We start from the raw sequence: 57671 nt of genomic DNA on the forward strand, positions 1-57671 counted from the left end.
GATGCCGACCGATTTTCAGCAACCGCGCGACTTCGTCGGCTACGGTCCGAACCCGCCCTTCATGACCTGGCCGGGCGACGTCAAGCTCGCCATCAACCTCGTGCTCAACTACGAAGAGGGCTCTGAATATTCCTGGCTCGAGGATGGCCGCAACGACAATTGGGGCGAGTACAATCTCACCTCCAGCCCGCTGGTGCGCGACCTCGGCACCGAGACCCATTTCGAATATGGCAGCCGCGCCGGCGTCTGGCGCCTAGCGCGGCTGTTCGACCGCTACGACATTCCGGTCACCTTTTCCGCCTGCGCCGCGGCGCTGGAGCGCAACCCGCCCTTGGTCGAGTGGATGAAGAGCCGCCGGCATGACGTGATGGGCCACGGGCTGCGCTGGATCGACTACACGACGATGGAGCGCAGCGAGGAGGAGCGCCATCTGCACGAAGCGATCGCGCTCTATGAGAAGCTGCTCGGCAAGCGTCCGCTCGGCTGGAACTGCCGCTCGCTGCCCAGCGTCAACACACGCGACCTGTTGGTCAAGGAAGGCGGGTTTCTCTACCATTCCGACCCCTGCAACGACGACCTGCCCTATTTCGTCGACCATCAGGGAACGGAAATCCTGGTCGTGCCCTATTCCAAGACGCTCAACGACAGCCGCTATCTCGTCGCACCCGGCTACAGCAATCCGCGCGACTTCGCGCAGGATTGCCGCTCGGCCATCGACTACATGCTCGACGAAGCCGACGAGACCGGCGGCCGCATGCTCACCATCGGCATCCATGCGCGCTGGATGGGTCAGCCCAACCGTGCCTCCGGCCTGCGCGAAGTGATCGAGCATGTGAAGTCGAAACCGGCCGCCGCCTTCATGCGGCGCGAGGACATCGCCCGCTTCTGGCTGGAAAACCATACCAGCTTCGAGCGGCGCGGCTGAGCATGTTCGAGACGCTGATCAGGGGCGCGACAATCGTCAATGCCGACAGGCAGGAGCCGCGCGATGTCGGCATTGCCGGCGGCCGCATCGCGGCGCTGATCACACCCGGCGGAGCAGCTGAAGCCGCGACGGTGCTGGATGCTTCCGGTTGCCTCCTCCTGCCCGGCCTGGTCGACGCGCATGCGCATCTGCGGCAGCCCGGCCTGACGCACAAGGAAGACTTTTCATCGGGCACGCATGCGGCAGCCCTTGGTGGCGTGACGACGGTGCTCGACATGCCGACCGACGAGCCATGGACGGCCAGCGCCGAAGAGCTCGCCGACAAGATGGCGATGGCGACAGGCCGTCTCCATGTCGATGTCGGTTTCCAGGCGGTGGTCAGCCGCGATTTGTCGCGCATTGCCGGCCTGCTCGCGCTCGCGCCAGTGTCGTTCGAATTGTTCACCGCCGATGTGCCCGAGGCCTTCCTGTTTCGCAATTTCGACGCGGTTGCCGAGGCGCTCAGGCATTTCGGCCATGCCGACACGCTGATCGGCATTTCGCCGGGCGACCAGTCGATGCTAACCGGCGCCAATGAGCGCAACAAGACGGGGACCATCGCAGCCTTTCTCGACAGCAGGCCACCGCTTGCGGAAGCCGGCGGCGTTGCGCGCGCGGTGCTTGCCGCCGCCGCGACAGGGGCGCGCATCCACGTCCGGCAGATCAACTCGGAACCGGGCGTCGAAGCCTGGAGCCGGTTGCGCGACAGGGCGGACGCCAGCGTCGAGACCACGCCGCAGAACCTGTTCTTCAGCGCCGAGGATTACGAGACGCAAGGCGCCAGGCTGAAGGGCTCACCACCGTTGCGGTCGCGGCAGGATGTCGAAGCCTTGCGCGCGGCGCTGAAGGGTGGGCTGATCGACATCGTCGCCACCGACCACGCGCCGCATGCGCCGGCCGAAAAGGCGGCAAGCTACACCGCTTTCGCCGATATCCCCGGCGGCATGCCCGGACTGCAGACGCTGCTGCAGGTGATGCTGAAGCTCGTCGACGAGGGACTGATCACGCATGCCGACGTGGTGCGCATGTGTGCGCGCAATCCGGCCGAGCGTTTCGGGCTCGGCCGGCGCAAGGGACGCATCGCCACCGGCTACGACGCCGACCTGCTGATCGTCGATCCGCGCCTGTCCAGTTCCATCTCGGACGCCGAGCAGGTCTCCCGCGCGGCTTACACGCCGTTCGACGGCTGGAGCGTGAAGGCGCGGCTGACCAATGTGTTTCTGCGCGGGCGAGAGATCGTGCGCGATCAGGTGCTGATTGGTTCGGGGCAAGGCAAGGTCGTGCGCCGGGAACATTGAGGAAAAGAAATGCCCCTGCTCGATAACAAGGTTGCGATCGTCACCGGAGGAAGCTCCGGCATCGGCCGTGCCATCGCCCTGAAGTTCGCGGCCGAAGGCGCAGCCATCGTCATTGCCGACACCGTCGAACTGCCGATCGAGGGCGGCGAGAGCACCGTCGCCCTGATCCAGTCGAGCGGCGGGACGGCGATGCATGTCGCGACCGACATTTCGGATTGGAATGCGGTCGATGCACTGGTCGGCGCGACGGTGGCGCGGTTCGGTCGGCTCGACGTAATGGTCAACAATGCGGCCATCTACACCAGCACCAATCTGGTCGAGACCACACCTGAACAATGGAACCGCGTGATCGGCGTCAATCTGACCGGCTTCTTCCACTGCTCGAAGCGCGGCGTCATACAGATGCTGACCCAGGCGCCGGTCAACGAGGTTCGCGGCCGCATCATCAACATTTCCTCGCAGCATGGCATGGTCGCCTGCCCCGGCGATTTTCCCTATTCGGTGAGCAAGGGCGCGATCGTGCAGATGACGCGGCAGATCGCTGTCGACCATGCCGACGATTTGATCGTCTGCAATGCGATTGCGCCGGGCAAGATCATCACGGGCAAGCCGGGCGTCGCCAACGACCCCGACGCGCTCGCCTATTCACACAGCCGCACGCCCTGGCCGCGGCTCGGTACACCGAACGATGTGGCGGGTGCCGCGCTGTTCCTTGCCAGCGACATGGCAAGCTACATCACCGGCATCAATCTGATGGTGGATGGCGGCTGGATGGCGGGCTGATCGTGCGGGACAAGCCCTCGTAATGCGCCATAAGCCAAACCTGCAATCTTAGCCTCAGCTGATATGGTCATGCGCCACCCCTCAGGCACAGTGCGATGCCGTCATTGGCCCTTGAATGGTCAAAATGGAGGCGTACCATCGCGGCATCTGAAACTGAGTCTGCTTTCATTCGTCCGGGCTAATGTCCGGATCGGGTTGGATATTTTTCCTTGAATACGGATGCAACCAGCGGCGCGGCCAAGCGCGGCAAATCATTTGCCCATGTGGCGGAGGCTTCCTGGGGCAAGGGCCTCAGCACGCTGCTGCGCATCGTGCGCATGACGCTGCGCCACCCGTGGCAGGTGGCGATCACCATCGTCTCGACCTTTATCGCCGCGACGCTGCAGCTGTTCATCCCGCGCCTGCTCGGCCACGCCATCGACCAGGCGCAAGGCGTGATGCAAGCCGGCGGCGGTGCAGCGGCGGAACAGGCGCTGTGGACCACGGCGATCACGCTGCTCGTCGTCAGCATCCTGCGCGGCCTGTTCACCATGGCGCAGAACTATTATGGCGAGGCCGTCGGTCACCGCACCGGCTATGAGCTGCGGCTCGCCTTCTACGAGAAGATCCAGCGGCTGAGTTTTTCCTTCCATGACAGGGTGCACACCGGCGACCTGATCACGCTCGGCCTGCTCGACCTCGACGGCGTGCGCATGTTCTTTTCCACCGGCATACTGCGCGTCGTGCTGCTCGGCGTGCTGATCGGCGTCGGCTCGTACCTGCTGATCAGCACCGATCTCGAGCTCGGGCTCTTGAGCCTGAGTTTCGTGCCGTTCGTCGCCTGGCGCTCCTCGGTCACCCAGCTCAGGCTGCGCAGCACCTGGCTGACGCTGCAGGAGCGGCTGTCGGTGCTGAGCCGGGTGATGGACGAGAATCTCGGCGGCATCCGCGTCGTGCGCGCCTTCGCCGCGCAGCTGCACGAGCTCGCCAAGTTCGACCGCGCCAAGCTTTCGGCGCTGGAACTCGCCAATGAGCGCGTCGACATCCGCGTCTCCAACACCAGCGCCATGAATTTCTCCTTCCTGGCGGCCATGGGCCTGGTGCTCTGGTTCGGCGGCCAGAAGGTGATTGCGGGCGAGATCAGCGTCGGCACGCTGGCGCAGTTCCTCACCTTCATGACCATCCTGCAGATGCCGGTGCGCCAGCTCGGCCTGATGGTCAACTCGTTCGCCCGGGCGTCCACCTGCGGCACCAGGCTGTTCGAACTGCTCGACGCCGAACTCGACATCCAGGATGCGCCCGGCGCCAAGGACCTCGTCGTCACTGACGGCGTGCTGCGCTTCGACAATGTCAGCTTCCGCTATGCGGGTGCGGGCGGGCGGGCGGCGCTGTCGGGCATTTCCTTCGAGGCCAGGTCGGGCGAAACCGTCGGCATTGTCGGTCCGCCGGGCAGTGGCAAGTCGACCATCGCGCATCTGATCCCGCGCTTCTATGACGTGACGTCGGGCGCGATCACGATCGACGGGCAGGATATCCGTAAGGTGACCCTGCAGTCGCTGCGCAAGGCGGTCGGCGTCGTGCAGCAGGACGCGTTCCTGTTCACCACCTCGATCGAAAACAACATCGCCTATGGCAATCCGTGGGCGCGCGAGACGCGCATCGGCCAGGCCGCCGAGTATGCCCAACTGCACAATTACATCATCGGCCTTCCGGCCGGCTACACCACCGTCGTCGGCGAGCGTGGCGCCTCGCTCTCCGGTGGCCAGCGGCAGCGCCTGACCATCGCCCGCACCCTGATGCTGCGGCCTACGGTTCTGGTGTTCGACGATTCCACCGCGGCCGTCGACGCCGGCACCGAGCAGCGGATCCGTACCGCCATGAAGCGCTTCGCCAAAGACCGGGTGACGCTGATCATCTCGCACCGGCTGAGCTCGCTGATGCATGCCGACCAGATCCTGTTCGTCGAGAACGGCCGCATCGCCGAGCGCGGCACGCATCAGGAACTGCTGGCGCTCGGTGGACGCTATCGCGCGCTCTACGACCTGCAACTGCGGCCGGACGACGACCTGCCGGTGGCCGTGGGAGCTGCATGATGTCGACACAGAACGACGACGAGAAGGAAGACACCAGCGGCCGGCCGACAAAGGCCGTCGTCGGCTCGCATCGCGACGAGGAAGAGGTCTTCGGCAAGGCCTACGATCCGCGCATCGTGCGCCGCATCTGGAGCTTTGTGAAACCGTATCAGGGCCGGATCTTCATCTCGGTCGCCGCGGTGCTGGTGTTCACGCTGACGCAGCTGGCGATCCCGCTGGTCATCCGCTACGCCATCGACCACGGCATGGCCGCAGGCAAGGCCGACCGCTCGGTGATGAACTGGGCGATCGGCACCTTCGCGTTGATCATCCTGATCAACTATGGCGCCAGCTATGTGCAGGAAAGCGTCGTCGGCAAGGTGGCCGAAAATGTGCTGTCGGATCTGCGCCGCGCCATGTTCAGCCATCTGCAGCGCGTCTCATTGAGCTTCATGGACAAGACCGAAGTGGGACGGCTGATGTCGCGCCTGCAGGGCGACGTCAATTCGATGCAGGAGTTCCTCGAGACCTCGGTGATGTCGGTTGGCGACATCGTGCTGTTGTTCGGCATCGTCACCGTTCTTTTGTGGCTCGATTTCCGCCTCGGCCTGCTGACGCTGTCGACCATGCCGGCGCTGTTCATCGTGCGCCTGTTCTGGCTGCCGCGCGCCAAGGTCGCCTTCATGGCCGCGCATGAAACCAATTCGATCGCCAACGGGGCGCTCGCCGAAGGCATCCATGGCGTGCGCACGGTGCAGAGCCTGGAGCGCCAGCACGTCAATTTCGACCTCTATGACGAGAAAGTGCTGGCCAATCTGAGGACGCATCTGACCTCGGCAAAGTACGCGCAGGTGATGGTGCCGATCGTCGATACGCTGACCGGCATCGCCATGGCGACGGTCATTGTCGTCGGTGGCTCGATGGTGCTGTCGCACAGCCTCGACATCGGCGTCATGGTGGCGTTCCTGTTCTACATCCAGCGCTTCTTCGATCCGATCCGCTCGCTCACCATGCAATACTCAGTCATGCAGCGCGCCATGGCCTCGGGCCAGCGCATCTCCGAGGTGCTGGACGTGCCGGTCGACGTCAGCGACAGGCAAGACGCGGTTGCGCTGACGCGCGACATGGACGGCTCGGTCGAATTCAGGAGCGTCACCTTCGGCTACCGGCAGAACCAGCCGGTGCTGAAAAACGTCTCGTTCCGCGTCAATCCGGGCGAGACGGTTGCGCTGGTCGGCCCGACCGGTTCGGGCAAGTCGAGCTGCATGGCGCTGGTGCACCGCTTCTACGATGTGTGGAAAGGCGAGGTGCTGGTCGGCGGCCACGATGTCCGCGACGTGACGCAGGACTCGCTCGGCGACCAGGTTGCCATGGTGCTGCAGGAGCCGTTCCTGTTTTCGGGAACGGTGCTGGAAAACATCCGCTACCACAAGACGGGGGCCACCCGCGACGAAGTGGTGCGCGCGGCACAGGCCGTCGGTGCGCACGACTTCATCGAGCATCTGCCCGACGGCTACGACACCGAGCTCGAGCAGCGCGGCGGCAATCTTTCGCTCGGCCAGCGCCAGCTGATCAGCTTTGCCCGCGCGCTGGTGGCGGACGCCAAGATCCTTGTGCTCGACGAGGCTACGGCCAGCATCGATTCCTACACCGAGATGCTGATCCAGAAGGCGCTGGTCACGCTGCTGGAAGGCCGCACCGGGCTGGTCATCGCCCACCGACTGGCGACCATCCGCGGCGCCGACCGCATCATCGTGCTGCAAAACGGCGAGATCGTCGAAAGCGGCAATCACGACCAGCTGATGGCAGCCAAGGGTCTCTACGCGCGGCTCTACAACATGAACTACGCCTCGTTCGACGACATTGCCGAAGAAGACACAGCCGCGCCGGCCGGCAAGGCGACGTGAACTGCCGGCCTGACTGCCGCCGTTAGCGCCAGGCTGAATTGCGGATCACCGAGCAGAAATTGCCGCGATGGAAATGCGGTTCCTTGTCGGCGATCACATCGGCTTTGACGTTGCCGAAGGTGGTGTCGGGCTTGTGCTTGATGCCGTCGTAGAAGGCCTGGATGATATCCTCCTTGAAACCAGGCGTTCTTGGAAAGGCTTGCACCACGCTGTCGCGCTCGACGTCGGAATACTCCTTGTGGGTGAGGCCGAGCACGTCCATCTCGACGCCGGCGGTCACCAGCGCCACCACCGGATGCATATGCACCGGCACGCCCGGCGTGGTGTGCAGCGCGATCGCGGTCCAGACCGTATAGGCGTCTTCTTCGGGAATGCCGTGGCTGCGCAGAAAGTCGCGCGCGGCGTGCGCGCCGTCGACCTCGAAACGCTCATGCGCGCTGCTGTGGCCCGGCATCAGGCCGAGGTCATGGAACATTGCGCCCGCATAGAGCAATTCGCGATCGAATGTGAGCCCCCGATGCACGCCGGCCAGCGCGCCGAAATGATAGACGCGGCTCGAATGGTTGAAGAGCAGTTCGGTTTCGGTGTCGCGGATGAAGGTGGTGATGGCGCGTGCCAGCTTGCTGTCGGGGATGGCGGCGCCGTCGGGAATGGTGGCCATGGATGTCGTCTCCTGTTGGTGGGAGATGACAAACTAGGCTTTGTCGGCTATGGCAGGAATTGTTTAGTCACGATGATTTCTGCCAAATCACTGACAAAGCGGACCTGGCGGCCACGTTGAAGGAATGGACTGATGGCCATGCGGATCGGCATCCTCGCCATGGACGGCGCGCAGTTGCTCGATGTTTCCGGACCGCTCGACGTCTTTGCCGAAGCCAATCTGCAGGCAGGCCGGCAAGCCTATGCGATCTCAATCGTCGCAAGGGTTGACGGCCCGGTAAGCTGCTCCTCGGGGGCAAGGCTGTTGCCAGATTTCGTGATCGGACAGGCCGGCATGCCGCGCTTCCACACGCTGCTGGTGGCGGGCGCGCCGCATCTGGAGCAGACCACGAGCGGCGCACCTATCCTCGACTGGCTGCGCACCGCCAGCACCGCTGCCCGGCGCTATGGATCGGTGTGCACCGGCGCCTTCCTGCTGGCCGAGGCCGGATTGCTCGATGGTCGCCGCGCCACCACCCATTGGGCCGTCGCCGGCCGGCTCGCCGAACGCTTTCCCGAGGTGATGCTCGATGTCGACGCCATCCACGTCCGCGACGGCAAGATCCGCACCGCAGCCGGAGTGACCGCCGGGCTCGATCTGGCGCTGGCGCTGGTCGAGGAGGATCTCGGCGCCGATGTCGCGCGCCGCGTTGCGGCGCAACTGGTCATGTATTTTCGCCGCAACGGCGGCCAGCTTCAGTACAGCCGCAGGGGCGCCGGCAGCCCGACCGGGCGCTCGGCGCTGCAGCAGGTGCAGCGCTGGGTGATCGCCAATCCGGGAGAAGAACATGGCGTCGACCAGCTTGCCGGGCGCGCCGGCATGAGCCCGCGCCACTTCGCCCGGCTGTTTCGCCAGGAGGTCGGCATCACACCTTCGGCCTGGGTCGAGGCGATCCGCGTGGAGGCGGCACAGCGCCTGCTGGAGACGGGTGCGGCGCCAAAACTCGTCGCCGACCAGTGCGGCTTTTCAGACGTCGACACCTTCCGGCGCGCCTTCCAGCGCAAGCTCGGCGTCACGCCCGCCGCCTACCGCCGCGTTCAGGTCGATGTGCCGCAGGCCGTGCCCTGAAAGTCGGATAAGTCGGCGCAATTGACAATGGAAATCGCGCGCCGTCATGGTGATGCCGACAAAAGTAGGCCCTTATGCCATCCGCCAAACTTGACCCGATCGACATCAAGATCCTCGACGCCATCCAGCGCGACGGACGCATCACCAAGCTGGCGCTGGCCGACAAGGTCGGCCTGTCGCCGACGCCATGCTGGATGCGGCTGCGCAAGCTCGAGAAAGCCGGCATCGTCTCGGGTTACCACGCGCGGGTCGCGATGCGGACCGTGGCACCGGTTGCCACGGTGCTGATGGAGGTGACGCTGGCCAGCCATCGACAGGCCGATTTCGATCGCTTCGAACGTGCCATCCGCGACATTCCCGAGATTGTCGCCTGCTGGGCGGTGGGAGGCGGGGTCGACTATGTCGTGAAGGTGATGGCGCGCGACATCGACGCCTATCAGCGGCTGGTGGACGGCCTGCTCGCGCGCGAGATCGGCATCGACCGCTATTTCACCTACATCGTCACCAAGACGGTGAAGGAAGAAATCGTGCTCCCGGTAGCCGAGCTGCTCCCGGCGTCGCCGTAGACCGGAGAATCTGTCTGCCAACTGAGTACAATGGAGAGACACTCTCTACCGCCGGGCATCCAAACAGCCTCTCTGTCCGGCCGACACGGATAGTATTCTCGCATCAGTTCGAACCGGCTGCGCCGAAATCGCGCCTTCGCCAGGAGTCACAGAAATGCTCGACCAGTCCAATGAACTCAACGCCTGGGATCGCGACCACTTCTTCCATCCCTCGACCCATATGGGTACGCACGCGCGGGGTGAATCGCCGACGCGCATCATGGCCGGCGGTGAAGGCGTCACCGTGTGGGACAACAATGGCAGGAAGAGCATCGATGCCTTTGCCGGACTCTATTGCGTCAATGTCGGCTATGGCCGCCAGAAGATCGCCGATGCCATCGCCACGCAGGCGAAGAACCTCGCCTACTACCATGCCTATGTCGGTCACGGCACCGAGGCCTCGATCACACTGGCCAAGATGATCATCGATCGCGCGCCGCAGGGCATGTCGAGGGTGTATTTCGGCCTCTCCGGTTCGGATGCCAACGAGACCAACATCAAGCTGATCTGGTACTACAACAATGTGCTGGGCCGGCCGGAGAAGAAGAAGATCATCTCGCGCTGGCGCGGCTATCACGGCTCGGGTGTAATGACGGGATCGCTGACGGGGCTCGACCTGTTCCACAACGCCTTCGACCTGCCCCGCGCACCGGTGCTGCACACCGAAGCGCCCTACTATTTCCGCCGCTCCGACCGTTCGATGAGCGAGGAGCAGTTCTCACAGCATTGCGCCGACAAGCTCGAAGAGATGATCCTGGCCGAAGGCCCCGAGACGGTCGCTGCGTTCATTGGCGAGCCGATCCTGGGCACCGGCGGCATCGTGCCGCCGCCCGCCTTCTATTGGGAAAAGATCCAGGCCGTGCTGAAGAAGTACGACGTGCTGCTGGTCGCCGACGAAGTGGTCACTGGCTTCGGCCGTCTCGGCACCATGTTCGGCTCCGACCATTATGGCATCAAGCCGGACCTCATCACCATCGCCAAGGGACTGACCTCCGCCTATGCGCCGCTGTCGGGCGTCATTGTCGCCGACAAGGTCTGGCAGGTGCTGGTGCAGGGTTCGGACAAGCTGGGCTCGCTCGGCCATGGCTGGACCTATGCGGCGCATCCGATCTGCGTTGCCGCCGGCGTCGCCAATCTCGAACTGATCGACGAGATGGATCTGGTGACCAATGCCGGTGAGACCGGCGCCTATTTTCGCGCCGAGCTGGCCAAGGCCGTCGGCGGCCACAAAAATGTCGGCGACGTGCGCGGCGACGGCATGCTGGCGGCAGTCGAGTTCGTTGCCGACAAGGACGACCGCGTCTTCTTCGACGCCGCGCAGAAAATCGGGCCGCAGGTGGCGACAGCGCTTGCCGCAAGCGGCGTCATCGGCCGCGCCATGCCGCAGGGCGACATTCTGGGCTTCGCGCCGCCGCTTTGCCTGACGCGGGAAGAAGCCGACATCGTGGTGGCCAAGACGGCGTATGCGGTGAAGAGCGTGTTCGCCAATCTCTAAGATCGAGCGTCGCTTTAGCGAACGTCAACGCTCCGACGTGCGTCAACGCACGCCGGAGCGTGATTTCTGGTCGTTGCAGCCAACGCCGAAGCGTTACTTTCGTTCCTTAGCCGACGCAAAAAATCGGCTTGAATGCAAGGCGACAACGCCTGGGAACAGGAAGGCCTGTTGAGAGTTCTGTCTTCGAGGCCGCGCGGCGTGAATGGCGCGGCAGCGCAAGGAGACGGCTATGGGCCTGGGTACCATTCTTATCATCATCCTGATCATCGCATTGCTCGGCGGCTTCAGTGGCCTCGGCGGCGGACCGTTCTACGGCACCGGTTACTATGGCGGCGGCGGCCTCGGGCTGGTCCTGCTCATCGTCATCATTCTGGTCGTTCTCGGACGCATTTAGCGTCGGCATCGGCCGCCGGAAGCTCAAAGCTACGGCGGCCGCTCTTCGCTTGAAGACCTCGGTTGGCAACTTGCCGGCGTCTGGAGACATTGGTGGCACGCAAACTCGACCTGCGCAGCGGCCGGCCGGTCTGGTTTGCCTATCGGGCGCCGTCGGTGCCGACGGAGAAACTGACCCGCGACGTCAGGACCGACGTGCTGATCGTCGGCATGGGCATCAGCGGCGCCATGGCCGCCGAAACGCTGACCGCCGCCGGCCATTCAGTGGTCTGCATCGACCGACGCGGACCGTTGCTGGGGTCGACCTCGGCGACGACGGCCCTGGTGCAGTTCGAACTGGACCAGCCGCTGACGAAACTGTCGACGATGGTCGGCAAGGCCGATGCCGGACAGGTATGGCGGCGCTCGCGGCTTGCAGTCTCCAACCTCAGCGGACGAATTTCCGAACTCGGCATCGACTGTCGCCTGACCCCAGCTTCCTCGCTCTATCTGGCCGGCGATGTGCTCGACCGCTCTGCATTGCGCAACGAGGCGGAGGCGCGCCGGCAAGTCGGCATCGGCGCAAGCTACCTCACCCGCAAGGCGCTCACCGACAGCTTCGGCATCGACCGCGCCGGCGCTATCCTTAGCCATGGCAATCTCGCGCTCGACCCGCGCAAGCTCACCGCTGGGCTGCTGCTGAAGGCGCTCCAACGCAAGGCGCGCTTCTATGCTCCGGTGCAGGCGACGGCGATCGAGGACAAAAGCGATCAGGTCGTGGTCGCCACCAGCGGTGGCCCGACGATCACCGCGCGGCATCTGGTGCTGGCCACCGGCTACGAACTGACCGACATCATTCCGAAGACCGCGCACAGCGTAGTCTCGACCTGGGCGATCGCGACAGCGCCGCAGCCGAGAAACATCTGGCCGGGCGCGGCGCTGATCTGGGAGGCATCCGATCCATACCTCTACCTGCGCACAACGGCGGATGGCCGCGTCATCTGCGGCGGCGAGGACGAGGAGTTCACCGACGAGGCGCGTCGTGACGCGTTGATCGCCGACAAGGCGCAGCGTCTTGCGCAGAAGCTGCATCGTTTGCTGCCGCGGCTCGACGTGAGGCCCGAATTCGTCTGGACCGGCTCATTCGGCACAACCAGCACCGGCATGCCCTATATCGGCGCCCTGCCCCGTCACCCACGCATCCATGCCGTGATGGGTTACGGCGGCAACGGCATCACCTTCTCGCAGATCGCTTCGGAGATCGTCGCCTCGGCGATCGGCGGTGTCGAAGATGCCGATGCTAAGCTCTTTTCATTCGGCCGATCCTGATCGGACGCTTTCGCCCGCGCCGCCGCTCAGGCAATGACTTTGCACGGCGGATGAAGCTTCAGTCTGTCAACCGGCCGGCGCATTTCAGGGTGTGCAACTGCTGACGCTTTTGAACGTCATTTCATTTTTGCAGTCATACTCCGGCGGCCAGTCATTGCTGATCCTGGTGCAATATTGGGCGACAATGGCTTCCGGGCTGTACCGGCCGATGAAAATATCGGGCTTGATGGAATTGTCGGTTTGCAGCCCGGAGAAAAAGCTGATTTCCGATCCGCCTTTGCAGGCATAACCGATCATCAGATCGTCTTTTATCCGGCCGGCAATCTGAGCACAGCCTGCCGGTCCGGGAAGCGGGTCCGAAACTTGAGTGATCTCCAGGCAGGTCCCGTGTTGCTGTTCGCGCCACTTCGAGTTCAAGGCGGGAAAATCATCCGCCAGTGACGCCGTCGTCGCCGCGCCTAGAAATGTCATCTCGACAATGACAGCAGTCAGGAAAGCGTTCTTCATCGATACCTCTCCCTGTTACATCCGGTGATTATACCTTAACTCCGAAGTCTGGAGTGTGAGCGACTTTACTGAGGAAATATCTAAGCAATCACGGGCTGCGTAGCGCGAGCGGTCCGGGTGCCGAGAAGGACCAGCGGAATGGCGATGGCATAAACGACCAGCACCGTGAGCCAGATGGCTCCGGGCCAATGCCTCTGGACGACAAAATAGAGGGTCGAGAAGCCAAGCGGCGCGATGACCGAGGCGAGGCTGACGGCCGATGCCAGCACGCCCTGGAGCTGGCCCTGGCGAGCCGGGTCGACCTGCCTTGTGGCAAAGGCCTGAAACGCCGGCGCGCCGATGCCGGCGAGCGCGAAGACCGGCATGATGGCGAACACCATCCAGCCATGGTTGGCGAAAGCCATGGCGAGAAGCGCAATGCAGGCGAAGCCGATGCCGGTGACAACGGCCCAGCGTTCGCCGAGCAGTTTTGCCGCAGGGCCGGGCAAGAACGCCTGCACCAGCGTCTGGCAGACGCCGAAGGCACCCAGCGAAAGGCCGATCCAGACGCCATTCCACTGGAAGGTGTCGAAGCCCCAAAGCGCCCAGCAGGTGCCATAGGCTTCCCCGGTGGCGCTCATGATGAAGAACACCAGGATGATGGGCAGAAGCCCTTTCATCGAAAAGACCCAGCGCAATGGCGCGAGCGGGTTGAGCGCGGCCAGATCGATCTTCTGACGGGCCGGCGTGCGCGACTCCGGCAGGATGAAAAAGGCCAGCAGAAGATTGCAAGCATTGAGCACGGCGGCGGCGATGAAAGGCAGCCGCAGCCAGTGGTCGCCGAGCAGGCCGCCGAGAACCGGCCCGATGATGAAGCCGGCACCAAACACGGCATTGAACAGGCCGAAGCGGCGGGCGCGCCTGTCCTCAGGTGACACGTCGGTGATGTAGGCCATTGCAACTGAGACGTTGGCGCCGGTCAGGCCGGCGATGGCGCGGCCGAGGAACAGCATCCAGAGCTGCGGCGCGAAGGCCATGACGATGTAGTTGATGGCCGCACCGGCGAGTGAAATGAGCAGCACGGGCCGCCTGCCGATGTTGTCGCTCAAGGCGCCAAGCATGGGCGCGAAGACGAATTGCATCAGCGCATAAAGCGCGGTCATGATGCCGATATAGGGTGCGATGTCAGGGCTGTGCGTCACCTCTTCGAGGAGGCGCGGGAGGATCGGGAAGATGAGGCCTATGCCGACGGCGTCGAGGCCGATCGCGGCGAAGATAACGGTAAGGGATTTGTTCATGGCGAGATCCAGACGGTGAAAATGATGAGCTCGCCCATGACGCGCGCCTTGCGCTGACGTCATGGGTCTCTGCAGTCAGATCGGGCGGAGAAAGCTTGCTTTTCGGCTCAGCTCTTACTATACTCGATCCAAACTTGTACTCAGTACATATTCAGCCAGGAACGCCATGTCAACCCCGTCCGACCTCCGGTCCCGCAAGCGCCTCGCCACGCGGCAAACCATCTCCAATGCCGCCACGCTCCTGTTCTTCGAGCGGGGTTTCGACAATGTGACGGTGGATGAGATCGCGGCGGCCGCCGATGTCGGACGGATGACGGTGTTCAATCACTTCCCCCGCAAGGAGGACATGCTCTTCGACCGCGACGAGGAGGGCCGCGAGATGCTGCGCGAAGCTTTGCGGCAGCGCGATCCCCACATTTCACCAATCGAGACTTTACAGTTGCTCGCGCATCGCCTGGTCGCGGAACGCAGCCCTGCCGTCGAGTTTTCCGCCAGGAGCCAAGGCTTCATCAAAGCAGTCGAAGGCAGCGAAACTCTCAAGGCTCGGGCGAGAGCGATACGTGATGAGCTCGCAGAGGTGCTGACGGTGGCGCTGTCCGAAGGCGCCGGGCGGGACCCCACCGATCCCGACGCCCGTCTGGCGGCGGCCCTGCTGCTGGCAACGTGGAGCGAGGCCTATATCCAGGCCCACCAGACCTTTCGTCAGACGCGCGATACGGAGCAAGCGAGTGCTGCCTTTCTCGCGCTTGTCGACAAGGGCAGCATCGGCCTGAAAGCTGCAATGGCAGGCACGCCCTACGCCTGAGCTCGCTCAAACCCGCCGTCTCGGCGCCATCAGAAACACCACCAGCACACAGCACAGCAGGCCAAGCGACGATGGCAGTCCCTGATGTCCGGTCAGCTGCATTGCCAGCCCGGTCACGGGCGAGCCGACGATGCCGCCTATGCCCCATACGATTCCGAAGGCGGCATTGCCGGCGATCAAGGCCTGGCCGGTGAAACGCTCGCCGAGTTGGATCAGCGACAGCGTGTAGATGCCGAACGAGACACCGCCCCAGACGAAGAAGAGCGGCCAGATCAGCCAATTATCGAAGAGCAACGGCAACAGCAGACAACCGGCCAGGCACGCCAGGACGCAGAACAGCATCATCCGCGTCGAGCCAAACCGTTCTGCCGCGCGCCCAAGCACGATCTGCAGCACCGCATTGCCGGCGATGAAACAGGTGATGAGCGAAGCGATGCGCTGTTCGGCGCTACCGAGTGCGGCGCCATAGACCGCGAACAGCGACAGCAGGACCTGCTCGAAGGCGGCAGCGGTGAAAACCGCGAACAGAAGCAGCGGCGCCAGGGCGAAGAAGCCGCCGACCGATACCGCCTCGCCCTCACGCGGCATATCGGGCAGGCGCGGCGCCACCGCAAGCACGATCAGGCCGCAGACCAGGAAGGCCACGCTGCCAATGAGGAAGGGCGGCCACCCTTGCGTGCCGACCAGGCCGAGCGATAGCGGGCCGAGGCCGAAGCCGGCAGAAACGACGGAGGAGTAGAGGCCCATGATGCGGCCCCGGCGCGCGGCGGGCGCGATCGAGACCAGCCAGGTTTCGCTGACCACATAGAGCGGGTTGGCAAAGAAGCCGAGCAGGAAGCGCAGCGGCATCCAGGCCCAGACGTCCTGCGTCCAGCCAATCGCGACCAGGGCGGTTGCTGCCAGGATCGAACACAGGACGGCGAAGCGCGCCGCACCCACGCGCCGGACAAGCGCCGGCGTGAAGAGCGACGAGACAATGAAACCCAGCGGCGTCATCGCCGCCGAGAAGCCGATCAAGCCCGGTGTCGTCCCCTGCCGTTCGAGGATGAAGCTGAGTAGCGGATAGGTCAGCCCCTGCGCCACGGCGAACACCGTGACGGTCGCGATGATGGCGGCCATCGCGGCCCATGGGATGCGGCTCTCGCCCGGTGACGTCGCGTCTTCGGCGCTCATGCAGCCTTCGAAGCAGGATCGGCAAATTTCGGCAAGTGCAAATGCCGGCGAGGCGTCATAGCGCGCGGCATTCGGCTCACACCTGCCAGAAGCGCTTGACGATCTCTGCCTCGACCTGGCGTCTGGTCAGGCCGATATCGTCGATCAGATGCGGATTGGCTTCCGCCATCTGCTTCAGGTCCCAGCGAAAGCGTATCCGCTCACGCCAAGCCGCGATTATGCTTCGCGGGCTCGTCAAATACCGGCGTGATGACGCAGCGGGCTGTTCCGGCCAGGCTGCCGAAGCAGAAGCAAGGGTATCGTTCATGGCAACCTCCATTCGGTTTGTGGGTCAAGAACCCTCGGTAGGAGGCTGAACTCTGCAGCATGCGGGCGGCGCCGTAATTAAGCGCCGCCAAATAGTTCTCAAAAGTTCCAAACCGGTTATAGATGCGCGGCTATGCAAGGATCGCGCTTTGCCTTTGGTCCGTTTGTGCTTGATCCGGGTGCGGGAACGCTCCTTCGGGACGATGTTCCCATCGCCGCCGGCCACCGCGGACTGCAACTGCTGGCGGCGCTGGTCGCCCGGCCCGGCGAGATCCTGGCCAAGGCCGAGTTGATGGACGCGGCATGGCCGGGCACGGCCGTCGAGGAAGGCAACCTCACGGTGCAGATCGCGCAATTGCGCAAGCTGCTGGGTCCGGCCGCGAACGGCGGTGAATGGATATCGACGGTTCCGCGCGTCGGCTATCGCTTCACCGGCGCCATCGAACAGCTTGGTGCGAAGCGACAGGCTTTGCCGCTGCCCGCCAAGCCGTCGATCGCCGTGCTGCCCTTCGCCAATTTCAGCAACGACCCCGAGCAGGAAGCCTTCGCCGACGGGCTGACCGAAGACCTGATCACCGATCTGTCCCGGATCGGCGGCCTGTTCGTCATCGCGCGCAACTCGACCTTTGCCTACAAGGGCAAGGCGGTGGATGTGCGCGCAATCGCCGAAGACCTCGGCGTGCGCTATCTCCTGGAGGGCAGCGCCAGACGTGCCGCCGGGCGCGTGCGCATCAACGCCCAGCTGGTCGACGCGCTGAGCGGCGAGCATCTATGGGCAGACCGCTTCGATCGCGGCCTGGAAGATATCTTTGCCGTCCAGGACGAGGTGACGGCCAAGATCGTCGAGGCGCTGCTTGGTCGGCTGCGCACCCCGTTGCCGCGCAATCGGCCGAGAAATCTCGAGGCCTATGATCTGTGCGTGCGGGCGCGAAAACTGATCGACGATTCACCGCAGACGGCGCGCGAAGCGCATCTGATGCTGACGCGCGCGGTTGCGCTCGATCCGGACTATGCCGAGGCCTATCGCTGGCTTGCGATGAACCACTGGATGGGATGGGTGCATTGGGGCGAACCCGTTGATCCTGCCCGCGGCCTCGCCCTGGACCTGGCGCGCAAGGCCGTGGCGATCGATCCCAACGATGCCGGCTGTCACTGGGTGCTTGCCAACCTGCTTGCCTATGAGCGCAGGTTCGACGAGGCGGACGCGGAATTTGCCAAGGCGTTCGAGCTCGACCCGAACGACGCCGACGCCTGGGCGACACTGTCCGACATCACGACCCTGGCCGGGCAAGTGGAAGAGGGGCTCGAGCAGATCCGCAAAGCGTTCCGCCTGAACCCGTATCCTGCAAGCTGGTACTATCTGACGCTTGGCCAGGCGCAATATGCGGCGCGCGACTATGAAGCCGCGGTCGAGACGCTGCGCCGGGACGAAACCTATCGCACAAGCTCGCGCCGCTTCCTGGCGGCGAGCCTTGCCCAGCTCGGCCGGCTCGACGAGGCGCGCGCCGAGGTCGCAATGTTCCTCGTCGCCAACCCGCATTTCACAACCCGCCACTGGGTCGAGACCGAGCCATTCCGCGACACCGCCACGCTCGCGCATTTCGTCGACGGCTTCCGCAAGGCCGGCCTGCCGGAGTGACCACGCCGGAGCGCGCGCTGCACCCTGTCTGTTTCGGCGACCGAGAGTGAGCAGCCTCGCGGCCAATGCCGTCGCCCGCACCCCATGCTCGCGGCATGCTTTGGGTCTCTGGCCGACGAAGACCATTTCAAAGACCAATCTAAGTCATTGATTCTCCTTACTTCGATATTACTATGGTGCGACCCTTAACAACAGCACGCAACCCGCGCCACCAGTTAGCCGTGTTACGATTTTCGTAAAATTTGTTTCATTGTAAATCCACCCCAAATATAGTCTTTTACAAACTCATTTCTCTTCTTTACAGTTGTACTTCCTGCCTTCGTAAAAGACACGCCGTGGCAAGTCCTTCAGCCTCGCTCAAAGCGGCTGCGGGATGCGGCTGAAAAGCACTGCAAGGCAGCCAGGAGGTAGGGGATGATCGCTTTCAAACGCTCCGTGAGTGGCCTTTATCTGGCTGATGCCCCGGCCGACGCCCGTGTCGCCTTCCTGTTCCAGGATCAATCGCGCACCGACCCAACCTTCAATCTGACCGCGCAGAGCTGGGTCGATCCCACCCAGCTCGGCTACCTCGCCTTCTTCGCGCCGGCGGCAAGGCCTGACTGGACGGCTTTCGCGGCCGACGTCCGTAAGGCCTTCGTTGCCAATGCCGGCACGCAAATTGGCTGGTTTTCCGATCCGCTGAGCATCGCGCCGGTCCTGGTCTCGGTAACAGGGCAAGGCACGTCGTCGCCGACCGTGGCGGAATCCTTCTCACTGACCTTCCGCCAAAGCGTGACGTTCCAGGTCCAGCCGGATTTGTTCGGCCTGTCGACGACGGTGCTGTTCGACGACGCATCCAACAGCCTGCAGATCGCCAACAGCCAGCCGCCAGCCGCGCTGCTCTTGACGGCGACCCCGCCCGCCGGCGCGACGGTGACGTTCCAGTCGCAAGCTCCATTCGCAAGCCTGGCGCTGACCGGCCCCCTCGCCGGCACCGCGACTGCTGCGTTCGAGCTGGCAGCCGCCGACCTCGCCCAGTTCGAAGCCGGCATGATGTATTTCAGCCCGCCGGTCGATGGCGGACTGGTCAATGCCCTGAGCTATCCGGTTTTCCGCGGCGCCGGCGGTTCGACAACGCCGTTCGGCTTCAATGTGACGCTCGACGTGCTTGGCCCACTCGATGCGACGCGCAGCTTCTTCCAGTTCACCGACGCTCTGCTCGGTTCCACCTTCGTCACCGATAACGGCAAGCCCTTCGCCCTCCAGACCATAACCACCGGCGATATCGCCACAGTGAGCCGTCTGGTCTTTGCCGGCCGGCCACAGCAATCGCCGAGCGAGCAGCGCTATTACTATCTGACGCCGGCGGGGCAGTTCGGCCTAGCGCTCGATACGGGCGTCAATGGATCCGCTGCGGGGACAGACGAGACCGTGAACATGCTTTGCGGCGTGACCGGCACGGAGTTCGTAACCGTCGCCCTTGGCCAAAAGCCGGACAAGCTGCAATTCGTACCCGCCCAGCCGGCCTACCGAATCCAGCCGGCGCAGGATTCGCCGACCAACCCGGCCTTCCTCGATGCCACCGCGACGACCTCATGGGCACAGCTTGTCTCCGCTGCTGGCACTTACGTGTCGCAGCCGGAGCGCGCGCCGCTCTACAACCAGAAGGGCAGCTCAGCCGCGCTGCTCGCCGGCGCAGCACCCGCCTCGGGCCTGACCGTCTATCTCCTCGACTATTTCCACGTGCCGTCATGGACGGACAACGGAAGCGGAAACGCGCCGGCTGTGCCTCTGGTGCCCTATGCCGGGCTCGATTTCTCGACCAATCCCAATCTCAAGGCCGCCGCCTATCTCGATATGGAATCGCGCGCGCTGAACCCCAGGCGCGCCGCGAATTTTATCCCAACGCCGAAATCGAAAGTCGCAGCAAAGGCCGCTGTTGGCGGGTCAAGCGTGTTGGCCATGACGCCGCAAGGCATGCTGGCCGAACTTGCCGGCACACCGCTGGTATGGACCGGGCTGCAGATGGCGAAGAGCGCGGCCGGCATCCTCGAATTCGAGGCCATGGGTCCGTCGATCACAAAGGCCGTACAGCAGAACCAGATCTTCACGGTGGTCAGCGAAAACCCGGCCAATGCCGATCCGCTCGGCACCGGACAGGCGCTGTTCGATTTCACCAACGACAAGCTTGAGATCGGCGACTGGACATTCGATTTGTCGTCGGGCGGGCTCTCGGCGCCCGACGGCACACCGCCGATCTTCATGATGAAGTTCTATCCCGGCGAGACAATCGAGCAGCTCGTCGCCGACACCAGGCTGTGGTCGCAGCCCGACACGTTCAACAAGACATTCACCGCCGCCAAGACGCAGACTTACTTGCAGACGCTGATCGCCGAGGCGAAGGCCTCGGTCTTCCCGAATGGCGGGACGCAGCCCGACACCACCTCGCTCTACTGGACGTTCTACCAGACCGTCACCGACCCGACCTTCAACGGCGTGCTTGCCGTCAACTGCAACATGCAGCTCGACCAATTGCCGACGGCCGTGCGCGCCGTGCTTGGCGGCATGACGGATCCCGGCATAGCCGGCTTTCGCGTCCACCATGTCGGCATCGCCATCAACAACACCGACGCCGATCCGAAGCAGACCGTGCCAACGCTGGCGCAGAGCGCCACCTTCGCGCTGGTCGACTACGAGAAGGCGGCGAGCAAGTCATCGGCAGCTGCCGATATCGACATCGATTACGGGTTCGAGGTCGAATATCTGCGCGCGCTGTTCACCAATTCCGAGCTGCGCAGCTTTGCCTGCGAGATCAATCTCACCATCAACGATCTGTTCAAGACCGGCGTCAATCTCGATGCCGAGCAGAGCACGGCCAGCAATGTCAATGCCGGCGAGGGTGGCAACGTCATCGCCATCATGGGCTCCTACCAGGCGCATGGCACCAGCGGCGACGATACAAGCTCGGGACAGGGCGTCTATTCCTTCGTCGCCCAAGGCGAATTCGTCTTCAATTTCACCGACGACAGTGGCAAGTCGAACAACAAATATCTCAAGCAGATCACGCTGACGAAACTGCAGTTTTCGTTCGACGACGAAACCGCGGCAACACCGCCAAAGGCCAACACCACCCATATCAGCGCACATTTCGCGATCTGGGGCGACATCGAGTTCAATGAATTCCAGGTGCTCGACCTGTTCGCGTTCGAGAAGCTGGCCTTCTCCAATCTCGGCATCGAGGTCGGCTTCGATCTGACGATCCCGGCCAGCGGACAGCCGTCGACGAGCACGCCGTCGCTCAGCTTTTCGGCGGGCGACCTCAGGCTCGATCTCGGCGCGACGGAGAAGCGAAGCGGCGCAGCCAGCCTTCTCGACCTGATCCCGTTCAAGCTGAAATCATTCCTCTATTCGGGCGAGGCCGACGAGACGATCGAGAGCCTGAATTACTATTCGCTGGGTTCGTTGCCGGGCTTGGCGGAAAACGGCATCACGCTGCAGGACAAGTTCAACTATGCGCTGATCTTCGACCTCGATCTCGGCTCGATGGGCGGGCTGGTCGGCTCGCTCTCGGCCTTCAAATTCAGCGTGCTGATCGGCTGGCTGAGCCCGGAAGATGGCGGCGGTCTGGCCTTCGGCATCCAGCTGCCGCAAGTCGACGGCAAGCTGGAGATCAAGATCGAGGGTGTGCTCACCATCTCGATCGAGCAGTTCAATCTCGAATACGCCACCGACGCAGAGCCCCAGATGCTGGTGCTCGGCATGCACAATTGCTTCATCGAGATATTGGGCCAGCGGCTGCCGCCGGACGGCACGATCAGCATCGGCCTGTTCGCGCCCACCGAGGGCGCCGACCAGATCGGCTGGATCGGCGCCTACAATCTGGGCAAGGACGGCGGCGGTGGCGGCGGCGATGAGCAGGAAGAACGGGCAGCGCTTGTGCCGGGCAGGCTCGGCGCGGTCAGCGATGTGTTCGAACTGACCTATCTCGGCGTCGGCCAGCGGGTCGGTCCCGACCCGACCAAGCCACCGGCCAATTTCGATGCCTTCCTGAAATTCATGCAGGGCGACTTCTGGGACAAGCTGAAGGACAAGAAGTTCTCCGACATCTACCATCCAGACGGCAAGTGGATCATCGTCACCGACTTCACGCTGCTGAAGGTGCTGGAAGTCGGCTTCGTCTTCTACGACGTGACCCCCTTCTACGCTCTGCTGCTCAAATTGACCGGTGGTGCCGGCAAAGGCGCGGAATTCGAGATCGTCTACACCAAGATCTCCGACACGATCGGCAAGTTCGCCGCTGTCTTCAGCCTGCCGGACAGTTTGCGCACCTTCCAGGTCGGAGTCGCTTCGCTGACGTTGCCGACGCTGAGCGTCGACGTCTACACCAATGGCAACTGGAAGGTCGATCTCGGCTTCCCCGACGGCGACAATTGGAGTGTCTGCTTCCAGGTGCAGGCGCAGGCCGGACCTATTCCAGTGACCGGCTCGGGTGGCTTCTACATAGCGAGCCTGAGCTCGGCCACCGATCCCGACGTCTTCAAGGGCACCTATCAGAGCATCCTCGCCTTCGGCTTTGCCGCACGGCTGGGCGTCGGCAAGGACTTCACCGCCGGGCCGCTCAAGGCGGGCGTGAGCATCACCTTCTTCGGCATCATCCAGGGTGCCGCCGGCTATCTCACATCAGGCGGCGGCGACCTCGCCAAGAAACCCGACGCACTGTCGCTGCAGGGCCAGTTCGGCATCATCGGCGAGCTGTACGGCTCGCTCGACTTCGTCATCATCAAGGCCAGCGTCAACGTCCGGCTCGAAGCCTCGATCGGCATCATCCTGGCGCTGGAGCCGCCAAACGTTCAGGGCGGCGGCACCGGGTCGATCCTGCTCTACATCGAGGCCTCGGTCAGCGTCAGCGTGAAGGTGGAGATCAACCTCTTCTTTTTCACCATCACCATCAGCTTCTCCTTCAATGCCTCGTTCCGTTTCGAATGGCAGCTCGCCGGTTCCTCGCAGCAAGCCCAGATCGAAGGCTTTGCGCGGCTAAGACAGCGCTTGCTCGCCAATGTTGCACCCAATGTCGGCCTCTGCCCCGGCCTGCCCAAGGACCTTCCGATCCTGTTCCTGCCGGAACTGACGGTGGTGTTCCCCGACGCGACCAGCAAGGGCGCGCCGTGGGTCGTGACCTCGCTCGGCATACAATATGACGACAACCCGTCGCAGAACCCGACCTATGCCGACTTCAAGCCGTTCGAGGCGGTGACGACGCAGCTCGCCACTTTCGCGCTCATGCACGCGCTGAACCTGCCGGCCTATAATTCCGTCGTCCAGCTCGACTTCGATCCGGGCAGCGGCGTCCTCGGCTTGAAGGACATAGACAGCGATCCGGACGCTCTGACTGGCTGGCTCGACTACCCGACGGTGCTCAGCCAGCTCGCCAATTTCAGCGCCACGCTTTCGGTGCCGACCGGCCCGACCAAGGCCAGCGTGTTTCCGATGCCGCCCTTCCTCAGCCTTGCCACCACGGGGCGGACGGACGGCAATGGCAATGCACAGGAGTTTGCCTATCAATTCCAGTCGAATAACCCGGTCTCGGACACCTATCTGCAGACGGTCGACGCCTATTTCAACCAGCTGTTCGTCAACCAGATTTCCAACGCAGGCTCCGCTAACACGACCGGCAGCACGACACCGCTGTCGCAGGAGATTTTCCTCGACTACTTCAAGGGGCTGATCCGTGGCGCGGTGCACGAGCTGCTGGTGACGATGCAGAATGCCGGGCTGACCTCGTCGCCGCTCGACAAGCTGTTCACGGCGGCGGTTGCCGCCCCCACACCCGGCGCGCAGACCCGCTTCCAGGGTCTCGCCGGCCAGATGTCGAGCGCGTTCCGCGGTGGCGTGCGCCTGCCCTACACCGCCGGCCTTACCGTGCCTGGCGGAACCGCGCTGAAGACAACCAATCCGCTGTTTGCGCTGTTGTGGCAGGAATTCCCCGCCGGCGGCTTTGCCGCCAACGGCAAATATTCCATCGCACTGAGCAACACCGATGCGACGCAAGACTGGCTGAAGGTCAACGCCTCGTTCTCGCTCACCCAGGACGTGCTCAGCAAGTATTCTGGCCTGACCGAAGCCTCCGTGACAGCGCCCAACAATCCGACACCGATTGCGCTTTCGTCGACCGGACCGCAATCCTTTGCGCTTGAGAATGCCATCGCCTGGACGCCGCCAAGTGCTGCGCCGCTCAGCCTGCGGCCGTTCGCGCCCAGCCTGGTGAAGTTGCAGGCAAACGAAGGCGCATCCGCCATTCCCGTGCTGGTGAAATCGCGCCAGGCGCAAGGCGCCTACCTGCCGGATGGCACGCCGCTGCCTGCCAGCGACATTACCTTCGCCACCAGCATCACGCTGACGGTCAAGCAAATACCGGGCGCCACGCAAGGCAGCGTGCTGCCCGACGTCTACGCGCTGTCCGGCGCCAGCCAGGCGGACGAAGCGTTGCTGGGCAGAATCCTCGGCGATCTCAAGGTTGGCGACAAACCGATCGATGCGATCCAGATTCTGTTCCAGACGGCGGCAGGTGCGCCCGGCCTCGTCTCGGCCGTGGTCGATCCGAACGCGGTCTTTGCACTGCGCACCAACACCACGACGGTGTCGCAGCCGCCGCAATCGCTGATGGGCTTCGCGGCCGGTGTGCCGGCAACTGTCTCCTTCGGCGCCAGCACCAAGATCGGCGATGACGGCGGCTACGGCTTCCTGCAGGTCATCCAGCAGGCAACGGTCACCAATGCATCGGGCTACTATCTGCGCTTCGTCGACAAAACAGGCAATTCGCTGCCGACGGCGCTCTTCGCCAAGGGCGTCGCCCAGGTGACGATGCTGGTGACCTACAAGCCCGGCAGCGGCACCAACCAGGACGGTTCGCCGCTTGCCATACAACCCTACTACAATGCTGTCTTGCTCGCCGGCACCCAGACCAGCCTCGTCTATTATGCCGAGACCGCCGATCCTTCACTGGAAGCCCGCTACGTCAAGGTTGCCGCCGGCACGTTCGGCGTCGAGCTGACACGCGCCGAAAGCGTCATGCAGTTGAAGGCGCCCGCAGCGCTTGCCAAGGCCGGACTGCTGGCCACGACGACGACGCATTCGCGCGGCGATGTCATTGCAGCGTTGCGCGCCTCCGGCATCACCACAGATGCCGATTTGCACATGGCCCTGACTGCCGCGGGCGACGCGCAGGCGTCGGTCAACGCGCTCTACAGTCTCGTCACCTATCAGATCCAGGCAACGACAGGCTTCAGCCTGAGCAATCTGTCGGCGCCGATCCAGCCGCAAAAACCCGACCAGTCCGGGACCACCGGCACCTACCGTGTGTTCGCACCGCTCTACAATGTCGCCACCGAGAATGCCGGGTCGCCGACGCCCAACCGCTACGCTTCGATCAACGACAAGTTCACGCTGTCGTTCTTCGTCAACGACGCCTTCGGCAACCAGTTGCCGACACCGGCAAACTACCCCGACACCAATCTCTATTTCGACCCGATCGTGCCGGTCGATCAATGGCCGGGCATCTTGCCGACCTACGGGTTCAACGCCGCGCAGGCGAACACGGTCGCGATCACGCTGACGCCGAGCCAGGCAGCCTTCAGCGGCATGTCGGCCGACCAGAGGGCGGCGGCGCTCGCCAATTACCGCACCATCGAAGACCAGATCACCGGCCCCGGCGTCTCGTTCTATATCGAGACCAGCCTCGCCTTGCAGGCCGATGGTGCCAGCTTCGTCAGTTTCCCGGTCTCTGCGGCAGACACCGCCAAGGTTACCGGCATGGTTGCCGACCTTGTGAACTGGCTGGCGGGCTTGAGCACGAACTTCCCCGGCGCGGTGACCATCTCGATGCCTGTCAGCGGACCGGGCGCCTTGCCGCCGCTGTTCGAGATCGTGGTGCTGTTCGGCATTGCCCGCGATATCAACCTGATCTCGCCCTATCTGAAGGATCAGTTCGGCACGGTCATGGTGCCGTCGGCGCAGAACGTCGCAACCGGATTTGTGCCTGCGACCGCCGGCGCCAGCGCGATGTCGCAATTCGCTGCAGACTTCACCGGCGCCTTCCCGACGCAGAAGCTCGCCATCGGCATGAGCGGGACCGACGCATCGTCATCGTCGCAACAGAAACAGTCGGGCGCAGCGCTATCCAGCACTGCCTTGGCACGCAAACGGCTGAAGGCCTTGAAGGCTGCCCATGACGGTTCGGGCGGCGCACGTGCCGGCTCGCAGTCGCTGTGGGCGGCGGCTGCCTCGCTGCTCGATATCTCGATCGGGGCTTCCGGCGGCGGTCCGCGCTTCCTGTCGCCCAAGCCGCTCAACAATGTGCTGAACAGCGCCACTGTTCCCATGCCGACGCTGTCGCCCAAACTGCCGTCATTGCCGGCGCAGCAGCTGTTCATCGATATCGATCTCGACCAGCTCAACCGCAGCTTCTTCCAGGCGGTCGACGAAGTGCTGTCGCCTGCATCCGCAGCCAAGGCCTTCGAACTCGATTCGGACGACTACCACAACATCGCGCTCGGTCGCGAAACGCTGGCGCAGAAATATGCGCAGCATGAGGTGGACTGGCTGTTCGGTCCGCAATCGCCCTTCACCGGCACGACGGCCGCACTGGGCGTCGCGCAGGATGTCTTCGAACAGCAGATGCGCGCCGCGCTGATGACGGCCTATTTTGTCGACACGGTCGTGCAGTATGACGTGACCTGGAACCAGACAGTCTCTTCCGCCGCCGATGGCTACATCGAATTGTTCGGCCAGATCGAAGCGGTGCTCGCCGGAAGCTACAGCTGGAGCGGCACCACGCTGTCGGCGACGACCAGCAATCCGCACGGGCTGACCGACGACAGCCGTGTGTTGATGATCTTCCAGGCGAGCTCCGGGCAATTGCCTGATGATGGCGTCTATGCCGTCACCGTCACTGGCGACACCACCTTCACCATTACCACCGCAGCCAGCGGCTCGGGCGCCGGCACCTTCTCGGCCACGCAGCAGAATGCCGGGCTGTCGACCGCCCATGTCGGCATCGTCAGCACGGGTGCCAGCCCGCTCACCTTCCTCTATGGCGATCCGGATGCCGGCGCTGCCGCCGTGGTGCCATTCGACCTGCGCTTTGCCGTCACCAATCTGCAGTTCTTCCTGGCGCCGGCGGGTTCATCCGACGAGGCGCGTCCCTCGATCTGGCTGCAGCTTGTCGATCCCTATCCGCAGGGCGTGCCGCATGTCGGACCGGCCGGCGCGTTGACCAATATCCCGGTCGTCTATCGCCAGTACCCGACGCCGCCAACGCTGATCAGCCAGACCTGGTCCGGCTTCACGCCGACATCGGGCTCCGGCAATCCGATCGCCGACGGCGCCGACTGGAGCTACCTCTATACCTACCAGGCCTTCCTGGTGGCGCAGGACCAGATCAACACCGCCGTCACCTACAACACCGATCTGAGTGCTGCGTCGAACCCACCACCCAACCGTCTCGGCGCGGCCGGCCCCAACGGCCCGTTCGATCTGTTCACTGCGCTGGCGCGCACCTCGGCCGTCTATGGCGCGATCGGAGCGGTGCTGCGCAACCCGGCCGACCCGGCCTGGGCCGATGCCGTGGCCGCCTTTGCCGTGGCCATTGGCGAGGTAACGGCGAACACGGACTGGAACCGGGGCGCGGGCCGCCTTTTGGCGCAAGGGTTGGTCAACGTGACCGACAATTATGTCGTCACCGACACGCTGCAGCCGGATGGCACGACACGGCTGATCGATCTGCAGTGGGCCGCGGCACAAGGTGAATCGAGCTTCGCCAATGTCGCGCTGACCGTCACCGCTCTCGACCCGTCGAACCTGACGCCATATCCGAACCAGCATGCAGTGCAGCCGCCGCCGACGGATGGCCTGCAAGTCGAAGTCGACAATGCCCCGTCCGGCAATTTCGGCGTCGCGCACACGATCGAGGTCGATGCGCTCAATGTGCTGGCGGCCGAGAATGCGCTGGCGTCGGTGCAGATCGAGCGCAACCTGATCACACTTGAGTCCGCCGACAACACGGCGTGGCAAGTGGTGCCCGAGTTCGTCTACAAGACGCCGCAGGTGCGGCCGAGCCAGCCGGTGACACCGTTCATCGACAATGCGACGGCGATCGATGTGACGACATTGCCCGGCCAAGGATCGGGTACGGCCTGTCCGTCATCGCCATCGAGCCTTTGCCAGCGCATCTACACCGTCATGGCCGATCTGCTGGCAGATCCCGGACAGTCAAAGTCGCTGCTCGGCGCGCATGCGGCGGCCAATGTCAGCTCCGGAACGACAAGGCGGGTCAAAATCGCCTGCTCTTATCAGTTCCCCTTCCCTTCCGTTGCCGGCGGCGCTTTCGACAGTGCCTCGATCAGCCCGCTGGTTCCGATCGTGCTGGCACGGTCCTTCGAGATCGACGGGCAGCAGACGGCGGAGCTCGGCGATTTCGCGGCGCTGTTTGCCCAGGCGATCGCCGACTGGGCTTCCGGCGAGGTCGTCTTCGGCGCCAATGCCGAGCCGGCGGGCGCCAGGCTCGTCTTCGACATCACGCTTTACGCGGCTCTCAGCGGCGTCAACACGCCGGTGCTGCGCTTCAGCAATCTGCAACTGAAGCTGACGGACATCGATGCCAGCTGACCGCCTTGCGGCGGGCACTGGCGGCGGAGTCACGCAAGACATGACTGGAAGGAGGAAACGTTTCGAAACCAGAGTTTGGGCCAGACCGTCAACCGGTCTGGCGATCCAATGTTGAGACAAACCGACAGAGCGACGGTGCACTTCCACCTGCAGATCCGCCGCTCTGCAACACGTATGCAGGAACGACAGTTTTGAAACCGCAAACCGCGAGGGTAAATCATGGCAACGGCCCCAAAATACGAGATTCTCGGCGTCAACCAGTCCAACGCGAACTGGGATGGCTCGCCGACCACGCTGGCCTACCGCGAAAGCGCGACCATGCCGCAGACGACCAACGGATCGATGATCCTGGCCTATCAGAACACTGCTTCGCTTAACAATGCCGGCAAGCTGGCGCTGACCTCCGGCGGTTCGCAGCCGCAGTTCCTGGTCGCGCCGGCGCTGCTGTCGCAGCCCAGCATCCTGGTCAACAACTGGCAGGCCAACAACCTCAACGTCACCAACGTCAGCGTCGCGGCCGCGACGCCGATCTGGATCGAGGCGTTCGGTCCCGGACTGCCGGGCCAGAAGCCGGTGGCGCTTGCCATCAACACGGCATTGACGCTGAAGCCAGGCGGCATCGCGCAGGGAACGTCGACCCCGAACTGGATGCAGCTGACGCTGGGTACCAACACCGGCCAGTTGATCATCGTTGCCGTGGTCGGCGGCCCGCAGGATCCGAGCGGCAACAACGCCTACGCCATCGCGCTGAACTCGCCGGCCGGCAACACCGGTCCCGGCACCAGCTCGCCGGCGCCGCAGGGCTATTACGCGACGGCGGGCGGCAACAACTACTCGTTCGAATTCAACTGGGGTTCCTCGGTTGTCTATGTGGCGAACATGTCGCCTTCGACGGCGTCGTCGCTGACGGCGGAACTGTTGTCCCTGTGATCGAAATGCGGGAGCCGGCGACTCAGGCCGCCGGCTCCCGCACAAGAGCATGATCCCAAAAAGTGGCTACCGGTTTTTGGGAAAGATCGTGCTCCGACAAAGAGGCAGCGAAAAGGGGGACGACCGACATGAGCGACCACATCGCGACGGGCACGGTGAATGCTGCCTGGAACGGCCAGCCCCAGACGCTGGCATATCGCGCCAGCGTGAGCATGCCGCAGACGCCGAACGGCTCGCTCATTCTCGGCTATTTCAACCAGGCGCAGCAAAACAATGCCGGCAAGCTTGCCGTCACTTCGGGCGGCAGCGACCCGATATTCCTTCCGGTTCCGGCGCTGGCGCGCATGATCAGCGTGCTCACGGCAAACTGGCAGGCCAACAATTTGAACATCACCAATGTCAGCACCAATGCCGCGACCCCGATCCTGGTCCAAGCTTACGGCCCCGGCATACCCGGCATGCAACCGGGCGCCTTGACCATCGGCACGCCGGTGCAGTTGGCGATGCGTCAGGCTGTGCAAGGAACGACGACGCCGAACTGGATGCAGCTCGAGTTCTCCTCCAGCACCAGCAACCTGGAGGTCGTCGCGGTCGTCGGCGGCCCGCAGGACCAGTCCGGCAACAATGCCTATGTGATCGCGCTCAACGCGCCCGGCGGCGATACCGGCCCGCCTCCCTTGCCCGCGCCGCCGGCCGGCTTTTATGCCACGACCGGCGGCAACAAATACACACTGCCCTTCAACTGGGGAGCGGCGGTCGTCTATGTCGTCAATCTCTCGCCGCAGACAGCGGCGCCCGTTACGGTTTTGCTGCAATCGCTGTAGACTTGCGGCACAGCAGGTCAGACGGAAACCATGCCGCCTTCGGATTTCAATATTCTGGGCCAGTCCCTCGTGGAGACCAACTGGAATGGCTCGCCGCTGACGCTTGCCTTTCGCGACAGCGCGACTATGTCGCCGACCTCGAATGGATCGATGATCCTGGCGTACCAGAACACATCGCAGTTCAACAATGACGGCAGGCTGTCGCTGACCAGTGGTGGCAGCCAGCCGCAGTTCCTGCGGGCACCTGCACTTCTCATGCAGCCGATGGTGGTGATCAACAATTGGCAAGGCAGCAACCTCACCCTCACCAACATCAGCGCAGTCGCCGGCACGCCGATCTGGATCGCTGCCTACGGTCCGGGATATGGGGCGACGCCGGCGACCCTGCCTATTACCGGCGAGCCGGTCGCGGTCGCCGTCTACGGCACGTTGAAGGCGATCACCGTGCCGCAATGGATGCAGCTCGGCTTCCAGGCAAATTCGTCGGGGCTGTGCCTTTTCGCCTTCATCGGCGGACCACAGGACAAGAGCGGCAACAACGCCTACGCGATCGCGCTGAATTCGCCCTGTGGCGACACCGGACCCGGCACGGTCACGCCGGCGCCGGAGGGCTATTACGCGACAGCCGGCGGCAACAGCTATTCATTCAACTTCAACTGGGGGACCGCCATTGTGTACGTCGCCTATTTCGGCAGTGGCAGTGTGGCGAGCAAGAGCGACAAGATGATGATAGCCCCCCCGACGGTGACACTGGAGCCGATGTGACGCCGCTCGCGGCTCAAAGCCGGGAAATGTTTGCAGGCTGAGATCAACCGGCAGTCGCGTCAGTCTCCCAAGATCATCAGCCGCTTATAAACTTGTTAAAAATTGACCGATTTTACGACGAATCGACGGTTAGCCGTATAAACGAGGCGCCAAACTCACTCCTACAGTGTTTTTGAAAGTAAATTTGATTTTGACAACTTGGCAATCTGGACATACTTCCTGACCTGTCGCACTATGCTTCCCGGACGCAATCTAGAACCAAGTGGCGGAGGACCCCATGTCGTGTGGTGGATGGATGGCGCGTGCGCGGATTTTCGCGTGTATTTTCGGCGGAAGCCTGGGTTCGATCGCGGCGCTGCCCGCGGCAGCCGAGATCCTCAATCCGCCGGTGTTGCAGGATGAACGCGCGGCGGTTGCCAAGCCTATTCTGACCGAGGAAGCCCCCGCGCCCCTGCCCGGCAATACGGCGCCGGCGCGTGGCGATCGCCTGCTCGATCTCAAGATCCAGTATATCGACAACCAGATCTACAATCCGTCCACCGGCGGCTACGACAAGGTGCATCTGCGCGGCTACACCGGCAACGGCGTCGATCCCAGCGCGCCCTATGTCTCGCCCACGATCGAAGCGGTTCCGGGCGACACGGTGCGCATCACGCTCGACAACCAGCTGCCGGCGGGGCCGCAGCCCGGCGATCCCGGCTGCATGCCCGGCGGCCAGATGCCCGACATTCCGCACTGCTTCAACGGCACCAATCTGCACACGCACGGGCTGTGGGTGAGCCCGACCGGCAACAGCGACAACGTGCTGCTGTCGATCAATCCGCAGACCAAGTTCACCTACGAGTACAACATCCCGTCAGACCACCCCTCCGGCACCTTCTGGTATCACACGCATCGCCACGGCTCGACGGCGCTGCAGGTGTCGAGCGGCATGGCCGGCGCGCTGATCATCCGCGGCAACCGCTTCCCGACGCCGACAGCGCATGGCGATATCGACACGCTGATCCCGACCTCGGCGATCCCTGAACGCGTGCTGGTGATGCAGCAGATCCAGTATGCCTGCCGCGGGCCTGCGGCCAAGCCCGGCGAACTCGGTCCGATCAAGCAGGATATCAACGGCCGCTATATCTGCGACCCCGGCGATGTCGGCGGCATCGAGGCCTACGACCAGTTCGGCCCCGGCACATGGCCGGCATCCGGTCGCTACACCTCGCTCAACGGCAAGGTGTTCGATCCCAACGATGCAATGAAGGCGACGCAGGGCCAGGTCGAGCGCTGGCGCATGATCCATGCCGGCGTGCGCGACACGATCAGCCTGCAGTTTTTCAAGGTGCTGGACGGCAAGCTGAAGCCCGGGGTGAAAACGCTGCTCAGGGCCGACACCACGGCCGCTTTCATCAAGGACACGTGCGATACCAAGCCCGTGCCTTATGAACTGGTCGCGGCCGACGGACTGACGATGGCGGCCGCGCATCCGACCAAGCTTGCCACGCTCCAGCCCGGCTATCGCTTCGATGCGCTGGTGGTATTTCCGGAAGCCGGACGCTACTGCGTGATCGATTCCTCGGCGCCCAAATCGGGCTCGGTGAACGCGCTCGATGTCGGGCCGCAGCTGCTCGGCCTTGTCGACGTTGCGCCGGGCAAGCCGGTCGACAATGTCGAAACCTACATCAACCAGAAGCTGGTTGCGCTGGCCGAGGCCAATATGCCGGCCGATGTCAAGGCGACGGTGATCGCTGATCTCAAGGATGGCACGAAGTTCACCAGCTTCACGCCGCATCCCGACGTTACCGACGAGGAAGTGAAGGGCAACGGCACGCAGGAACTGACCTTCTTCATCGACACATCAGGGCCGGACGTGAAGTTCGAGGTTGGCAACACGCTCAACACGGCCGATGTGAAGCCCTATGACCCGACCCGCATCGACCGCTCACTGCCGCTCGGCAAGGCGCAGGTGTGGACGCTGCAATCGCATTTCGTCAGCCATCCGTTCCATATCCACGTCAACCCGTTCCAGATCGTCTCGATCATCGATCCCAACGGCAAGGATGTAAGCGCGCCGGGTGCGATCGACGATGCCGGCGGGGCGCCTTACGATCCGCAATATCCCGGACTGAAGGGCGTGTGGAAGGACACGCTGTGGATCAAGAGCCTGATCCCGCAATCGCTGCCCGCCGGCTTCTCCGGCATCTACACGATCACACTGCGCACCCGCTACGAGCGCTATATCGGCGAGTATGTGCTCCACTGCCACATCCTCGATCATGAGGACCAGGGCATGATGCAGAACGTCGCCGTCGTGCTGCCCGACCAGGTGGGCGACACCACGCAGGACACCACGCAGAGCGGCGCCATGCAGATGCAGGGGATGAACGAGCAGATGGAAATGGGTGGTCACGATGCCCACAAGTAAGGCACAGCCAATGCCTGAGGCGCCGTTCACCTGGAGCGACGTCGAGGCGATCCTCACGGCTGCCGGCGGCAATGAGGGGCCAGGCAGYCTGACGGGACTGACGCTGCCGGACTTCCTGACGCTGCAGCTGCAAGGCATGCCGCTGATCGCGCCGCTCACCACGACGTGCTGCGGCACCAGCGACGCCAAAGGCCGCGGCGCGCGCTCGGCGCTGATCCGCGGTCTGCGCGGACTGCCGCCCTTCGACGGCAAGCAGTTCCCTCGCCTGCCCTGGGGCGGCAAAGCTGTCGCCGATGACGACATCGACCGTATCGAAACCTGGATCGAGGAAGGCTGCCCCGGCGAGCTAATCGAAACGGTCGCACTCGCCGGCGAAGTCAGCGTGGCGACGGAAGCCCGCGTCGAGGTGAAGGGGCTTCCCGGTCCGATCTTCGGCCCGGCCTCCGATCCGGCGGCGTGGCGCTACGCCAAGGGCGAATTGCGCCAACGCATGGATGTCGATGTTCTCGACAACGGACAGAAAGAGCGGCTGCGCTACGCCTTTCGCGAGCTCTACAAGCTCAACAAATGGGTCGGTGACAAGCGCAGCTACAACAATCTGGCGCTGATCCACCAGAACCACTGCCAGCATGGCTGGGAGCGCTTCCTGCCGTGGCATCGCGTGTATCTCTATGAATTCGAGCAGGCCTTGCAGGATTTCTGCCCCGACGTGACCATGCCGTGGTGGGATTTCCCGGCCTCACGTTACAAGCCGGAAGATCCGGCCAATGGCGCGATCCTTCCCGATGCGTTCAAAGGCTTCCTAACCGAAGACTCGGCGCGCTTCCTGCGCGATCACGGTTTCCCGGCCAAGATCGACACGCTGGTCGGCCAGCTCTGGGCCAATCCGACTGAGATCTATGACGCGGTCAGCAAGGCCTGCGGCAAGGACTATGTGACCGGCGAAAACCGCAAGCGGCTGATCGATGCGCTGCTCGACGCCAATTCGCTGTGGTACCCACTGCGCTATTCCAGCCAGTTCGGCAAAGGCACCATCAACAGCGTCATCCACTACCACTACCCGGCGCAGGAGGACATTGACGAGATCCTGTCGCTGCGCACCTTCCGCGACTTCGGCGGCGGCAGCCTCTATGTCGACAGTTTCGGCTTCCTCGACCAGAACCCGCACAACACCATGCACATCTGGACCGGCGGCATGAACCCGGCCTTCAAGACCGACGCGCCAACCGACCGCAACAGCGCGGTGCGCGTAGCTGGCCGCAAGTTCCACCAGCGCGACGATCTCTATTCCGAGCCGCAGTTCGGCGACATGTTCTCCAACCTGACGGCATCCTACGACCCGATCTTCTGGCCGGTGCATGCCAACATCGACCGGCTGTGGTGGCGCTGGCAGCAGGAGCATCCCGACGGCCTGCCGGCCGATCTCGATTCGGCGCTGACGCCGTGGAGCTACGCCGTGCGCGATACGCTCGACATGAACCGCTTCGGCTATGAATATGTGCGCGGCGGATGCCTGATGCCGGTCGGGCTGACCAGCCCGGTCGGACGCTTCGTCTCGGCGCCGATCACCGTGCCCGACGCGACCAAGAGCTTCCGTTCGGCGGAAGTCCGGCTGCACCGCGTGCCGCAACTGCCGCGCTCCTGTTTCATCCGCGTGTTCCTCAACACACCGGATGCCGATGCCTCGACGCCGCTCAACGTGCCGGGCTATGCCGGCTACGCCGCCGTGTTCGGCCATGGCGAATGTTATGGCGGGCCTGGGCATTGCGAAGTGCCGCCAGCGGAAAACCGCAAGTTCGACCTGCGCGAGCGCTCCATGAACACGCCGCGCAATCATCGCATCGACGTAAGCCGCGCCGCGCGGCGGATGATCGCGGCCGGCGCCACGGCGATCACCGTCAGCCTGGTGGTGATCGGCGCTTCCTACGAGGAAGATCGCGAACTGCTGCGGCTCGACGGGGTCTCGCTCAACTTTCTCGACTGACCAAGACAACACGGCCGGCACTGGCACCCGAGGGAAAATCAAATGGCCGACCCCAAGATCTATCGCATCCATCCCGCCGTCGGCATTGCCCGGCTCGGCGACAGTCCCGAGGCCTTCTGCATCTCGCCTGAAAAGCCGGCACAGATGCCGATCGAATGCGACGCCAACGGCAATGCCGCCAAGGGCGATGCGCCGATCAAGCATTTCAAGGACAGTAAGGGCCGCATCAAGCGCCAGGCGGCGCGCTTCCAGATTTTCGCCTATGACGCAGACAATCCGGACGGCGTTGCGCTGAAGATCGACGACCATGTCGAGGGCGGCGGCAACAGAGGCAAGCTGGTCGATATCCAGTGGCGGGTGCAACTCGCCAACAAGAAGGCGGCCTGGTTTACCTTCGACGGACTGCGCGGCGAAGCCGGCTACCCCGACGGCACGCCGCTGCGCAACCCCGATATCACCGATCCGATCGAGCGGCAGAAGCTGGTCATCGACGCCGGCCCGCAGGCCATCGATTGCAAGAAGCGGCGCAAGGCGAGCTTCGGGCGCGCCACCAATCCGGCCTATGCCGTCACCTTCCCGCCGACCGGCATGGCGCCCAACGACATCGACACGCTGGGCGACATAATGACCGACGATGCCGGGCGACTGCTGGTGCTCGGCGGACACGGCAACAGCGGCTCGTTCCTCTCCGGCTTCGGCCATCCGCGCATCGAGACCTACGCCAACAGCGATGGCTGGTTCGACGACATTTCCGACGGGCCGGTGATGGCGCGGCTGGTGATGATGGAAGAGCGCGTCCAGAAGCTGCGCTACATCGACGTCGAATATCCGGCCTGGGTTCTGGTCGGCTATCCGCGCTACGCGCCGGAAGTGCTCGACATGATCACGCTGGAAGACGTGGTCGAGGACATGTCGATCCGCGAATTCGGCTATCGCACCGATATGTACGGCACGGCCGGAACGTTCAACGCGCCGCAGAAGATCGACCCGACCGACACCGCGGCCCTGCTGCACTGGAAGGCCGGACCGGTCGAGTGGAACCCTGCCTATCGTCCGTGGTTTTGGCGCGACATCTGGCCGATCATTTTCCGCGCCGACGAATTCTCCTATTTCGCCAACATCCTGCAGCAATCGAATTTTCCGCACAACCAGTCGAGCCGGGGCACGTTCGATCCCTACCGCCTGTGCATCCCGCCACGCGTCGCGCCGCGCGGGCTGGCGGCGAAAGAAGGCCTCGCCAGGGACGATCAGGCCAGCGGCCGCCTACTCGAGGTGGCCGTCGAGCCGAGCCTGATGCTGCTCGACGCCACCCAGGCGCCGGGTGCGGCCAAAGATGCCGTGGTCGGCGAAGCCGGCGAGACGCTCAAGGTGGCCGCAGCGGCTTTCGCAACTGCGGTCTGCCCGCCCAGCGATGGCGAAATGCCACGCACCTATGCCCAGCGCTGGCAAAAGATTTTCGCCGACAACGATAGGGTGGCCGATCCATCCTATGCCGAGGCACTCGGTGCTTTCGACGCCGCGGTCACGGGCGTGATCGAGCGCATCGCAGCTTCTATCGCACCGCCACTGGAATCAATGCTCGAACTTGCGCGGTCTTCTTCACGCCAGGAGCCGGGCGAACCTGACCGCACCACCGATCCGGACGAACCGATCGGAGTGGCGCTGCGGCGGCTGGCGTTCGAGTATCGCTCCGGCCAGCTGTTCGATCGCGCGCTTGCGGCGGCGGTCAAGGACGCCACCACCGATCCCGGCCGTTCCGCGCGGCAATATCTGTTCGACCTGCTGCGTAAACCCGGCGAGGAAAACCTGTTCCAGCTTGAGGCCAATCCGGCGACGCGCACCTATCATCTGCCGCTGATGCCGCTCTTGGCCGGCGACAACCCGATCACCAACAAGACCGTCAGCAAATTCCTGCGGTTGACCGACACGCAGCTGTTCCTGCTGCGGCAATGGGCGGCGGGCATCTTCATCGACGAGGTCGACGCCGGCTTTGCGCCTGCAATCGACCCGTGGCAGCCCTACAAGGACTGGAATGTGCCGGGCGGACGCGGCCTCGACCAGGGCGTGCTGTCGAACGGACTTGGCGGCGCCTTCTGCCCGGGCGGCGAAGTGACCTGGATCATCCGCAATCCGGCAATCTGGCGCGAGCCGTACCGGATCAAGGCCGACCCCGAATGGTATACGTTCGGGCTGACCGCTGCGCAGGAGAACGCCAACAATTGGGACACCCCCCTAAGCGAAGAAGGCTACATCGCCTATGCCTCCGACCCGCTGTCGCTCAGCAGCGATTTCGACATCGGACTGCAGCCGGGCGATCTGACCAAGCTCAGCGGCCTGCCGTGGCAGGCCGATTTCAACGAATGCTCTACCCAGACCATCGACGTCACCTATGAGGAGTGGAACGTTCTTTACCCAGACAGCGTCGGCAACACGCTGATGGAGCGCGAACGGCGTGTGTGGGAGACGCTGTGGTGGCCGGCGCACCGGCCGATGCAGGTCTACTACCCCGCCCAGCCCAACCCGCAGTTCCGCAACTGGGCCCGCGGCATTCCGCAGACGCTCGCCGGCGACCTCAAAATGGTGACCGAATGGTCGAAACTCGGCTTCATGGTCCGTAACCCCGGCGGCGGGCTCGATCAGCCCTCGCCCGGCGTCAAATACATCTGCGTCGAAGATTCGGGAGAATGACGATGACCAATCCCTTTGTCGGCAACTGGACCTATCGCAGCTTTCTCAACGATCCCGATCTCAGCAAGGCAGCCAACGACCTGTTGTTCGGCGAAGGCACGCTGACCATCGTCGAGCAATCGCAGACCGAACTCTCGGGAACCATCGGCGGCCCCGGATGGTCGCTCGATCTGCGCGGCAGTTTTGGCTACGGCTCGCCGATGCAGGTGCGCTTCCAGGGCAAGGGCGTGGTCGGCGGCGAAGAGTGGATCTACGACTATATAGGCTGGCTGGTGCCGGTGTGGCCAAACAGCACCGACCGGCTAGAAGTGCCGGCGATCGTCGGCTCGGTGGTGCGCACCATCCCGCATTCGGGCGACGGCGGCAGCACCAATCCAGCAGGGGTGGTGGCATCCTTCTATGCCGTCAGAGCAGGCTGATTTCGTCGTCATCGGTGGCGGACCGGCGGGTGCCGCGGCCGCGCTGACGCTGCGGCGTCACGCGCCCGGACGGCGCGTGGTGCTGATCGAGGCCGGCCGACACGACCGGGCCAAACCAGGCGAAGTTTTGCCGGCGGTGGCGCAAGGGCTGCTGCGCCAGCTCGGGGTCTGGGAGCCGTTCCTTGCCAAGAATTTCGTAGAGAGCCGCGCGCTCATTTCGGCCTGGGCCGGGGATGCGCCGGAAGAACGGCCCAGCATCTTCTCCGCCCAGGGCGCCGGCTGGCAGCTCGATCGGGCGCGGTTCGACCGATTGCTGGTTGAGGCAGCAGCGGCGGCAGGCGTGGAGGTTCGGCTTGGCTGCGCAGTGCATTCGGCGCTGCGCGAAGGCCAGGGCTGGCGGCTGGAGCTCGCCGATGGAGACATTCTCGCCGACGCGGTGATCTGGGCGACCGGCCGCAGCTGGGCGCTGGCGCGGCCCTTCGGCGCGACGCTCAAAGTGCATGCGCACCTTGCGGCCTACACACGCTTCTTCGACCGCGCACCTGGCGATTGCCGGATGGTCATCGAGGCGCGCCCCGAGGGCTGGTGGTACAGCGCCGACCTGCCTGGCGGCAGCCGGGTGGTGGCGTGCTTGACCGATCCCGATTTGGGTAACGAACTGCGCGACCCGAAATCCTGGTACCGCGCGCTTGCGGCAACACGATTGATCGCACCGCTGTTGCCCGACGGCGCGCGCGAAACCTCTGTCACGGTGAAATCGGCGGGAACCGCCACGATCGAGCCGGCCGCCGGTGAGCGCTGGGTTGCGGCGGGCGACTGTCTGTTTGCCGCCGATCCGCTGTCATCGCGCGGCATCGTGCATGCGCTGCGCTCAGGCATCCTCGCCGCCTATGCCGCGTCGGACATGATCGACGGCCGCGACGAGCTCGCCCGCAGGCGTTACGCGATGATCGCCGCGCAAGGCTTTGCCGACTACGTCCCGGCACTCTCTGCTCACTACGCCGCCGCCGCACGCTGGGATACAGCCTTCTGGCAACGCCGCCGGCCCGAAAGGCATGCGATGCCCGGCCCCGTCGGAAGCCGGGCAGCGTCCTGAAATCGAGAGCTTACCGAGTGGCACCGTGCATCAGGCGAAGTAGCGCACCCGGATGGCGTCGATGGCGACTGCGATGAAGATCATGACGCCGCCGATCATGCCAACATAGAAGGACGGCACGGAGACGATGGCGAGACCGACCTGGATGACGGTCAAAAGCATCACGCCGCCAAGCACGCCGACCACATTGCCACGTCCGCCGAACACGCTGACGCCGCCGATGATCGGGGCGGCGATGGCGTAAAGCAGATAGCTCGAACCCTGGTTGGAGGTGATCGCCATCTGCCAGGAGCCTAGCAGGAAACCGCCGATGCCGGCCAGGAAGCCAGCCATCGAATAGGTGATGATCTTGATGCGGTCGACACGAATGCCGGCGGAGTTGGACGCCACCGGATTGCCGCCCACGGCATAGATGCTGCGGCCGAGCACGGTGCGGCGCAGAATGACCGCGACGACGATCAGCGCGACCACGAAAACCACCGGCATGATCGGCCAGCCGGCAATCGCCGCCTGCCCGATCCAGACATAGCCGTCAGGCAGATTGGTGATCGTGCGGCCTTGCGTCAGCGCCAGCAGCGCACCCTGCAAGATGATCATCATCGACAGCGTCTGGATCAGCGACACCATGCGCAGCTTGGTGATGCACAGACCGTTGAAGAAGCCGATCGCCGTTGCCACGGCGACACCGATCAGCATGGCGAGGAACCAGGGCAAGCCGAGATCGGAATAGGCCATCGCGCCGATGGCCGAGGAGAAGCCGAGATTGGCCGGCAATGACAGGTCGATCTCGGCCACCAGCAGGGGTAGCGCCACGGCAAGGCCGATCATGCCCAGCACCGTCGCCTGCACCATGATGTTTTGGAGGTTAAAGGTGGTGAAGAAGAACTGATTGAACAGGCCGAAGAAGATGACCAGCGCGATCAGCCAGATCCACACCACATTGTGCAGGACCCAGCCAAGAAGGTAGCGGCCGCCCTCACGCTTCGCAGGAGTGGAGCTCGGCTTGGTGGCGGCGGCAGTGGTCACTTGGCTCATCGTGTTCTTCCCAGTCGAATGGTGCTGCGCTCGCGAGTGTCAAGCATTGGCTTCGGCGCCCTGGCGCAGCCGTTCGCTGGTGATCGCTTCGCCCGAAAGCTGGACACGGATCGCGCCGTTTTCAAAAATGCAGACGCGGTCGACCGCGCGCACGATCTCGTCCGTATCGGTCGAGACGATGATTACGCTGACGCCCGATTTGCTCAGCCCATCGATGATGCGCAGCACGTCCTGCTTGACGCCGACATCGATGCCGCGCGTCGGCTCATCGAGAATCAGCAGCCGTGGATTGGTGGCGAGCACGCGGCCGAGGCAGACCTTCTGCTGGTTGCCACCGCTCAGTGTATCGACGATGGTTGCCGGACCGGCGGCCTTGATGCCCATTGCCTGGAAATAGCGCTGCGACAACACCTTCTCCGCCTCAGGTTTGAGGAAGCCGGACTTCGCCACTGCCGCCAGCGACGACAGCGAGATATTCTCGCCGATGGTCATGGAGGCGATGTTGCCGTCGCGCCGCCTGTCATCGGACAGGAAGGCGATGCCGATATCGAAAGCCGCGCGCGGATTGGCCGGCAGCGGCCGTGCGGCCTGCGCCTCCAGGGCGATGCTGCCAGACGCGGGAACCAGGCCGAACAAAGCGCGCGCCAGTTCCTTGGCGCCGGCGCCGGGCAGGCCGGTGAAGCCGACGATCTCGCCAGCATGGAGATCGAATTCGGGGACCGCGAGATGTCCGTTGTCGACATTGCGCACACGCACCGCCGGCGCTTCGCCCTCGAAGCTGCGGCGCTCGCGCTGAAACAGCGCCAGGCCGCGCCCCAGCACCAGTTCGGACAGCTGCTCCGAGGTCAGCCTGCCGACATCTTCCGTGCCGCCGGCCAGCACGCCGTCGCGCAGCACCGAACAGGCGTCGCAGATCTCGAGGATCTCGTCATTGTAGTGCGAGATGAAGATGAAGGTGACGCCCTGTGCCTTCAGCTGACGCATGAAGGCGAAGAGCTGCACGCGGTCTTCCACCGTCAGCGCCGCGGTCGGCTCGTCGAGGATGATGACCTTGCCGCCGCCGAACATGGCGCGCAGGATGTTGAGCTTGCGCCGCGCCACCGCGTCGAGGCGCCCGGCAAGCGCCTGCGGGTCGATATGCGTGCTTTCCAGCATGCGCGCGGCGTCCGCCTTGAGCTTGCGCCAGTTCACGAAGCCGTTCTTGCTCGGCCAGATGCCGAGCATCAGATTCTCGGCCGCCGTCGCATGATCGATGATCATGGGCTCCTGCGTCACCAGGAACACGCCGGCCTTCTCCATCGCCTTGACGTCGACATTGGCGATCGGCGCGCCGTCGAGAAAGATCGCGCCCTCGGTCGGCACGCGCTGTCCCGATATCAGGCCGACCAGCGTCGACTTGCCGGCGCCGTTTTCACCCAGCAAGCCGTGGATKGTGCCGCGGCGGATCGACAACGACACGTCGCTCAGCGCAACGGTCGCGCCATAGCGCTTGGTCAGGTTCTCAACCCGGAGGATGAAGGGATCCTGGTCAGGCTGCGTTGCGGAGGAAGCTGTCAACAAGAACTCCCGGTTGAGAGACGGTCCGCCGGCGCCCACCATGTCCCGAGCGGGCTCTACAAGGTGGCGCGTCATGGGTCGAACCACAGGCAGTCGAGGCGGAAAGTGCCACGCCGTCAAGAGGCGGCGTGGCACGGCAGGCGTTGGCCGATTTCTGAGCATGATCCCGAAAAGTGGGAACCGGTTTTCGGAGAAAGATCATGCTCCAAAAAGATCGGATCGAGCTTCGCTTCTCAAGTGTAGGGAATGCCCCACTCCTTTTCCGCGATCGCGCCCCAGTGCCGCTTGTCGGCGGCATTGGTGGAGTCGATCACGAAAGGCGGGATGATCAGCGTCGGGCCTGGCTTGCCGGCGACGATCTCGCCCTTTTCCCAGAAATACTTCTTGTTCTCATAGGTGCCGAGCGGCACAGCCTCGCCCTTGATCGCATGCTTGACCAGCATCTCGACCGCGATCTCGCCATAGGCGATCGGGTCTTGTGATACGCAGGCGTCCATGTAGCCGTCCTGGATCCACTTCAGCGCCACCGGCTCGCCGTCGATGTTGACGAAGATGACATGGCCTTCCTCGCCGGCCTTCTTCCAGCGGCCCTTTTGCTGCAGCGCCGTGACGATGCCGCGTGAGGGCGAATCCGACGGCGCGTGCACGGCGTCGAGGTCGGGGAATTCCGAGAGCGTCGACAGCGTGACCGCGAGCATCTTGTCGAGCGCGCCTTCGGTCGGGCGGGCCAGATATTTGATGTCAGGGTATTTGGCGAACTCTTCGTCCATGCCTTCCTTGCGCAGGCGCCAGGCAACGCTTTCCAGCGCGCCGAAGCAGTTCAGCACCGTGCCCTTCGCGCTGCCATGCTTTGCGGTCAGGCGCTTGATGATCTCCTGCGCCGCCATGACGCCACCCAACTTGTTGTCGAAGCTGACGGTGATGGCGACATCGCCGCCGTCGGAAGGCGTGTCGATGATGGCGACCGGTATTTTCTTCTGGTTGTAGCGCTTGATGGCGCTGACGATCGCCTGGCTGTCGATCGGATCGGACACGATCGCCGACGGCTGGCTGAGCATCAGGCTCTGCCACTGCTCGAGCTGCCTGGTGTTGTCGAAGCTGGCGTTGGTGGCCTGGAATTTCATCGAGCTGGCGCCTACGGCGCGCTTCACCGATTCTTCCTGGATGACGAAGAAATAATAGTCGAGGCTCTTGTTGCTGTTGGGGATGAAGCCGGCGTCCTGCGCCCATGCCGAGCTGCCCGTCAAAGCGGTCGCGCCCATGGCGGCGCCGATGGCACCGCCAGCCTTCAGCAGGCCGCGGCGCGTGATTGCATTTACCCGATTGAATTCGTCCATCTGTTCCTCCCTGAGATACCGATGTAGCTTTACTAGCTAATAAATCACAGCGCAAGCGCCTCTGAAGGCAAACGCCGTCGAAAATTCCGACGCTGTTTCCGCACCCAGATTTTTGGCGAAACTTGAGTTATAGCTCACTAATATCAGATAGTTACCGCATTAGCAGCATTCGACGGCGGGGCAACACGATACGGCCGCCCTCGGATGGAAGCTCCTGTGGGCGGATCGGTAGAAAATAGGTTTTACTACGCCGCGCGTGTCACGACATAACTCGTGCCGTCGAGGCGTCCCACCACCATCCCTTCCGACTCGCGGGTGAACAGGCCGTTCTCGACCACGCCCGGAATGCGGTTGAGTTCGATCTCGAGCCTGGCGGGCGCCGATATCGCGCCGCACCGGCAGTCGAGGATGAAGTTGCCGCTGTCGGTCACCACAGGCTGGCCGTCGCGCATGCGCCGCGCGATGACGGCGTTCTTGATGCGGTGGCGGACAAGGGCGTCGGCGACCATTCGCTCGGTCTGTTTCCAGGCGAACTGGACGACCTCGACCGGCAGTGGAAAGGCGCCGAGCTGCTCGACGATCTTGGTCTCGTCGCAGACCGTGATCATGCGCTTGGAAGCATGCGCGATGATCTTCTCCCACAGCAGGCAGGCGCCGCCGCCCTTGATCATGTTGAGGTCGCGGTCAATCTCGTCGGGTCCGTCGATGGTCAGGTCGATTTCGCCGATCTCATTGGGGTCGGTAAGGGCGATGCCGACTTCGCGCGCGACATCGTTGGTGGAGCGCGACGTCGTGGTGCAAGTCAGCTTCAGTCCGTCGGCGACATGCTTGCCGAGTTCGCGCACGAAGAAATGCGATGTGGTGCCCGAGCCCAGCCCAAGCTTCATGCCATCCCTGACATATTCCGCGATGACACGACGCCCGGCGGCTTTCTTGGCTTCATCCTGTGCGCTCATCGATACGGTTCCTCGTATTGTCTAGATCTTGTCCGTCTGCCAGGAATCGAGCGCCGGCAGCTGGTCGGGGAATTCGCTGCCGCTCGTCATGGCGATCGCCGTCACCAGCATGTTGACGATGAGATGATGGTTGAGGCGCGAGGCCAGCGGCGTCAGCAGTTCCGTGCGGTCATAGGGCAGCACGGCGATCAGCACGTCGGAGACATGGGCGAGCGGACTTCCGGCCGCCGTCACCGAAAGCACGCGCCCGCCCCTGGCGCGTGCGGCGATCGCAACATCGACCATCTGCTTGGTATGGCCGGACTGCGAGAAGATCAGCGTCACCTCTTCCGGCCGTGACGTCTCGGCGTGAAGCCATTGCTTCTTGCGCCCGATCAGCGCGGCACAGCGTATGCCCAGCCGCTGGAACTTGTGCTCGGCATCGAGCGCGGTGATTTCCGAAATGCCGCTTGCATAGATGCCGACCCATGACGCCGAATGCAGCAGCTTCGCACCCGCCTCGACCTGTTGCGGGGCAAGATCCTCGAGCAGGCGCTGGATGGCATTGAGCGAATTGCGCGCCGTCTTGCGCACGACATTCTGGATCGAGTCGCCCTGCACGATCTGCTCATAGGCAAAGGGCGCCGACGGCACCAGGCTTTGCGCCAGATGCAGTTTGAAGCCCTGATAGCCCTCGAAGCCGAAGCGCCGGCAAAAGCGCATGATGGTCGGGTCGCTGACGTCGCAGGCCTGCGACAGCCGCGCCATGCTCATATGGATGACTTCGCCGGGATTGGCGCTGACGAAGTCGGCGACGCGGCGCTCGGCCGAGCCCATGCCGTCGCTTTCCTGGACGATCCGATGCAATAGGCTTGTGCTCATCATCAGCCCCCTTGCCCGGCTTGAGCGGGCATTGTGTCCCAGAGATCGCGCAACCGGGTCAGCCGCGACCCGGGGGGCACGTCGAGTTTACCGCCGCTGCCCCAGGATACCGCGAAAAACGGAATGCCGGCGGCACGCGCGGTAACCTGGTCGACGGCGGTATCGCCGATATAGGCCCAGGACGTCTGGCCCAGTTCCATTGCCTGCGCCACTGCCTGGAGGTGGCGCGGGTCCGGCTTGTTGGCCGGCGCTATATCGGCGCCGACCACGATTTCGAAGAGATGCGCGATGCCGAGAATTTCCAGAACCTTCAGCGAAAGGCCCTGCGGCTTGTTGGTGCAAATGCCCATGCGCATGCCGGACTGGTGCAGCGCTTCCAGATCCTCGCGCACATAGGGATAAAACAGCGTGCGGCCGGCCGGCGCGCGCTCATAGTTGGCGAGGTACTCCCGCACCGCCTCGTCCACCGTAGCATCATCGCTCGGCAGGCCGACAGCCACCAGCAGATCGAGCAGCAGCCGGCGCGGACCGAAGCCGATGAACTTTTCGACGAAAGCGACGCTCTGGACCGGCCAGCCACGACGTTCCAGAACCTCGTTGACGGCGCCCGCAATGTCGGGCGCGCTGTCGATCAGCGTCCCGTCGAGGTCGAACACCAGGGCTTCATAGCGCGGCTTTTGAAGGAGCGTCCTTCCATCTCCTCTAGCGGTCCAGCCCGGCCGCGCCGAGGGCGGCGAAGCTGGGGGAAAGGGCGCCATACAGGCCGCGATAAATCTGGAAGGCTTCGCGCAAGGCTTTTCCCGCCACCGGATCGGGAACCTCGCGTGTCACCGTACGGCAGACCTTTGCCGCCTCGACCGCGCTCTGCCAGGTGCCGATGCCGACGCCGGCGACGAGGGCAGCGCCGAAAGCCCCGCCTTCGGCAGCCCCTTCGGTCGTCACCACTTCGCAGTCGAACAGGTCGGCCTGCATCTGCCGCCACAGCGCTGAGCGCGCACCGCCGCCTGACGCCTTGACGACGCTGCCGCCGACATTGGCCTGGCTCATCAGCGAGAAGATATCGAAGAGCGAATGGGTTACGCCCTCCATGACACTGCGCGCCATTTCAGGTGCGCCATGCCGCGCCGACAGGCCGACGAAACCACCGCGCGCCGATGGGTCCGGATGCGGGCAGCGTTCGCCATTGAGATAGGGCAGGAATAGCAGCCCGCGCGAGCCGACCGAAGCGCCCGCCGCGATCTCGGCGATCCGCTCGGCGGACGGTGCTGCGCTCGAAAAACCGGCCAGCACCGAACGCAACCATTCCATCGCGCCGCCGGCATTGAGCGAGACGCCCATGCAATGCCATTTGTCCGGCGCGACATTGCAGAACACCTGCAACCGCCCTTCCGGATTCGCTGCCGGTTCATCCAGAGCGGCTGCGACGATGCCTGCCGTACCGATGGTGGTCTGCACATCGCCGGGCGCAATCACGCCGGAGCCAATGGTCTGGATGACGCTGTCGCCGCCACCACCAACCACCGGTATGCCGGCCTCAAGGCCGAACAATTCCGAGCCGGACCGGCTGACCTTGCCGCTGACGACATGCGATTCATGGCAGGCCGGCAGAATGACTGAGTCGATCTCCAAGAGGTCGAGCAGACCGGTCGCCCATGTCCTGCGCCTGACATCGAACAGGCCGGTACCCGAAGCGTCGGAAACCTCGGTGGCGACCTCGCTGGTCAGCACCAACCGCAGATAGTCCTTCGGATTGAGCATGTGCCGCATCTGGCCGAACAGCCCGGCTTCGTGATTGCGCATCCACACGATCTTGCCGCCAGTGAAGCCGACCAGCATGCGGTTGTTGGTCAGCTTGAGCAGCCCTTCGACGCCGCCGGCGCGTTCAGTGATATCGGCACACTCAGCACTGTTGCGCTGGTCGTTCCACAGGATCGCCGGGCGCAGCACACGATGGCTGGCGTCGAGAGCGGTCAGTCCGTGCATCTGGCCAGACAGGCCGATTGCCACGATATGGACGTCGCTCCGCTGCGACCGTACGCCAGCGACCGCGGCGCGTGCGCCATCGACCCAGAGCTGCGGATCCTGCTCAGTCCAGCCCGGCTTCGGCTGCGACAGGCCATAGGTCGCCGTCTGGCTTGCCAGCACTGCACCATTGGCGTCGATCAGCAGCGCCTTGCAGCCCGATGTTCCGATATCGATGCCGAGAAGACCTTCGATCATCCACTACGCTCCCTTCGGTTCGTCGTAGCGGATGCGGATATGCTTGAAGTTCAGATATTCGAGCATGCCCTCGCGGCCATGCTCGTAGCCGACACCGCTCTGCTTGCGGCCGCCATAGGGCGCATTCATGATGCCGGCGTCGACATTGTTGACGGCGACATTGCCATAGTCGAGCCGCGCCGAGAGATAGCGCACCTCGTCCATGTCCTTGGAGTAGACGTAGCTGGCGAGGCCATACAGCGTGTCGTTGGCGCGTTCGATCGCCTCGTCCAAGCTGTCGAAGGCCATGACGCCGACGAGCGGACCGAACGTCTCCTCGCTCATCACTTTCATCAGGTGCGTGCAGCCGGCGACCACGGTCGGGCGGAAGAAATGGCCGCGCGCGAAAGCCTCGCCTTCGGGCGCGCTGCCGCCGGTGATCAGCCTCGCGCCTTTGGCGAGCGCGTCGGCCAGATGCTCTTTGGTCTTGGCGAGCGGCTCGGCCGAGGCCATTGCGCCGAGATCGGCGTCGGGGCGTTCGATGCCATTGCCGATCACGAGTTTCTCGGCCGCAGCGCCCAGCTTCTGCAGGAATTCGGCTTCAATTGAGCGGTGGACATAGATGCGGTTTATGGCGATGCAGATCTGGCCCATGTTGCGGAACGAGCGGCGCACCGCGCCCTTGACCGCGGCATCGAGATTGGCAGACGCGGTGACGATCAGCGGACAGTTGCCGCCGAGCTCCAGCGACAGGCGCTTGATGGTCGGGCAGGATTGCTGGATGCGCAGGCCGACGGCGCTCGAGCCGGTGAAGGCGATCTTGTCGATGCCGGGGTGCTCGACCATCGCTTGCCCGACCTTGGCGCCGGGCCCGGTCATCACATTGACGACGCCTGGGGGAATCTGCGCCATCTCAGCCATCCGGGCGATGGCAAGTGCTGTAAACGGCGTCAGCTCCGCCGGCTTGATGATGATGGTGCAGCCGGCGGCAAGTGCCGCGCACAGTTTCCAGCCGATCAGCTCGGCCGGATAATTCCAGGGCGTGATGGCGCCGACCACGCCGATCGGCTCGCGCACGACAAGGCTTTCGTGATCGTTGGTCGGGTTGGGGATGATCTCGCCATGGATGCGCACCGCTTCCTCGGCGTAGAAATGGCAGGCTTCGGCGAGCTTCAAAATTTCGCCCTTCGCCTCGTTGAGCGGCTTGCCTTGTTCCAGCGTCATGGTGCGCGCCATGCCGTCGGCATCGGCGGCGATCGCATCGCCAAGTCGCTTCAGCGCTTTGGATCGATCGACCGGCGGCAGGCGCGACCAGCTCTTGAAAGCCTTGCGCGCGGCCACGACCGCGGCATCGATTTCAGCTGGCGTTGCCGCCGCGATATGGCCGATAATCTCACCGGTGGCCGGATTCTCGACAGGGATGCGGTCGCCCTCGCCCTGGCGCCAGCTGCCGTCGATAAAGAGCTTTTCGGAGAATTCCCCAATCACGGCCGGCGTGTCTCCACCTCTGTCCGCACACGGGCGGTCTGATCCACCCACTGGTCATAATATAGATTTACTACTTCAGGCAAGCGGGGCTGCTCGCCGTTTCCTAAAAAGTCGTTCGGTTTTCGGAATATCATCTTATCTGATTGTAAAATAACGATCTTTTCTGACACAAATGACCACGCAGCGGATCTTACGGCAAATTTTGCACGAGATCACCCCATATCGGCTTGATTGGCATCGGGGCAGAATGATAGTTCCACTAACATCCGGGTACGCGCTAGAGTGGATCGCCGCCGCCTCTCCGCAGGGAGCGTTGGGGCGACAATGAAACGGGGCCAATGCGATGTCTTATCTCGCCAAATTCGATCTCAGCGGCCGCATCGCGCTGGTCACCGGTGCCGGCCAAGGCATTGGCGAGGCCTGTGCGACGGCGCTGGCCGAAGCGGGCACGCGCGTGCTGGTGACGGATCTCAACCTAGCCCGCGCGAAAACTGCCGCCGAAAAACTTACCGCTCGTGGGCTGCATGCAGAACCTCGGCAGCTCGATGTGACCAGCACCGCGCAACTCAACGCACTGGCCGACGAACTGCCGGCGCTTGACGTCGTCGTCTGCAATGCCGGCATCGCGGTCAACACGCCGGCAGAGGATATGTCGGACGAAGAATGGGACCGCGTCATCGGCATCAACCTGACCGGCGTGTTCAAGACCTGCCGTGCCTTCGGCCGCAAGATGCTTGGCGCCGGCCGCGGTTCGATCGTCAACATCGGCTCGATGTCAGCCGACATCGTCAACACGCCGCAGCCGCAGGTCCACTACAATGCCGCCAAGGCCGGCGTGCATCACCTGACGCGTTCTCTGGCGGTGGAATGGGCGCTGCGCGGCGTGCGCGTCAACGCGGTCGCGCCGACCTATATCGAGACGCCGCTGCTCGGCGATCCGGGGGAGCGCAAGGAGATGTTCGATCGCTGGATCGACCTGACGCCGATGAAGCGCCTGGGCAAGCCCGAGGAGATCGCTTCGGTGGTGCTGTTCCTGGCGTCCGATGCATCGAGCCTGATGACCGGCAGCATCGTCACGGCCGACGCCGGCTATACCTCGATCTGAACGACGGCATTTTAGTGCGCCGTCGCCTTGGCGTAGCGGCCGGGCGGCTGGCCGACATGGCGGCTGAAGGCGGTGCTGAAGGTGCTGGCCGATCCGTAGCCGACGCGCTCGGCGACGTCGGCAATGTCGATATCCTGCCGTCGCAGCATGTCTTTGGCCAGCGCCATGCGCCAGGCCAGCAGATATTCCATCGGCGGCACGCCGACGCTGCGGCTGAAGCGGTCAAAGAAGGCCGAGCGCGACAAGGCCGCCTCCTTTGCCAGCTCCGCCATCGTCCAGGAACGCGCCGGATCGGCATGCATCTGGCGGATGGCTTCGGCCAGCCGCACATCCCCCAGGCCTCGCAGCAGTCCGGCGGGCGCCGAGCGCGTCTGTGTGAGCCGCAAGGATTCGACCAGCAGGATCTCGATCAGCCGGGTCAGCACCAGCTCGCGCCCTGACTGGCGTTGGGCGGCCTCCTCGATCAACAGCTTCACCACGATCGACAGGCGCTCGACGCCACGCACATGAACCTGATCCGGCAGCAGCGAAACCAGAAGGCCGGAATCCTCGCTCTCGAACACCAAATAGCCACCGAGGATGCGCACATCAGCCGGTCCGTCCTGAGCGCCATGGCGAACTTCGCCTTCGGCCGTGAGCGCCGCGACATGCGGATCGATGATCTCGGGTATGACGGGCTCGAACCCCGTCATGGTGAAGCCCGGCGTCTTCGGCAGCAGAATGAAATCACCTGCCTCGAGCGTCAGTGCCTTTTGGCTGTCAACGGCCAACCGGCACGCACCCTCGATCACGATGGCAAAGCTCGGATGGCCAAACTCACCATAGCGAACGCCCCAACGGCCGGCGCCGCTGATGCCCTTTGTGAACACCGCCCGGGGCCGGAGCAGTTCAATGATTTCGGAAAGCGGATCGACCATGGAGTGGACTTTTCCAAACAAATGACCGAGCGTCAATTGTCGATAGTCCTCGTTCCAACGTGCTCGTCGCAGCGCTCAGCGCTGGCTGTCGGCAGCAAAGACGATCGCCTGCCTGCCCTCAGCGTTGCCTGCTTTCAGCCGGACCAATGCGTCGGTTGCCTCGGCCAGCGTGACGCGCTGGACCTGAGCCTCGAAGGGTTGCGCCTCGTGCAACTGGATCAACTCGCGCATCTGCGCGCGAGTGCCGACGCTTGTCCCGGTTATCCAGACACCGCTTGCGGTCAGCCACTCCTGGCTGAGCGGCACCGGTTGCGAGACCATTGCCGCCGCGATGATCCGGCCGCGCGGACGGATTGCCGCGACCATGGCATCCCAGCTTGCCGGCGTCGGCGCAAAATTGATGCAGACATGCGCACGCAAATCTGCCGGCCAGTTGTCGGCCAACTCCGGCGAGGCAAGAAGCGTGTGCTCGGCGCCAAGCGAAGCTGCCAGACGAAGCTTGGCTTCATCCGTGTCGATGGCGACGACCACGGCGCCAAGCCGCCGGGCAATCTGGATGGCGTAGAGGCCCAAGCCGCCACAGCCAAAGACGGCACAAATCTCTCCAGCTTTGACCCCCGCCCGCTGCACGGCGCCAAAAGCGGTCAGGCCGGCGCACATCAGCGGCGCCAGCACCGCCGCATCGCCCTCCTCCGGCAGTCGCGCGGCAAAGCGTGCATCGGCTACGACATATTCGGCAAAAGTGCCTGCAACATCGAAGCCGTGCGCGCGCTGGTGCTGGCAGAAAGACTCCATTTCGGCGTGGCATTCGTCGCAGTGGCCGCACGTGTCGTGCAGCCAGGCAACGCCGGCACGCTCGCCAAGGCGCCAGCCCGAAACACCGGCGCCGAGTTGAACCACCCTGCCCACGCCCTCATGGCCGAGAATTGCCGTCAGCTGCCCTGACGCGGACCGTACGTGACCTTGCCAGATATGCACATCGGTATGGCATATGCCGCTTGCTTCCAGGCGAACCAGTATCTCTCCTGGACCGGGCTGCGGCCGCGGCACGTGCATGACGCGCAGCGGCTGACCTGCGCTCTCCAGCACGGCCGCCAGCATGCTCTGGTTCATCTAGAGACCCAGCGCGCTTTTCACGACCGGCAGGCCCGGCTGACCGTCAAAGGTCGAGACGCCGTCCAACCATTTCGCCAGCTTGTCGGGGTTGCGCTTGATCATTTCGCGGGCGGCTTCGTCGGCGGATTTCCCATCCCCCAGGATCATCCGCATGCCGTAGTTCTCGTAGGTGAGATCGAAGGCCAGATTGGCAAACAGCTTGGCCGCGTTGGGGCATTCCGTCGAAAAGCCCTTGCGGGCGATGGTGCGGACCGTGGCGCCACCGAAATTCGGGCCGAACTCGATGTCCCCACCCGACAAATAGGTAATCTTGTAGTCGAGATTCATCGGATGCGGTTCCCAACCGAGGAACACGACCCAACCCTTGTCCGCCACCGAGTTCGCGACCTGCGTCAGCATTGCCGCCTCGCTGGACTCGATGATCTGCCATTCGCCGAGCCCATGGCGGTTGGCCGCCACCATATCGAGCAGCGGCTTGTTCGAGCCCGCCTCGATGCCATAGATCTTGCTGCCGAATTTGTCGGCGTGGGCGGCGAGATCATCGAAGCTTTTGACGCCCTGATCCGCGACATATTGCGGTACGGCGAGCGTGTATTTGGCACCCTCCAGATTGATGCCCAGCACTTCGACCGATCCCTCGTCGAAGTAGGACTTGTATTCCTCGTCCTGGACGGGTCGCCAGTTGCCCAGGAACACATCCATGTCGTTTTCCTTCAGCGCCGAATAGGCGACGCCGAGGCCGAGCAAGGTCTGCGAGGCGTCGTAGCCCAGGGCGTCGAGGATGACCTCGGCGGTGGTGTTGGTCAGCGCAATGTCGGTCCAGCCGAGGTCCGCCATGCGGACCTTCTGGCACTGCGCCGCATCGGCGGCCATGGCGGGTGAAGCGATCAACCCGGAAAGCAAGGCAAGGATGACTGTCGTACGCATTCTTGGTTCCCCATTTTCTTGATGAGACGACTGCCAGCCAACGCTATTGCGTCTGCGCTGTATGTCAATATAGAATCTTGTATGAGCATACAAAAATCTAATTTGCTAGAAAGGGAAATGGCGACTCACGGCAAGCGAACCAGAATCGAGGACATACGGCGCGTCGAACTGATAGCGGCTGCGCATCGCGTGTTTCTCGAGCATGGGCTGCAAGGCATGACCTCGGCCCGCATATGCCGCGAAGCCGGCATGTCGCCCGGCATTCTCGCTTATTATTTCAAGGGCAAGGACGAAGTCCTGTTGGGCATGGTGCGCTACAACAACCGCCTGCTGATGGAAGATGTCATCGCGCGACTGGGTAAGGCCCAGACCCATTGGGCGCGGCTGGAAGCGATCGTCGAGGGCAACTTTCCCGCGCAGGCTTTCACCCGCCCGATCGCCAGCGCCTGGATTTCGGTTTGCGCCGAAGCCGGCGTGAACGAGCAATATGCCAGGCTCCAGCGTGTGTTCCACCGGCGGCTGCGCTCCAACCTGGCCTCGGTGTTTGGCGACATGTTCGATGCGGCGCGCCTGCACGAAGCGAGCCTGATCATCGCCGCCCTGCTCGACGGGCTCTGGCTGCGCAAGGCGGTCGCCGACGATATCGGACGCGATGCGGCCATCACCCTGGTGTTTCGTGGAATCCGCTCCCTGGTGAGCGACAAGGAAGAGAAGCTTCTGCGTCAGGCCTAAAGCCCAGCCGGGCGGTGGCTCCGCGACGGCGGCAATGAGCCTCCGCCGCACCCGGCGACACTTTCGCCGATGCGGCAAAGATCGCGGCGGAACTAGGCAGCCACCGCACGCCGCGCCTGGCTCAGCGCCACCGCATCAGGTCCGGCGGGGAGGCTCATCGTTGCTGACTCATCGTGCGCGGCCTTCCAGACGATTTCGGCGACGTCTTCAGGAACGGTGTGCGCCGTCGGCCGGGTCATCTCCGCGAAGATCTCGCCGGCATAGCCGGCATAGGCTTCGGGAATGAAGCGCTCGACATAGGACGCGGCATCGCGCGAGAAGGCGGTCGTCGGTCCGTATCCCGGCTGAACCATTTTCACGCGAATGCCGAAATGATTGAGCTCATTGGCAAGCGAGGCAGTGAAGCCTTCAACCGCCGTCTTGCTGGCGGTGTAGATGGCGACCAGCGGCATCGGCGCCAGCACGGCGCTGGAAGTGACATTGATGAGCGTGCCCGAACGGCGGGCGCGAAACTGCGGGATCACCGCCTGGGTCATGGCCATGACACCGAACGTGTTGGTCTCGAAGACCTCGCGCGCCGTGTCGATCGACGTCGCTTCAAAGGCGCCGAACATGCCGATGCCGGCATTGTTGACCAGCACATCGATCGGCCCAGCGGCTTCTACCGCGGCCCTGATGCTGTCGGCATTGGTGACGTCCAACGGCACGATATGGATGCGGTCGGATTTGGGCAGCGCATCCTCGCGCGGCGTGCGCATCGCGGCGACAACGTTCCAGCCTTTGGCGTGAAAAAGTCTGGCGGTTGCGAGGCCGTAGCCCGACGAGGTTCCGGTGATGAAAACGGTCTTCATGGCAATCTCCTTCGTTTTGGATGATGCCAAGATAGCCGTTCAAATCCGGACTATATATAATCGAAAGTCCATATGTGGTTTGCATTAGTCCAAGTTTTGAGGCGCACCGGCGGCCGGCTCACGTCGCCCGATAGATCTGCGCCACCGCGCCGCCCGGAAAGGCCTTCGAGCTCGTCAGTTTGAACGGCATCGGCGCGGCGAGTTCGGAAAACAACGGCAGGCCTTTGCCCAGCGCCACTGGATGCACCAGCAGAATGAACTGGTCGACCAGTCCCTGGGCGACGAGACTGCGGGCAAAGCTCACGCCGCCATGGGCGATGATCGGCTTGCCGCCTTGAGCCTTCAACGTCGCGATTTCCTCCGCCAGGTCGCCACTCGCCACATAGGCCTGCCCCCAACTCGCTGCCCCGGGCTGCAGTGCGTCCTTGGATGCCTTATCGCCCAGGATCGCCGGCCCCTGCCGCGAGAAGACAGCCTTGGGGATCTGGTTCATCGGCGGCGCGAACATGTCTGTGGAGGTCGGCCAGTAAGCGGCCATGCTGCGGAAGGTGCGACTGCCCATAATGTGCAGGCTGGCGTTGCCTACCGTCTCGACAGACCAGGCCTTCGCCTCCTGATCGCTGCCGAACATCCATGTGTTCACGCCGTCCAGATCACTCACGAAGCCGTCGATCGATATGGACATCTTCAAGATCAGATCTCTCACGGCTTCCTCCCTGGGGCGTTGCTAACCAAGGACGGGCCAAGCCGACAAGCTCCGACAGATCGCGATGATTTTTCCGAGCAGTTCACCGTTTCACGGAAACGACGACCTGCTCCGACTCTTTGTTTTTCACGATCACGACGTGCATCAAAGCGCGTCGTAGACGGCGTCGATCACACCCTTGCGGCGCGGGTCCATGTCGTCGAAACCGAGCATCCGGTTGGTGACATAGCCGAAGCCGACACCGGCGGCAGGATCGGCAAAGCCGATGGCGCCGCCCCAGCCGCTGTGGCCGAACGTTTGCGGCGATGCGCGCCCGGCATAGGTCGGATCCTCCATCTGATAGCCGGCGGCGAAGGCTGTCGGCAACGCGAAGCTGTCGTCCATGCCGCGAATGCGAGGTCTTGCCGCTCCTGCGATTGCAGTAGGCCCGATCAGAGGCTTGCCCTCCCAAACGCCGCCGGCCGCCATCATGCCGTAGATGCGTGCCAATGCGTGTGCCGTCGACTGGCCATTGCCGCCCGGCACTTCGGCGGCGCGCCAGGCGCGATCGTTGGGCGCCAATGCGCGGGGTGTCGGATTATCGCCTGCATGAGGAAAGGGCGAGGCGCGGACGGACTCGACCCAGTCCGAAGTCTTTGGACCTGCAATCATCTCGGCGGCCCTGGCATCCTCGCTGGCCGGCAGACCGACATGAAAATCGGCGCCAAGCGGGTCTGCGATCTCTTCGGCGATGAAGCGGCCCATGCTTCGCCCATCGGCGCGACGCAGCACTTCGCCGGCTAGGTGGCCGTAGGTAAGGGCGTGATAGACACAACGGCTGCCCGGCTCCCACAGCGGCGACATGGCGGCAAGCGCATCGACAAAAGGCGCCCATGCCAGCAGCCCCGCCTCGTCCATCGGCACGGCGAGACCGTTCAGCCCGGCCTGATGCGACATCACCTGATCGAGCGTGATGCGCTCCTTGCCGCCGGCCGCAAACTCCGGCCAATAGCGCGCAACGGGGGCGGCATAGTCGAGCTTGCCGCGCTCCACCAGCATGGCGATCGCCAAGGCCACGACGCCTTTGGTGCAAGACCAGACATTGACCAGCGTGTCCTGCCGCCAGGGACGGCTGCGCGCGGCATCCGCATGACCGCCCCACAGATCGACGACGGTCTTGCCGTGGACCACGACCGACACGCCGCCGCCATGTTCGAGCCCTTGCGCGAAAGACTTACCAAACGCGTCGCGCACACCAGCAAAGCGTGGATCGCAGATACCTTCGATGTTCATGCGCGACTTCTCATTCGGTTCCCCAACGCGATGCAGTGTCAGTGGCTGTCCCTGGATTGGCAACCAGGCTCTGGCGACCAGCACAGAGACATGGTGCCGCAGTCAGTCCCGAGGGCAGTGGCGTGCCGCCCCAAAAGGGCGTTTCTGCATAGTAACGATTTGCCGCCGTGTTCCTGACGCGAAGCTCGACTGCAACGTCACCCCGCGAGACAGGCAGGACGAAGCGCGCTTCTCCCGCGACATGGCGCCCTATAAGCGCGCCGTCGAGCCAAAGCTCCGCCGTTTCATGCAGGCCCGGCAGCAGCAGATGCCAGACGAGACCGTCGGCGAGGTCAGGCAGGTTTGCGTGCCGGCGGTAGATCCCGGTGCCGGCGAAAGTAGCATGGCCTTGCCTCTCCCATCCGCGATCGACGGCAATCGAAATCGGTCCACCGCCGTCGATCTCCAGCGTCCAGCCATCGGAAAGGACGATCGGCGCCGGCACGTCAGCATGCGCCGTGTGGTGATGCTGGCCGGCATCGACCGAGCTGTTCGATGCCGGGTCGCCATTCCGGATCGACAGGCACACCAGTC

The 57671-nt window shown here is 63.7% G+C and carries 43 protein-coding genes (1 of these 43 only partly in view); 23 read left to right on the forward strand and 20 right to left on the reverse strand.

All coding sequences use genetic code 11. From position 1 onward, the window contains the following. The first annotated feature begins 1 nt into the window (after position 1). From AC1DYJ_RS28940 to AC1DYJ_RS28960, 5 genes are all read left to right on the forward strand, one after another. The gene (locus AC1DYJ_RS28940; RefSeq protein WP_477287381.1) at positions 2–925 is read left to right on the forward strand and encodes an allantoinase PuuE; all 924 of its coding nucleotides are present in this window, start codon (positions 2–4) and stop codon (positions 923–925) included. Between the two features lie 2 nt (positions 926–927). Then, positions 928–2262, forward strand: coding sequence for a dihydroorotase (locus AC1DYJ_RS28945; protein WP_477287383.1), 1335 nt, complete (start codon positions 928–930; stop codon positions 2260–2262). Between the two features lie 9 nt (positions 2263–2271). Further along, positions 2272–3045, forward strand: a complete 774-nt coding sequence (locus AC1DYJ_RS28950; protein WP_477287385.1) for an SDR family NAD(P)-dependent oxidoreductase — start codon at positions 2272–2274, stop codon at positions 3043–3045. Positions 3046–3254: 209 nt separating this feature from the next. After that, positions 3255–5117 (forward strand): ABC transporter ATP-binding protein, encoded by a 1863-nt coding sequence (locus AC1DYJ_RS28955; protein ID WP_477287387.1) that lies wholly within the window; start codon positions 3255–3257, stop codon positions 5115–5117. Next, positions 5117–7003: an ABC transporter ATP-binding protein gene (locus tag AC1DYJ_RS28960; RefSeq protein ID WP_477287390.1), complete on the forward strand. Its 1887-nt coding sequence runs from the start codon at positions 5117–5119 to the stop codon at positions 7001–7003. The genes AC1DYJ_RS28955 and AC1DYJ_RS28960 overlap by 1 nt, the downstream gene beginning before the upstream one ends. Before the next feature lie 22 nt (positions 7004–7025). Here AC1DYJ_RS28960 and AC1DYJ_RS28965 read toward each other — a convergent pair whose 3' ends face one another. Continuing rightward, entirely contained in the window at positions 7026–7664 is a 639-nt protein-coding gene (locus AC1DYJ_RS28965) for an HD domain-containing protein (RefSeq protein WP_477287392.1), read from the reverse strand. Between the two features lie 132 nt (positions 7665–7796). Here AC1DYJ_RS28965 and AC1DYJ_RS28970 point away from each other — a divergent pair, with 132 nt between their 5' ends. The 5 genes from AC1DYJ_RS28970 to AC1DYJ_RS28990 all read left to right on the forward strand — a co-directional run bounded on the left by AC1DYJ_RS28970 (position 7797) and on the right by AC1DYJ_RS28990 (position 12572). Then, complete coding sequence (locus AC1DYJ_RS28970) at positions 7797–8771, forward strand: GlxA family transcriptional regulator (protein ID WP_477287393.1); 975 nt, start codon at positions 7797–7799, stop codon at positions 8769–8771. 74 nt (positions 8772–8845) lie between these two features. Beyond that, positions 8846–9337 (forward strand): Lrp/AsnC family transcriptional regulator, encoded by a 492-nt coding sequence (locus AC1DYJ_RS28975; protein ID WP_477287395.1) that lies wholly within the window; start codon positions 8846–8848, stop codon positions 9335–9337. Positions 9338–9491: 154 nt separating this feature from the next. Continuing rightward, on the forward strand, positions 9492–10871 hold the full coding sequence (locus AC1DYJ_RS28980; protein ID WP_477287397.1) for an aminotransferase: 1380 nt from the start codon (positions 9492–9494) through the stop codon (positions 10869–10871). Between the two features lie 229 nt (positions 10872–11100). After that, positions 11101–11265: a DUF3309 family protein gene (locus AC1DYJ_RS28985; RefSeq protein WP_112566134.1), complete on the forward strand. Its 165-nt coding sequence runs from the start codon at positions 11101–11103 to the stop codon at positions 11263–11265. Positions 11266–11357: 92 nt separating this feature from the next. After that, complete coding sequence (locus AC1DYJ_RS28990) at positions 11358–12572, forward strand: NAD(P)/FAD-dependent oxidoreductase (RefSeq protein WP_477287399.1); 1215 nt, start codon at positions 11358–11360, stop codon at positions 12570–12572. 84 nt (positions 12573–12656) lie between these two features. On the opposite strand, the gene AC1DYJ_RS28995 is transcribed toward AC1DYJ_RS28990, so the two are convergent. Continuing rightward, complete coding sequence (locus AC1DYJ_RS28995; protein ID WP_477287401.1) at positions 12657–13079, reverse strand: hypothetical protein; 423 nt, start codon at positions 13077–13079, stop codon at positions 12657–12659. A gap of 80 nt (positions 13080–13159) precedes the next feature. Then, on the reverse strand, positions 13160–14356 hold the full coding sequence (locus AC1DYJ_RS29000; protein ID WP_477287403.1) for a TCR/Tet family MFS transporter: 1197 nt from the start codon (positions 14354–14356) through the stop codon (positions 13160–13162). 166 nt (positions 14357–14522) lie between these two features. On the opposite strand from AC1DYJ_RS29000, the gene AC1DYJ_RS29005 reads away from it, so the two are divergent. Next, positions 14523–15161 carry a TetR/AcrR family transcriptional regulator gene (locus AC1DYJ_RS29005; protein WP_477287405.1) on the forward strand — a complete coding sequence of 213 codons (639 nt, stop codon included), beginning with the start codon at positions 14523–14525 and terminating at the stop codon, positions 15159–15161. 6 nt (positions 15162–15167) lie between these two features. On the opposite strand, the gene AC1DYJ_RS29010 is transcribed toward AC1DYJ_RS29005, so the two are convergent. After that, complete coding sequence (locus AC1DYJ_RS29010; protein WP_477287407.1) at positions 15168–16334, reverse strand: MFS transporter; 1167 nt, start codon at positions 16332–16334, stop codon at positions 15168–15170. A 76-nt stretch (positions 16335–16410) separates the two neighbouring features. Beyond that, a complete protein-coding gene (locus AC1DYJ_RS29015; RefSeq protein WP_477287409.1) occupies positions 16411–16641 on the reverse strand; it encodes a DUF1127 domain-containing protein in 231 nt (76 codons plus the stop codon). 132 nt (positions 16642–16773) lie between these two features. On the opposite strand from AC1DYJ_RS29015, the gene AC1DYJ_RS29020 reads away from it, so the two are divergent. The 10 genes from AC1DYJ_RS29020 (at position 16774) to AC1DYJ_RS29065 (ending at position 40039) form a co-directional block, all read left to right on the forward strand. After that, complete coding sequence (locus tag AC1DYJ_RS29020; protein ID WP_477287411.1) at positions 16774–18279, forward strand: winged helix-turn-helix domain-containing tetratricopeptide repeat protein; 1506 nt, start codon at positions 16774–16776, stop codon at positions 18277–18279. A 414-nt stretch (positions 18280–18693) separates the two neighbouring features. Further along, positions 18694–28920, forward strand: a complete 10227-nt coding sequence (locus tag AC1DYJ_RS29025) for a hypothetical protein (protein ID WP_477287413.1) — start codon at positions 18694–18696, stop codon at positions 28918–28920. A gap of 219 nt (positions 28921–29139) precedes the next feature. Then, positions 29140–29850, forward strand: a complete 711-nt coding sequence (locus AC1DYJ_RS29030; RefSeq protein WP_477287415.1) for a hypothetical protein — start codon at positions 29140–29142, stop codon at positions 29848–29850. A gap of 128 nt (positions 29851–29978) precedes the next feature. Continuing rightward, entirely contained in the window at positions 29979–30674 is a 696-nt protein-coding gene (locus AC1DYJ_RS29035; RefSeq protein ID WP_477287416.1) for a hypothetical protein, read from the forward strand. Positions 30675–30704: 30 nt separating this feature from the next. Next, complete coding sequence (locus AC1DYJ_RS29040; protein ID WP_477287418.1) at positions 30705–31439, forward strand: hypothetical protein; 735 nt, start codon at positions 30705–30707, stop codon at positions 31437–31439. A 277-nt stretch (positions 31440–31716) separates the two neighbouring features. Continuing rightward, positions 31717–33852, forward strand: a complete 2136-nt coding sequence (locus tag AC1DYJ_RS29045) for a multicopper oxidase family protein (protein ID WP_477287420.1) — start codon at positions 31717–31719, stop codon at positions 33850–33852. Between the two features lie 10 nt (positions 33853–33862). Continuing rightward, positions 33863–35836, forward strand: a complete 1974-nt coding sequence (locus tag AC1DYJ_RS29050; RefSeq protein ID WP_477287422.1) for a tyrosinase family protein — start codon at positions 33863–33865, stop codon at positions 35834–35836. Positions 35837–35878: 42 nt separating this feature from the next. Then, positions 35879–38524 carry a LodA/GoxA family CTQ-dependent oxidase gene (locus tag AC1DYJ_RS29055; protein WP_477287424.1) on the forward strand — a complete coding sequence of 882 codons (2646 nt, stop codon included), beginning with the start codon at positions 35879–35881 and terminating at the stop codon, positions 38522–38524. A gap of 2 nt (positions 38525–38526) precedes the next feature. Beyond that, a complete protein-coding gene (locus AC1DYJ_RS29060) occupies positions 38527–38943 on the forward strand; it encodes a hypothetical protein (RefSeq protein ID WP_477287425.1) in 417 nt (138 codons plus the stop codon). Continuing rightward, positions 38924–40039: an NAD(P)/FAD-dependent oxidoreductase gene (locus AC1DYJ_RS29065; protein WP_477287427.1), complete on the forward strand. Its 1116-nt coding sequence runs from the start codon at positions 38924–38926 to the stop codon at positions 40037–40039. The genes AC1DYJ_RS29060 and AC1DYJ_RS29065 overlap by 20 nt, the downstream gene beginning before the upstream one ends. A gap of 30 nt (positions 40040–40069) precedes the next feature. On the opposite strand, the gene AC1DYJ_RS29070 is transcribed toward AC1DYJ_RS29065, so the two are convergent. The 8 genes from AC1DYJ_RS29070 to AC1DYJ_RS29105 form a co-directional block, all read right to left on the reverse strand. Continuing rightward, on the reverse strand, positions 40070–41074 hold the full coding sequence (locus AC1DYJ_RS29070) for an ABC transporter permease (RefSeq protein ID WP_477287429.1): 1005 nt from the start codon (positions 41072–41074) through the stop codon (positions 40070–40072). A 39-nt stretch (positions 41075–41113) separates the two neighbouring features. Continuing rightward, positions 41114–42631, reverse strand: a complete 1518-nt coding sequence (locus AC1DYJ_RS29075; RefSeq protein WP_477287431.1) for a sugar ABC transporter ATP-binding protein — start codon at positions 42629–42631, stop codon at positions 41114–41116. Positions 42632–42864: 233 nt separating this feature from the next. Next, positions 42865–43968 carry a sugar ABC transporter substrate-binding protein gene (locus AC1DYJ_RS29080; RefSeq protein WP_477287433.1) on the reverse strand — a complete coding sequence of 368 codons (1104 nt, stop codon included), beginning with the start codon at positions 43966–43968 and terminating at the stop codon, positions 42865–42867. A gap of 245 nt (positions 43969–44213) precedes the next feature. Continuing rightward, entirely contained in the window at positions 44214–44924 is a 711-nt protein-coding gene (rpiA, locus tag AC1DYJ_RS29085; protein ID WP_477287435.1) for a ribose 5-phosphate isomerase A, read from the reverse strand. Positions 44925–44945: 21 nt separating this feature from the next. Beyond that, positions 44946–45785 (reverse strand): MurR/RpiR family transcriptional regulator, encoded by an 840-nt coding sequence (locus AC1DYJ_RS29090; RefSeq protein WP_477287437.1) that lies wholly within the window; start codon positions 45783–45785, stop codon positions 44946–44948. A gap of 2 nt (positions 45786–45787) precedes the next feature. Then, positions 45788–46441, reverse strand: coding sequence for an HAD-IA family hydrolase (locus AC1DYJ_RS29095; RefSeq protein ID WP_477287439.1), 654 nt, complete (start codon positions 46439–46441; stop codon positions 45788–45790). Positions 46442–46487: 46 nt separating this feature from the next. Continuing rightward, the gene (gene xylB, locus AC1DYJ_RS29100) at positions 46488–48005 is read right to left on the reverse strand and encodes a xylulokinase (protein ID WP_477287441.1); all 1518 of its coding nucleotides are present in this window, start codon (positions 48003–48005) and stop codon (positions 46488–46490) included. Positions 48006–48008: 3 nt separating this feature from the next. Next, entirely contained in the window at positions 48009–49472 is a 1464-nt protein-coding gene (locus tag AC1DYJ_RS29105; RefSeq protein WP_477287443.1) for an aldehyde dehydrogenase family protein, read from the reverse strand. Positions 49473–49815: 343 nt separating this feature from the next. Between AC1DYJ_RS29105 and AC1DYJ_RS29110 the strand changes: the two genes are divergently transcribed. Then, on the forward strand, positions 49816–50577 hold the full coding sequence (locus AC1DYJ_RS29110) for an SDR family NAD(P)-dependent oxidoreductase (protein WP_477287445.1): 762 nt from the start codon (positions 49816–49818) through the stop codon (positions 50575–50577). An 11-nt stretch (positions 50578–50588) separates the two neighbouring features. Here AC1DYJ_RS29110 and AC1DYJ_RS29115 read toward each other — a convergent pair whose 3' ends face one another. The 3 genes from AC1DYJ_RS29115 to choX form a co-directional block, all read right to left on the reverse strand. Then, positions 50589–51494, reverse strand: coding sequence for an AraC family transcriptional regulator (locus AC1DYJ_RS29115; protein WP_477287447.1), 906 nt, complete (start codon positions 51492–51494; stop codon positions 50589–50591). Positions 51495–51569: 75 nt separating this feature from the next. Continuing rightward, positions 51570–52607: an alcohol dehydrogenase catalytic domain-containing protein gene (locus AC1DYJ_RS29120; protein WP_477287449.1), complete on the reverse strand. Its 1038-nt coding sequence runs from the start codon at positions 52605–52607 to the stop codon at positions 51570–51572. Further along, positions 52608–53537, reverse strand: coding sequence for a choline ABC transporter substrate-binding protein (gene choX / locus AC1DYJ_RS29125; RefSeq protein ID WP_477287451.1), 930 nt, complete (start codon positions 53535–53537; stop codon positions 52608–52610). 117 nt (positions 53538–53654) lie between these two features. Between choX and betI the strand changes: the two genes are divergently transcribed. After that, positions 53655–54269: a transcriptional regulator BetI gene (betI, locus tag AC1DYJ_RS29130; RefSeq protein ID WP_477287453.1), complete on the forward strand. Its 615-nt coding sequence runs from the start codon at positions 53655–53657 to the stop codon at positions 54267–54269. A 92-nt stretch (positions 54270–54361) separates the two neighbouring features. Here the strand turns inward: betI and AC1DYJ_RS29135 are convergent, their stop codons facing one another. The 4 genes from AC1DYJ_RS29135 to AC1DYJ_RS29150 all read right to left on the reverse strand — a co-directional run. Further along, on the reverse strand, positions 54362–55120 hold the full coding sequence (locus AC1DYJ_RS29135; protein ID WP_477287455.1) for an SDR family oxidoreductase: 759 nt from the start codon (positions 55118–55120) through the stop codon (positions 54362–54364). A 118-nt stretch (positions 55121–55238) separates the two neighbouring features. Then, positions 55239–55826 (reverse strand): dihydrofolate reductase family protein, encoded by a 588-nt coding sequence (locus AC1DYJ_RS29140; RefSeq protein ID WP_477287457.1) that lies wholly within the window; start codon positions 55824–55826, stop codon positions 55239–55241. Positions 55827–55970: 144 nt separating this feature from the next. Continuing rightward, positions 55971–57098, reverse strand: coding sequence for a serine hydrolase domain-containing protein (locus AC1DYJ_RS29145; protein WP_477287459.1), 1128 nt, complete (start codon positions 57096–57098; stop codon positions 55971–55973). Positions 57099–57108: 10 nt separating this feature from the next. Beyond that, positions 57109–57671: the final stretch of a carbohydrate-binding protein gene (locus tag AC1DYJ_RS29150; protein WP_477287461.1), read on the reverse strand. The gene runs 2167 nt beyond the window's last position; only the last 563 of its 2730 coding nucleotides appear in the window; the start codon falls outside the window, past its right edge; it ends in the stop codon at positions 57109–57111.

Source organism: Mesorhizobium sp. P2_B11 (assembly GCF_056404855.1).

Excerpts from the sequence above, each read along its gene's own strand:
- AC1DYJ_RS28940 (WP_477287381.1), top strand. The coding sequence starts at position 2 with ATGCCGACCGATTTTCAGCAACCGCGCGACTTCGTCGGCTACGGTCCG.
- AC1DYJ_RS28945 (WP_477287383.1), top strand. The coding sequence starts at position 928 with ATGTTCGAGACGCTGATCAGGGGCGCGACAATCGTCAATGCCGACAGG.
- AC1DYJ_RS28950 (WP_477287385.1), top strand. The coding sequence starts at position 2,272 with ATGCCCCTGCTCGATAACAAGGTTGCGATCGTCACCGGAGGAAGCTCC.
- AC1DYJ_RS28960 (WP_477287390.1), top strand. The coding sequence starts at position 5,117 with ATGTCGACACAGAACGACGACGAGAAGGAAGACACCAGCGGCCGGCCG.
- AC1DYJ_RS28965 (WP_477287392.1), bottom strand. The coding sequence starts at position 7,664 with ATGGCCACCATTCCCGACGGCGCCGCCATCCCCGACAGCAAGCTGGCA.
- AC1DYJ_RS28970 (WP_477287393.1), top strand. The coding sequence starts at position 7,797 with ATGGCCATGCGGATCGGCATCCTCGCCATGGACGGCGCGCAGTTGCTC.
- AC1DYJ_RS28975 (WP_477287395.1), top strand. The coding sequence starts at position 8,846 with ATGCCATCCGCCAAACTTGACCCGATCGACATCAAGATCCTCGACGCC.
- AC1DYJ_RS28980 (WP_477287397.1), top strand. The coding sequence starts at position 9,492 with ATGCTCGACCAGTCCAATGAACTCAACGCCTGGGATCGCGACCACTTC.
- AC1DYJ_RS28985 (WP_112566134.1), top strand. The coding sequence starts at position 11,101 with ATGGGCCTGGGTACCATTCTTATCATCATCCTGATCATCGCATTGCTC.
- AC1DYJ_RS28995 (WP_477287401.1), bottom strand. The coding sequence starts at position 13,079 with ATGAAGAACGCTTTCCTGACTGCTGTCATTGTCGAGATGACATTTCTA.
- AC1DYJ_RS29000 (WP_477287403.1), bottom strand. The coding sequence starts at position 14,356 with ATGAACAAATCCCTTACCGTTATCTTCGCCGCGATCGGCCTCGACGCC.
- AC1DYJ_RS29005 (WP_477287405.1), top strand. The coding sequence starts at position 14,523 with ATGTCAACCCCGTCCGACCTCCGGTCCCGCAAGCGCCTCGCCACGCGG.
- AC1DYJ_RS29010 (WP_477287407.1), bottom strand. The coding sequence starts at position 16,334 with ATGAGCGCCGAAGACGCGACGTCACCGGGCGAGAGCCGCATCCCATGG.
- AC1DYJ_RS29015 (WP_477287409.1), bottom strand. The coding sequence starts at position 16,641 with ATGAACGATACCCTTGCTTCTGCTTCGGCAGCCTGGCCGGAACAGCCC.
- AC1DYJ_RS29020 (WP_477287411.1), top strand. The coding sequence starts at position 16,774 with ATGCAAGGATCGCGCTTTGCCTTTGGTCCGTTTGTGCTTGATCCGGGT.
- AC1DYJ_RS29025 (WP_477287413.1), top strand. The coding sequence starts at position 18,694 with ATGATCGCTTTCAAACGCTCCGTGAGTGGCCTTTATCTGGCTGATGCC.
- AC1DYJ_RS29030 (WP_477287415.1), top strand. The coding sequence starts at position 29,140 with ATGGCAACGGCCCCAAAATACGAGATTCTCGGCGTCAACCAGTCCAAC.
- AC1DYJ_RS29035 (WP_477287416.1), top strand. The coding sequence starts at position 29,979 with ATGAGCGACCACATCGCGACGGGCACGGTGAATGCTGCCTGGAACGGC.
- AC1DYJ_RS29040 (WP_477287418.1), top strand. The coding sequence starts at position 30,705 with ATGCCGCCTTCGGATTTCAATATTCTGGGCCAGTCCCTCGTGGAGACC.
- AC1DYJ_RS29045 (WP_477287420.1), top strand. The coding sequence starts at position 31,717 with ATGTCGTGTGGTGGATGGATGGCGCGTGCGCGGATTTTCGCGTGTATT.
- AC1DYJ_RS29055 (WP_477287424.1), top strand. The coding sequence starts at position 35,879 with ATGGCCGACCCCAAGATCTATCGCATCCATCCCGCCGTCGGCATTGCC.
- AC1DYJ_RS29060 (WP_477287425.1), top strand. The coding sequence starts at position 38,527 with ATGACCAATCCCTTTGTCGGCAACTGGACCTATCGCAGCTTTCTCAAC.
- AC1DYJ_RS29065 (WP_477287427.1), top strand. The coding sequence starts at position 38,924 with ATGCCGTCAGAGCAGGCTGATTTCGTCGTCATCGGTGGCGGACCGGCG.
- AC1DYJ_RS29070 (WP_477287429.1), bottom strand. The coding sequence starts at position 41,074 with ATGAGCCAAGTGACCACTGCCGCCGCCACCAAGCCGAGCTCCACTCCT.
- AC1DYJ_RS29080 (WP_477287433.1), bottom strand. The coding sequence starts at position 43,968 with ATGGACGAATTCAATCGGGTAAATGCAATCACGCGCCGCGGCCTGCTG.
- rpiA (WP_477287435.1), bottom strand. The coding sequence starts at position 44,924 with ATGAGCGCACAGGATGAAGCCAAGAAAGCCGCCGGGCGTCGTGTCATC.
- AC1DYJ_RS29090 (WP_477287437.1), bottom strand. The coding sequence starts at position 45,785 with ATGAGCACAAGCCTATTGCATCGGATCGTCCAGGAAAGCGACGGCATG.
- xylB (WP_477287441.1), bottom strand. The coding sequence starts at position 48,005 with ATGATCGAAGGTCTTCTCGGCATCGATATCGGAACATCGGGCTGCAAG.
- AC1DYJ_RS29110 (WP_477287445.1), top strand. The coding sequence starts at position 49,816 with ATGTCTTATCTCGCCAAATTCGATCTCAGCGGCCGCATCGCGCTGGTC.
- AC1DYJ_RS29115 (WP_477287447.1), bottom strand. The coding sequence starts at position 51,494 with ATGGTCGATCCGCTTTCCGAAATCATTGAACTGCTCCGGCCCCGGGCG.
- AC1DYJ_RS29120 (WP_477287449.1), bottom strand. The coding sequence starts at position 52,607 with ATGAACCAGAGCATGCTGGCGGCCGTGCTGGAGAGCGCAGGTCAGCCG.
- choX (WP_477287451.1), bottom strand. The coding sequence starts at position 53,537 with ATGCGTACGACAGTCATCCTTGCCTTGCTTTCCGGGTTGATCGCTTCA.
- betI (WP_477287453.1), top strand. The coding sequence starts at position 53,655 with ATGGCGACTCACGGCAAGCGAACCAGAATCGAGGACATACGGCGCGTC.
- AC1DYJ_RS29135 (WP_477287455.1), bottom strand. The coding sequence starts at position 55,120 with ATGAAGACCGTTTTCATCACCGGAACCTCGTCGGGCTACGGCCTCGCA.
- AC1DYJ_RS29145 (WP_477287459.1), bottom strand. The coding sequence starts at position 57,098 with ATGAACATCGAAGGTATCTGCGATCCACGCTTTGCTGGTGTGCGCGAC.